This is a genomic window from Simiduia sp. (assembly GCF_058345725.1).
Window position 1 is genome coordinate 1 of the sequence record NZ_JBTUOC010000074.1, and the last position, 57,468, is coordinate 57,468.

The 57,468-nt window shown below is 55.9% G+C and carries 53 protein-coding genes (1 of these 53 only partly in view); 32 read left to right on the top strand and 21 right to left on the bottom strand.

What is annotated here, in order from left to right; all coding sequences use genetic code 11:
* The 3 genes from ACW8F6_RS15410 to fghA all read left to right on the top strand — a co-directional run.
* The coding region (locus ACW8F6_RS15410) for a hybrid sensor histidine kinase/response regulator (RefSeq protein ID WP_491576768.1) at positions 1 to 2,415 on the top strand (2,415 nt) is incomplete at its 5' end.
* 91 nt (positions 2,416 to 2,506) lie between these two features.
* Positions 2,507 to 3,616 (top strand): S-(hydroxymethyl)glutathione dehydrogenase/class III alcohol dehydrogenase, encoded by a 1,110-nt coding sequence (locus ACW8F6_RS15415; RefSeq protein ID WP_491576769.1) that lies wholly within the window; start codon positions 2,507 to 2,509, stop codon positions 3,614 to 3,616.
* A gap of 39 nt (positions 3,617 to 3,655) precedes the next feature.
* A complete protein-coding gene (gene fghA, locus ACW8F6_RS15420; RefSeq protein WP_491576770.1) occupies positions 3,656 to 4,492 on the top strand; it encodes an S-formylglutathione hydrolase in 837 nt (278 codons plus the stop codon).
* Here fghA and recQ read toward each other — a convergent pair.
* Complete coding sequence (recQ, locus tag ACW8F6_RS15425; RefSeq protein ID WP_491576771.1) at positions 4,449 to 6,635, bottom strand: DNA helicase RecQ; 2,187 nt, start codon at positions 6,633 to 6,635, stop codon at positions 4,449 to 4,451. The genes fghA and recQ overlap by 44 nt on opposite strands.
* A 367-nt stretch (positions 6,636 to 7,002) precedes the next feature.
* Between recQ and ACW8F6_RS15430 the strand changes: the two genes are divergently transcribed.
* From ACW8F6_RS15430 to ACW8F6_RS15440, 3 genes are all read left to right on the top strand, one after another.
* Complete coding sequence (locus tag ACW8F6_RS15430) at positions 7,003 to 7,545, top strand: flavodoxin (protein WP_491576772.1); 543 nt, start codon at positions 7,003 to 7,005, stop codon at positions 7,543 to 7,545.
* Between the two features lie 162 nt (positions 7,546 to 7,707).
* Positions 7,708 to 9,165, top strand: coding sequence for a DNA-3-methyladenine glycosylase 2 family protein (locus ACW8F6_RS15435; RefSeq protein WP_491576773.1), 1,458 nt, complete (start codon positions 7,708 to 7,710; stop codon positions 9,163 to 9,165).
* Positions 9,158 to 9,658, top strand: a complete 501-nt coding sequence (locus tag ACW8F6_RS15440; RefSeq protein ID WP_491576774.1) for a methylated-DNA--[protein]-cysteine S-methyltransferase — start codon at positions 9,158 to 9,160, stop codon at positions 9,656 to 9,658. Before ACW8F6_RS15435 ends, ACW8F6_RS15440 begins: the two co-directional genes overlap by 8 nt.
* A gap of 15 nt (positions 9,659 to 9,673) precedes the next feature.
* Here ACW8F6_RS15440 and cmoB read toward each other — a convergent pair whose 3' ends face one another.
* Positions 9,674 to 10,651: a tRNA 5-methoxyuridine(34)/uridine 5-oxyacetic acid(34) synthase CmoB gene (gene cmoB / locus ACW8F6_RS15445; protein ID WP_491576775.1), complete on the bottom strand. Its 978-nt coding sequence runs from the start codon at positions 10,649 to 10,651 to the stop codon at positions 9,674 to 9,676.
* Positions 10,648 to 11,382, bottom strand: coding sequence for a carboxy-S-adenosyl-L-methionine synthase CmoA (gene cmoA / locus ACW8F6_RS15450; RefSeq protein WP_491576776.1), 735 nt, complete (start codon positions 11,380 to 11,382; stop codon positions 10,648 to 10,650). The genes cmoB and cmoA overlap by 4 nt, the downstream gene beginning before the upstream one ends.
* Positions 11,383 to 11,460: 78 nt before the next feature.
* Between cmoA and ACW8F6_RS15455 the strand changes: the two genes are divergently transcribed.
* The 4 genes from ACW8F6_RS15455 to ACW8F6_RS15470 all read left to right on the top strand — a co-directional run bounded on the left by ACW8F6_RS15455 (position 11,461) and on the right by ACW8F6_RS15470 (position 15,447).
* Positions 11,461 to 13,140, top strand: coding sequence for a response regulator (locus ACW8F6_RS15455; protein ID WP_491576777.1), 1,680 nt, complete (start codon positions 11,461 to 11,463; stop codon positions 13,138 to 13,140).
* Positions 13,141 to 13,156: 16 nt separating this feature from the next.
* Entirely contained in the window at positions 13,157 to 13,861 is a 705-nt protein-coding gene (locus tag ACW8F6_RS15460) for a sensor histidine kinase (protein WP_491576778.1), read from the top strand.
* Positions 13,862 to 13,966: 105 nt separating this feature from the next.
* The gene (locus ACW8F6_RS15465) at positions 13,967 to 14,773 is read left to right on the top strand and encodes a 3-hydroxybutyrate dehydrogenase (RefSeq protein ID WP_491576779.1); all 807 of its coding nucleotides are present in this window, start codon (positions 13,967 to 13,969) and stop codon (positions 14,771 to 14,773) included.
* Positions 14,770 to 15,447: a response regulator gene (locus ACW8F6_RS15470; protein WP_491576780.1), complete on the top strand. Its 678-nt coding sequence runs from the start codon at positions 14,770 to 14,772 to the stop codon at positions 15,445 to 15,447. The genes ACW8F6_RS15465 and ACW8F6_RS15470 overlap by 4 nt, the downstream gene beginning before the upstream one ends.
* A gap of 51 nt (positions 15,448 to 15,498) precedes the next feature.
* On the opposite strand, the gene ACW8F6_RS15475 is transcribed toward ACW8F6_RS15470, so the two are convergent.
* The 3 genes from ACW8F6_RS15475 to ACW8F6_RS15485 form a co-directional block, all read right to left on the bottom strand.
* Positions 15,499 to 18,939, bottom strand: coding sequence for a hybrid sensor histidine kinase/response regulator (locus tag ACW8F6_RS15475; protein ID WP_491576781.1), 3,441 nt, complete (start codon positions 18,937 to 18,939; stop codon positions 15,499 to 15,501).
* 89 nt (positions 18,940 to 19,028) lie between these two features.
* Positions 19,029 to 21,053 (bottom strand): 3-hydroxybutyrate oligomer hydrolase family protein, encoded by a 2,025-nt coding sequence (locus ACW8F6_RS15480; protein WP_491576782.1) that lies wholly within the window; start codon positions 21,051 to 21,053, stop codon positions 19,029 to 19,031.
* Positions 21,054 to 21,064: 11 nt separating this feature from the next.
* Positions 21,065 to 22,366, bottom strand: a complete 1,302-nt coding sequence (locus ACW8F6_RS15485) for a GntP family permease (protein ID WP_491576783.1) — start codon at positions 22,364 to 22,366, stop codon at positions 21,065 to 21,067.
* 204 nt (positions 22,367 to 22,570) lie between these two features.
* Here ACW8F6_RS15485 and ACW8F6_RS15490 point away from each other — a divergent pair, with 204 nt between their 5' ends.
* Entirely contained in the window at positions 22,571 to 24,745 is a 2,175-nt protein-coding gene (locus ACW8F6_RS15490) for a TonB-dependent receptor (protein WP_491576784.1), read from the top strand.
* Between the two features lie 188 nt (positions 24,746 to 24,933).
* Positions 24,934 to 25,332, top strand: a complete 399-nt coding sequence (locus tag ACW8F6_RS15495; RefSeq protein ID WP_491576785.1) for a GNAT family N-acetyltransferase — start codon at positions 24,934 to 24,936, stop codon at positions 25,330 to 25,332.
* Positions 25,333 to 25,342: 10 nt separating this feature from the next.
* On the opposite strand, the gene ACW8F6_RS15500 is transcribed toward ACW8F6_RS15495, so the two are convergent.
* Complete coding sequence (locus ACW8F6_RS15500) at positions 25,343 to 26,785, bottom strand: sensor domain-containing diguanylate cyclase (protein ID WP_491576786.1); 1,443 nt, start codon at positions 26,783 to 26,785, stop codon at positions 25,343 to 25,345.
* 152 nt (positions 26,786 to 26,937) lie between these two features.
* Here ACW8F6_RS15500 and ACW8F6_RS15505 point away from each other — a divergent pair, with 152 nt between their 5' ends.
* Positions 26,938 to 27,381, top strand: coding sequence for a GFA family protein (locus tag ACW8F6_RS15505; protein ID WP_491576787.1), 444 nt, complete (start codon positions 26,938 to 26,940; stop codon positions 27,379 to 27,381).
* A 47-nt stretch (positions 27,382 to 27,428) separates the two neighbouring features.
* Positions 27,429 to 27,881: a DUF6265 family protein gene (locus ACW8F6_RS15510; protein WP_491576788.1), complete on the top strand. Its 453-nt coding sequence runs from the start codon at positions 27,429 to 27,431 to the stop codon at positions 27,879 to 27,881.
* A gap of 142 nt (positions 27,882 to 28,023) precedes the next feature.
* On the opposite strand, the gene ACW8F6_RS15515 is transcribed toward ACW8F6_RS15510, so the two are convergent.
* The 3 genes from ACW8F6_RS15515 to ACW8F6_RS15525 all read right to left on the bottom strand — a co-directional run bounded on the left by ACW8F6_RS15515 (position 28,024) and on the right by ACW8F6_RS15525 (position 29,879).
* A complete protein-coding gene (locus ACW8F6_RS15515) occupies positions 28,024 to 28,311 on the bottom strand; it encodes a YebG family protein (RefSeq protein WP_491576789.1) in 288 nt (95 codons plus the stop codon).
* Positions 28,312 to 28,380: 69 nt separating this feature from the next.
* Positions 28,381 to 29,034 (bottom strand): RluA family pseudouridine synthase, encoded by a 654-nt coding sequence (locus ACW8F6_RS15520; protein WP_491576790.1) that lies wholly within the window; start codon positions 29,032 to 29,034, stop codon positions 28,381 to 28,383.
* Between the two features lie 2 nt (positions 29,035 to 29,036).
* The gene (locus ACW8F6_RS15525) at positions 29,037 to 29,879 is read right to left on the bottom strand and encodes a 23S rRNA (adenine(2030)-N(6))-methyltransferase RlmJ (RefSeq protein ID WP_491576791.1); all 843 of its coding nucleotides are present in this window, start codon (positions 29,877 to 29,879) and stop codon (positions 29,037 to 29,039) included.
* A gap of 212 nt (positions 29,880 to 30,091) precedes the next feature.
* On the opposite strand from ACW8F6_RS15525, the gene ACW8F6_RS15530 reads away from it, so the two are divergent.
* Positions 30,092 to 30,916 carry a fibronectin type III domain-containing protein gene (locus ACW8F6_RS15530; protein ID WP_491576792.1) on the top strand — a complete coding sequence of 275 codons (825 nt, stop codon included), beginning with the start codon at positions 30,092 to 30,094 and terminating at the stop codon, positions 30,914 to 30,916.
* A gap of 106 nt (positions 30,917 to 31,022) precedes the next feature.
* On the opposite strand, the gene ACW8F6_RS15535 is transcribed toward ACW8F6_RS15530, so the two are convergent.
* Together ACW8F6_RS15535 and ACW8F6_RS15540 are read right to left on the bottom strand one after the other, a co-directional pair.
* A complete protein-coding gene (locus ACW8F6_RS15535) occupies positions 31,023 to 31,424 on the bottom strand; it encodes an acyl-CoA thioesterase (protein ID WP_491576793.1) in 402 nt (133 codons plus the stop codon).
* A gap of 10 nt (positions 31,425 to 31,434) precedes the next feature.
* The gene (locus ACW8F6_RS15540; protein ID WP_491576794.1) at positions 31,435 to 34,350 is read right to left on the bottom strand and encodes an insulinase family protein; all 2,916 of its coding nucleotides are present in this window, start codon (positions 34,348 to 34,350) and stop codon (positions 31,435 to 31,437) included.
* Positions 34,351 to 34,550: 200 nt separating this feature from the next.
* Between ACW8F6_RS15540 and ACW8F6_RS15545 the strand changes: the two genes are divergently transcribed.
* Positions 34,551 to 35,291, top strand: coding sequence for a DUF599 domain-containing protein (locus ACW8F6_RS15545; protein ID WP_491576795.1), 741 nt, complete (start codon positions 34,551 to 34,553; stop codon positions 35,289 to 35,291).
* Here ACW8F6_RS15545 and ACW8F6_RS15550 read toward each other — a convergent pair.
* Positions 35,269 to 35,535 (bottom strand): GIY-YIG nuclease family protein, encoded by a 267-nt coding sequence (locus tag ACW8F6_RS15550; RefSeq protein ID WP_491576796.1) that lies wholly within the window; start codon positions 35,533 to 35,535, stop codon positions 35,269 to 35,271. The two genes, ACW8F6_RS15545 and ACW8F6_RS15550, sit on opposite strands and share 23 nt — an antisense overlap.
* Before the next feature lie 12 nt (positions 35,536 to 35,547).
* Between ACW8F6_RS15550 and ACW8F6_RS15555 the strand changes: the two genes are divergently transcribed.
* Entirely contained in the window at positions 35,548 to 35,880 is a 333-nt protein-coding gene (locus tag ACW8F6_RS15555; protein ID WP_491576797.1) for a MazG-like family protein, read from the top strand.
* Here ACW8F6_RS15555 and ACW8F6_RS15560 read toward each other — a convergent pair.
* Together ACW8F6_RS15560 and ACW8F6_RS15565 are read right to left on the bottom strand one after the other, a co-directional pair.
* Positions 35,844 to 36,539, bottom strand: a complete 696-nt coding sequence (locus tag ACW8F6_RS15560) for a response regulator (protein ID WP_491576798.1) — start codon at positions 36,537 to 36,539, stop codon at positions 35,844 to 35,846. The two genes, ACW8F6_RS15555 and ACW8F6_RS15560, sit on opposite strands and share 37 nt — an antisense overlap.
* An 18-nt stretch (positions 36,540 to 36,557) precedes the next feature.
* Positions 36,558 to 38,054, bottom strand: a complete 1,497-nt coding sequence (locus ACW8F6_RS15565) for an ATP-binding protein (protein ID WP_491576799.1) — start codon at positions 38,052 to 38,054, stop codon at positions 36,558 to 36,560.
* 166 nt (positions 38,055 to 38,220) lie between these two features.
* Between ACW8F6_RS15565 and ACW8F6_RS15570 the strand changes: the two genes are divergently transcribed.
* The 8 genes from ACW8F6_RS15570 to ACW8F6_RS15605 all read left to right on the top strand — a co-directional run bounded on the left by ACW8F6_RS15570 (position 38,221) and on the right by ACW8F6_RS15605 (position 43,583).
* The gene (locus tag ACW8F6_RS15570) at positions 38,221 to 38,517 is read left to right on the top strand and encodes a hypothetical protein (RefSeq protein ID WP_491576800.1); all 297 of its coding nucleotides are present in this window, start codon (positions 38,221 to 38,223) and stop codon (positions 38,515 to 38,517) included.
* Between the two features lie 92 nt (positions 38,518 to 38,609).
* Positions 38,610 to 39,434, top strand: a complete 825-nt coding sequence (locus ACW8F6_RS15575) for a methyltransferase (RefSeq protein WP_491576801.1) — start codon at positions 38,610 to 38,612, stop codon at positions 39,432 to 39,434.
* Positions 39,435 to 39,515: 81 nt separating this feature from the next.
* Positions 39,516 to 40,043, top strand: coding sequence for a glycine zipper 2TM domain-containing protein (locus tag ACW8F6_RS15580; RefSeq protein WP_491576802.1), 528 nt, complete (start codon positions 39,516 to 39,518; stop codon positions 40,041 to 40,043).
* 18 nt (positions 40,044 to 40,061) lie between these two features.
* Positions 40,062 to 40,502: a hypothetical protein gene (locus tag ACW8F6_RS15585; protein ID WP_491576803.1), complete on the top strand. Its 441-nt coding sequence runs from the start codon at positions 40,062 to 40,064 to the stop codon at positions 40,500 to 40,502.
* A 32-nt stretch (positions 40,503 to 40,534) separates the two neighbouring features.
* Positions 40,535 to 40,798, top strand: a complete 264-nt coding sequence (locus ACW8F6_RS15590; protein ID WP_491576804.1) for a PepSY domain-containing protein — start codon at positions 40,535 to 40,537, stop codon at positions 40,796 to 40,798.
* On the top strand, positions 40,799 to 41,488 hold the full coding sequence (locus ACW8F6_RS15595) for a response regulator (RefSeq protein WP_491576805.1): 690 nt from the start codon (positions 40,799 to 40,801) through the stop codon (positions 41,486 to 41,488). It begins immediately after the preceding gene.
* Positions 41,489 to 41,499: 11 nt separating this feature from the next.
* Entirely contained in the window at positions 41,500 to 42,876 is a 1,377-nt protein-coding gene (locus tag ACW8F6_RS15600) for an ATP-binding protein (protein ID WP_491576806.1), read from the top strand.
* A 17-nt stretch (positions 42,877 to 42,893) separates the two neighbouring features.
* Entirely contained in the window at positions 42,894 to 43,583 is a 690-nt protein-coding gene (locus ACW8F6_RS15605; RefSeq protein ID WP_491576807.1) for an HAD family hydrolase, read from the top strand.
* Between the two features lie 46 nt (positions 43,584 to 43,629).
* Here ACW8F6_RS15605 and ACW8F6_RS15610 read toward each other — a convergent pair whose 3' ends face one another.
* Positions 43,630 to 44,322, bottom strand: coding sequence for a J domain-containing protein (locus ACW8F6_RS15610; protein ID WP_491576808.1), 693 nt, complete (start codon positions 44,320 to 44,322; stop codon positions 43,630 to 43,632).
* 61 nt (positions 44,323 to 44,383) lie between these two features.
* On the opposite strand from ACW8F6_RS15610, the gene ACW8F6_RS15615 reads away from it, so the two are divergent.
* Positions 44,384 to 44,746 carry a helix-turn-helix domain-containing protein gene (locus ACW8F6_RS15615; protein WP_491576809.1) on the top strand — a complete coding sequence of 121 codons (363 nt, stop codon included), beginning with the start codon at positions 44,384 to 44,386 and terminating at the stop codon, positions 44,744 to 44,746.
* Here ACW8F6_RS15615 and ACW8F6_RS15620 read toward each other — a convergent pair.
* From ACW8F6_RS15620 to hutI, 4 genes are all read right to left on the bottom strand, one after another.
* Positions 44,743 to 46,242: a Ppx/GppA phosphatase family protein gene (locus ACW8F6_RS15620; RefSeq protein WP_491576810.1), complete on the bottom strand. Its 1,500-nt coding sequence runs from the start codon at positions 46,240 to 46,242 to the stop codon at positions 44,743 to 44,745. The genes ACW8F6_RS15615 and ACW8F6_RS15620 overlap by 4 nt on opposite strands.
* The gene (locus ACW8F6_RS15625) at positions 46,239 to 47,666 is read right to left on the bottom strand and encodes an alanine/glycine:cation symporter family protein (protein WP_491576811.1); all 1,428 of its coding nucleotides are present in this window, start codon (positions 47,664 to 47,666) and stop codon (positions 46,239 to 46,241) included. Before ACW8F6_RS15625 ends, ACW8F6_RS15620 begins: the two co-directional genes overlap by 4 nt.
* A gap of 147 nt (positions 47,667 to 47,813) precedes the next feature.
* Entirely contained in the window at positions 47,814 to 48,833 is a 1,020-nt protein-coding gene (gene hutG / locus ACW8F6_RS15630; protein ID WP_491576812.1) for a formimidoylglutamase, read from the bottom strand.
* Positions 48,830 to 50,029, bottom strand: a complete 1,200-nt coding sequence (gene hutI / locus ACW8F6_RS15635) for an imidazolonepropionase (RefSeq protein WP_491576813.1) — start codon at positions 50,027 to 50,029, stop codon at positions 48,830 to 48,832. The genes hutG and hutI overlap by 4 nt, the downstream gene beginning before the upstream one ends.
* 145 nt (positions 50,030 to 50,174) lie before the next feature.
* Between hutI and hutC the strand changes: the two genes are divergently transcribed.
* The 6 genes from hutC (at position 50,175) to ACW8F6_RS15665 (ending at position 56,895) form a co-directional block, all read left to right on the top strand.
* Positions 50,175 to 50,879, top strand: a complete 705-nt coding sequence (gene hutC / locus ACW8F6_RS15640; protein ID WP_491576814.1) for a histidine utilization transcriptional repressor HutC — start codon at positions 50,175 to 50,177, stop codon at positions 50,877 to 50,879.
* Positions 50,880 to 50,947: 68 nt separating this feature from the next.
* Positions 50,948 to 52,627 carry a urocanate hydratase gene (hutU, locus tag ACW8F6_RS15645; protein WP_491576815.1) on the top strand — a complete coding sequence of 560 codons (1,680 nt, stop codon included), beginning with the start codon at positions 50,948 to 50,950 and terminating at the stop codon, positions 52,625 to 52,627.
* 80 nt (positions 52,628 to 52,707) lie between these two features.
* Positions 52,708 to 54,243, top strand: a complete 1,536-nt coding sequence (hutH, locus tag ACW8F6_RS15650; RefSeq protein ID WP_491576816.1) for a histidine ammonia-lyase — start codon at positions 52,708 to 52,710, stop codon at positions 54,241 to 54,243.
* A 286-nt stretch (positions 54,244 to 54,529) separates the two neighbouring features.
* A complete protein-coding gene (locus tag ACW8F6_RS15655) occupies positions 54,530 to 55,882 on the top strand; it encodes a serine hydrolase domain-containing protein (RefSeq protein ID WP_491576817.1) in 1,353 nt (450 codons plus the stop codon).
* Between the two features lie 206 nt (positions 55,883 to 56,088).
* Positions 56,089 to 56,559 (top strand): Dps family protein, encoded by a 471-nt coding sequence (locus ACW8F6_RS15660; protein WP_491576818.1) that lies wholly within the window; start codon positions 56,089 to 56,091, stop codon positions 56,557 to 56,559.
* A gap of 144 nt (positions 56,560 to 56,703) precedes the next feature.
* A complete protein-coding gene (locus ACW8F6_RS15665) occupies positions 56,704 to 56,895 on the top strand; it encodes a hypothetical protein (protein ID WP_491576819.1) in 192 nt (63 codons plus the stop codon).
* 18 nt (positions 56,896 to 56,913) lie between these two features.
* On the opposite strand, the gene ACW8F6_RS15670 is transcribed toward ACW8F6_RS15665, so the two are convergent.
* Positions 56,914 to 57,468, bottom strand: partial view of a PA4780 family RIO1-like protein kinase gene (locus ACW8F6_RS15670; protein WP_491576820.1) — the 3' portion only. The gene runs 309 nt beyond the window's last position; 555 of the gene's 864 nt are visible here — the last part of the coding sequence; its start codon lies beyond the right edge, outside the window — the gene reads right to left on this strand; it ends in the stop codon at positions 56,914 to 56,916.

Genomic DNA, 57,468 nt, shown 5'->3' on the forward strand with positions numbered 1-57,468 from the left:
TACATAGGGTTGGCGGGCTTTTCAGCCGCTGGTAAATACCCCTCTGCAGGAAATCCGCGCATGCTGGAACACCTACTGCAATTTTTTAGCAACGAGTACATGCCCCACGGCCATTGCTATCTATGGCTACCCAGTATTTTATGGGTGAATGTGGTATCCGATCTATTGATTGCGCTGTCGTACTTCTCGATTCCCGTCTTGCTGATTACGCTGATAAACAAACGTAAAGATGTAAAATTCAAGGGCATTTTTGTGTTGTTTGCCGCATTCATACTCATGTGCGGCACTACCCATTTATTTTCAATCTACACCATCTGGAACGGTACCTACGGCTGGCACGGCATCAGCAAGTTTCTTACGGCAGTGGTGTCGGTGGCCACTGTGTGGGCGCTGGTCGTCAATCGCAAAGCCATTCTAAGCATCCCCAGCACCTATCAGCTGGAGTTGGCGCTGCAAGACGCGGAAGATGCCAATATGGCAAAGCGCAACTTTTTAGCGTGTATGAGTCACGAGGTGCGTACGCCCATTAACGGCGTGATTGGTATGCTCGATTTAGCCATTCGCAACGAGCGAGATGAGGGGCAAATTAAACGACTCGTTACCGCGAAAACCAGCGCCAATGCACTGCTGGGTGTCATCAACGATATTGTCGATATCTCCAAAGTTGAGGCCGGCAAGCTCGAAGTGGAGCACGTGGCTTTTAATATTCTGGATTTGCTGGGAAATGTTGCGCAGGGATTTGCGTTTCATCGCCGGCAAAAGGACATAGAAATCGTGTTGGATGCCAGCCAAATTTCCCAGGAGATGATTTTGGGAGACCCGGGCAGAATTCGACAGGTGCTGAACAACTTGTTGAGCAATGCCGTGAAATTCACATCCAAGGGTTTGGTTAAACTAACCGCCAGCGTTGAGCTGCTCGATACGGAGCAGGCGGAACTGCGTTGCCAAGTATTGGATACCGGTATTGGTATCGACGAGGATCAACTGAGTTCACTATTCACGCCCTTCGTCCAGGCCGATTCTTCCACAACCCGCAAATACGGCGGTACCGGCCTGGGCTTAGCTATCTGTCGCCAATTGTGTCGGTTGATGGGCGGCGACGTGAAGGTGGAAAGCCAGGTGGGGCAGGGCTCTGTTTTCAGTTTTGCAATACCCGTGGGGTGCGGTCCCAAACTGGCCAATAACTTGGAACGTTCGGGGCTGTATGCCGGAAATTTCTCCGATACCAACGTGCTGTGGGTCGATCAAAACTCCGAGACTCAAGCCATTGTGCACGCCTATTTACGCAAGGTTAAATACAATGTGATTCGGTGTGAGCAGGTACAGGCATTGGCGGCCTTGGATCGCAGCGTGACAACCAACGTGGATGTGTTGTTGCTCGACGGTGTCACCGCACGGTCGGCACCCTATGACCTACTGGCCAATTTTGTGCAATCGCACCCCACGTTAAAAAGCCTGTGGGTGTTGGACTATGACACAGATGCGCGCTTTACCGACGAGCGGTTGCCCATTACCGGTTACATTGCCAAGCCCGTAATTCCTCGGGAGTTGCTGGAAGCCTTAAATCCCAGCCGCAGTGTGGTTAGCGCATCGGGCAGCGAGCTCAAGGGCATACTGCCAATGCGAGTATTGGTGGTGGAAGATAACGATATTAATCGCGCGGTAGTAGAGGGCATTTTAGAAAATATTGTTGAGTACCAGGTTTTTGCGGAGAACGGCGAGATCGCACTTGAGGTGCTAAAGAGTGTTCAAGTGGATATGGTGTTGATGGATTGCCAGATGCCGGTGATGGACGGTTATGAAGCGACCCGCGCGATTCGCAATGGCTTGGCGGGGGATGTGAATCGCAATATTCCCATCGTGGCAATGACGGCTAATGCGATGGATGGCGATCGAGAGCGATGCTTGGCAACGGGTATGGACGACTATATCGCCAAGCCCATTGTCGTTGCGAAAATGGAGCAGGCGATTTTAGAGATTGCACGAAAATTGGGTTGTATCCATCAACAAAAGGAAACGGCACAAGCGCAAAAAAGTGAGCTTAAACCGCTGCGGTATCCCGCTAATTTACGCTATTTGGATGTCGACGATCTACCGGCGTCTGGCAAGAAAAATCCTGCGCGTATGCTGGCTATGTTCCAATCTTTTATCGTGAACAATCGCAATTTTCTAGAATCATTGGAAGCGGCAATTAACACTGAAGATCTGGAAACACTCGGTGCTCTAGTGCATAACATGAAGGGAATCAGTGGTAGTTTAGCAATGCGTCCGCTCTATGAGCGCGTGGTTAAAATGAATGTGGGTGTGCGCATGGGCCGGGAAGTTGACCAGGTGCATTTTGTGGCTTTGGCAGAGGTATTCGAGGCTACTTTGGCAGAGGTGGAATCCATTGTGGCGTTGAACGTATCTGATTAATACCTCGCTTATACTTTATTTTGGTCAGTGAAGCCGCTAGGGTAGGCCATTGTGCAGGTTATCCAATAACAAGATTAAGCGGAACACAGCTATGAAAACACAAGCCGCCGTGGCCTTTGCTGCCGGTAAGCCGTTGGAAATACACGATGTAGACCTTCAGGGGCCGCAAGCCGGGGAGGTATTGGTTGAAATAAAGGCCACCGGCGTGTGCCATACGGACGCTTTCACCTTGTCCGGTGATGACCCCGAAGGCGCTTTCCCCGCGATTCTCGGGCACGAGGGCGCGGGCGTTGTGGTGGAAGTAGGTGTTGGTGTAAAAAGCTTGAAACCCGGCGACCACGTTATTCCCCTGTACACGCCGGAGTGCCGCGAGTGCGATTACTGTCTGCACCCCAAAACAAATTTATGCCAAGCAATTCGCACTACCCAAGGCCGGGGTGTGATGCCCGATGGCACCAGCCGATTTTCCCTAGATGGCACGCCCATTTTACATTACATGGGCTGTTCTACCTTTTCGAACTACACGGTGTTACCGGAAATTGCACTGGCAAAAATTCGCTCCGACGCGCCATTTGATAAAGTCTGTTATATCGGTTGCGGGGTCACCACCGGTATTGGTGCGGTGGCCTTTACCATGAAGGTTGAGGCCGGCTCAACGGTGGCGGTTTTTGGCTTAGGTGGCATAGGCCTTAACGTTATACAGGGTGCAAAAATGGTGGGCGCCACGCGCATTATTGGCGTGGATACCAATCCCGCCAAAGCCGATTTGGCGCGCCAATTTGGCATGACAGATTTTGTAAACCCCAAGGACCACGAGAACCTGGTAGATGCCATTGTGCAAATGACAGGTGGCGGTGTGGACTACAGTTTTGAGTGCATCGGTAACGTGAAAGTCATGCGCGATGCGCTAGAATGTGCCCACAAAGGCTGGGGCCAAAGCTGCATAATTGGCGTGGCAGGTGCGGGGCAGGAGATATCCACGCGCCCGTTTCAGTTGGTCACTGGACGCAGCTGGCGCGGTTCGGCCTTTGGCGGCGCGCGCGGGCGTACCGATGTACCGTGCATCGTGGATTGGTATATGGATGGGAAAATTAATATCGATGATTTGATTACCCATACCATGCCGTTGCGCGATATTAACAAGGCCTTTGACCTGATGCATCGCGGCGAAAGTATCCGCTCGGTGGTACTTTTTGAATGAGAATTGTCACGCAGTGTTTATTGGATCGAGAGGTGGCGTATGGAGAAAATTACTGAAACCTTGTGCTTCGGCGGTCGGCAATTACGCTTTGCTCACGAGGCCACGGCCTTGCCCTGTCGAATGCACTTTTCTGTGTTTCTTCCCCCAGCGGCCAAAACTGGGCCGGTACCAGTGGTGTATTGGCTATCGGGCTTAACGTGCACCGACGAAAACTTTGTCACCAAGGCCGGTGCACAGCGGGTTGCCGCCGAACTCGGGTTAGCATTGGTGGTACCCGATACCAGCCCGCGCGGCGACGGCGTGCCAGACGATCCCTCGGCCGCTTACGATCTGGGCCTGGGGGCGGGTTTTTATGTCAACGCCACGCAGGCGCCCTGGTCCGAACACTACCGCATGTACGATTATGTGGTGCAGGAATTACCGGCGCTGCTGGCCGCCAATCTGCCCGACATTGATACGGCGCGCGCTGCAATCATGGGGCACTCTATGGGCGGTCACGGGGCCTTAATGATTGCGTTGCGCAATCCCGATAGCTACGCGTCTGCGTCCGCGTTTGCGCCTATCTGTGCGCCCAGCCAGTGTCCTTGGGGTATTAAGGCGTTCACGCATTATTTAGGGGCCGACCAAAGCCTTTGGCAGGCCTACGATACCTGCGCCCTGATTGCCGAGTCGGACAGTGCCATTCCCATGCGTGTCGATCAGGGATTGGACGATCAGTTTTTGTCCACTCAGCTCATGCCGGAAAAATTGGTGGCTGCGCTACCGCCGGGCTATCCGCTAACGCTGCACAAGCATGCGGGTTACGACCACAGCTATTTTTTTATTGCGAGCTTTATTGAACAACACCTGCGTTTTCACCAGCTGTATTTGCACTAGCATCGGCCGATTCCGCGAACATGGCCACCCGCACGCACTTTAGCAGCCCGTAGGGGAACTCGCCGCCTAGCGCTTCAAACACGGGCTTAAACCGGAAGCCCTGTTCGCCGCCGTCGTACAACAGAATTTCGTCTTGGATGCGCGCCAGCGTCTGGCGATCGAGATCGATGGCATCGGCAAAGCGAATGCGTTTGTCTTGCAACAAGTTGGCCACGTGGGTGTAGACAGTTTCAAGGGCCAGCGCGCGGTGTGCGGCAATTTGTTCAACGGTCATCTGGGCTTGCAGTAGCGACAGGGTAGTATCCAGGGTGGCGCTGTTATTGTCGCTGGGCGTTGGCGCACCGTGCTCGGCAATTACTGTGAGGAAAGGATCGCCGAAGCGGGCCAGTTTTGATTGCCCCACACCACTGATCGCCAACATGGCCTGCTCGGTGGTGGGGCGGTAGCGCACCAGTTCCATAAGCGTGGCGTCGTGAAAAATTACATAGGGCGGCACCCCGTGTTCCTCGGCCAATTGTTTGCGACAGGCGCGCAGGGCATCCCACAGGGCTTGGTCGGCGGCGGCAATTTGCTGGCTGTGTTTGGATTTCCCGGTGCGAACCTCTTTGACATCGCGGCGCAGCTGAATACTTTCTTCACCCTTTAGCAGGCCGCGGCATTGTTCACTTAAGCGCAGTCCGCCAAAACCTTCTGTGTCGACCTCCAGGTACCCGCGCGCCACCAATTGGCGAAACACAGAACGCCATTGATTGGCGTCCAAGTCTTTACCAATGCCGTAGGTACTCAGGGTGTGGTGGTTAAACTGGCGAATTTTCTCGATGTCTTTGCCGAGCAGAATGTCCACCAAGTGAGATACGCCAAAGCGTTGGCCCGAGCGGTAGACACAGGACAGCGCCTTGCGGGCGGCCTCTGTACCATCCCAGGTGTCCACCGGACTCAGGCAGGTATCGCAGTTGCCACAGGCGGGGTGGTCGGATTCGCCAAAGTAGCGCAGTAGCGTTTGGCGACGACAACTGGTGATTTCGCACAGGCCCAGCATGGCGTCCAGTTTCTGGCGTTCGGCCTGCTTATGCGCCGCCGACCCGTCCGACTGGCTCATCATTTGGCTCAGTAAAATGACATCTTGATAGCCGTAGGCCATCCAGGCAGTGGCCGGCGCGCCGTCGCGTCCCGCGCGGCCAGTTTCCTGGTAGTAGGCTTCGATACTCTTGGGTAAATCCAGGTGGGCCACAAAGCGCACATCGGGCTTGTCGATGCCCATGCCGAAGGCCACAGTGGCCACCATGATGATGTTGTCCTCGCGCAGGAAGCGCTGTTGATTGTGTGCTCGCGTTTCGGCCGGTAGACCCGCGTGATAGGGCAGGGCCGTCATGCCCTCTTGCGCGAGCTCCTGTGCGAGAAAGGCGGCGACCTCTTCAGTTTTCTTGCGCGAGAGGCAATACACAATGCCGCAATCGCCTGCGTGTTCCTCTCGGATGAAGGTGAGCAGCTGTTTGCGCGGGTTGCTCTTGGGTGTTATCCGATACTGGATGTTGGGGCGATCAAAACCCACGATAAACTGACGGGCCTCAGTGAGGTGCAGGCGCTGCGCGATTTCGGCGCGGGTGCGCGCATCGGCGGTGGCGGTCAGCGCAATGCGCGGGACGTCGGGAAATTCTTCGGCCAGCAAGCCCAATTGCAAGTAGTCGACCCTGAAGTCGTGGCCCCACTGCGACACGCAGTGGGCTTCGTCTATGGCAAATAGCGCCAGCGGTGCCTGTCGCAACAGGTTGACGGTACGCGCCTGATTAAGCCGTTCGGGCGCGATATACAGTAGATCCAATTCGCCGGCCACCAGCAGTTGCTCGATGGCCTGTGCCTCGGCTGGAGCTAGGGTGGAGTTTAAGAAACCGGCGCGCACGCCCAGTTGTTCGAGCGCGCTGACCTGGTCTTGCATCAAGGCAATGAGCGGCGAAATCACCACGCCACAGCCGGCACGTGCAATGGCCGGAATTTGATAGCAAAGCGATTTGCCGCCGCCCGTGGGCATGATAACCAGTGCATCCTGGCCCGCCACAAGGGCGTCAATAATGGCATCTTGGGGCGGTCGAAAGTTAGGGTAACCAAAGGTTTGGTTGAGTATCTGCAGGGGATCTTGTGTCATGGGCGCATTATACGGATTGCGGGGCCGATTACCGCAGAATCTTGCGCCGAGTGAGATTGACGCAGGAGTCAAAAATGCAGGCAGCACAAGCCTTAAATTCCCGGGCGAAATCGGTATAATGCGCGCCCGTCGGTCTGCGTAACCGGGATCGACGCTATCTGATGTACAGACGTTTGAGGTAGAGCGTGAAGTTAGCAGTACGCTGGGTGGTCAGAAACCACCGCGTGATCACCCGAGGCAAGATGGTGGCGCGCATGTCCGTTGAAGGTTACCGCAACGGCGGTTATTGGTTTTAGGCCATAACCGCCGTTGGGTGGCGATTAAAGCGAAGTTGGCGGTGTAATTCACCGCGCGAGTCGAGGTAAGTGTGGCGCAAATCGGGCTGTTTTTTGGCAGTGATGAAGGCAATACCGAGGGCGTGGCCTATCGGATACAGGCCCGCCTGGGCGCAGATCTGGTGGATGTGCACGACGTGGCCGATGTCACGGTGCTGGATTTTGAAGACTATCACCAGATCATACTGGGGATACCCACCTGGGACTTCGGTCAGATTCAGTCCGACTGGGAAGACTTCTGGGGCGATATCAGTAGCGTGGATTTTACCGGCAAGACGGTTGCATTGTTCGGTTTAGGTGATCAGTTTGGCTACGGCGACTACTTCTTAGACGCCATGGGCATGTTGCACGACGTGATTGTCGCCAACGGTGCCACGGTGGTCGGTTACTGGTCCACCGAGGGCTACGAGTTTGACGCCTCCAAGGCGCAAGTGCCGGGCGAGCCGGTGTTTGTGGGCTTGGCCATCGATCAGGATCAGCAGGAAGACTTAACCAGCGATCGATTGAATCGCTGGTGTGCTCAAATCCACAGCGAACTGGGTCTGAGCACGCCACTGACCGCGCTCGACGATTAATGTCCCCATCTCAATAATCGCACCAACCGCCCAGCCGCCCAACCGCCCGCAATGCAGGCGGTTTTTTAGGTCAGTTCCGATTCCAGCTAGCAGGGACGCCCGCGAGCCGCAATAATGCCCGGGTAGATAGGCACGCTTAGCCAAGCCCACAGGAATCGCCCCATGACCGCCAATACCCCGCTCGTCTCAGATCCGCCAACGCCGCAGTTGCTGGACGCTGCAACCTGTAGCGCGGCGCGGCTCGCGCGGGACGCCCGCTACGACGGCCTGTTTTACACCGCGGTATTGAGCACGGGTATCTACTGTCGCCCGATTTGCCCAGCCCGGGCCCCCAGGGAGGATAATGTTCGGTATTTTGCCTCGGCGGCGGCCTGTGCGCAGGCGGGCTTTCGGCCGTGCTTGCGGTGCCAGCCAGATGCCGCACCGGGCACCCGGGCAGCCAGCCCCTGGGTGGCCAGTGCGATGCCGCTCTTGGCGGCGGGGAAAAATCTGGCGCAGGCGAGCCGCGAGTTGGGCGTATCGGATCGCTATTTGCGCCAATGTTTTAACGCCGAACTCGGCGTCGCTCCGAAGCAGTATCAGCTGTACCAACGCTGCTTATTGGCCAAGCACCTATTGCACCACACGGATTGGTCAGTCACGGATATCGCCTTTGCGAGTGGTTTTGGCAGCGTGCGCCGCTTCAACGATTGCTTTAAAGCGCAATTGAAATTAACGCCGTCGAAGGTGCGCAAGCGCCCAGCGAGTGCCGCGCAACCGCCGACATTGACGCTGAAACTCGCCTACCGCCCCCCCTATAACTGGCCCTGGGTATCGGCATTTTTACAAGCGCGGGCCATTGAGGGCCTGGAGACAGCAAGCGACCAACACTACGGCCGCAGCTTAACCTTGGCGGGTAAGGCGGCCTGGTTTGTGGCGTGTCACGAGCCCGAGTTGCGGGGCTTTGTGGTTACCTTGTGGCTGGCCGACTGGCGCCAACTGCCTCAGGCGGTAGCAAAAGTGCGCAGCTTGTTGGACTTAGACAGTAATGGGCGCGCCATTGATGCCGCTGTGCAGGCGGCACTGCCAGGGGTGGCCATTCATCCGGGGCTTCGATTACCGCAATTTCCGTCGGTTTTTGAAGCGGGGGTGCGGGCAGTGCTGGGCCAACAGGTGTCCGTGAAAGCCGCGCGCCAGCTGGTGTCGCAATGTGTGCAACAACTGGGTGCGCCAATGGGTGGGGTGCACGATGGTGCACCCGGGGCTGTGCCCGGCGGTTTGCATGGTGCAGAGTCCGGCGCTATTCGCTATGTATTTCCGTCACCGGCAGTAATGGCGGCGCACGATTTAGCGTTTCTGAAAATGCCGGGTGCTCGGCGCGACACCTTGCGCCGCCTGGCAGCCTATTGTGCCGAGCAACCGACTGAGCCGGCCGCAACTTGGCTGGCCCTGAAAGGCATAGGCCCTTGGACCGTGGATTACGCCCGTATGCGCGGCGAGGCGGCCACAGATATTTGGCTGGCCGGTGATCTGGGCGTGAAACACGGCTTGGCCAAGCTGGGCGAAGTGCACGATCGCGCCTGTGCGCCCTGGCGTAGTTATTTAACCCTGCAGATGTGGAGTCAACTTGCCGATGAATAATGCAATCAACAATCACACAGCCGTCGCGCAGGCCGCCATGACTAGCCCATTGGGCAATCTGTGGGTGACCGCAAATCACAGGGGCATTACCGAGGTGGCGTTTCGCGATGGTGTGCCCAGTGGTGAGTCCTCGCCACTGGTTGAACGGGCGCTGGCGCAACTGAAGGAATATTTTGCCGGCGCCCGCCAGGAGTTTAGCTTGCCCCTGGCGGCGCAGGGCACGGCATTTCAACAGGCTGTATGGCGGGCGCTGTGCGACTTGCCCTACGGCGCTACTGCCAGCTATCAGGATATTGCCCGCCAGATAGCGAACCCCAAAGCGGTGCGGGCAGTGGGCGCGGCCAATGGGCGCAACCCCATCGCTATTATCGTGCCTTGCCACCGGGTGATTGGCGCCAACGGCACCTTAACCGGCTATGCGGGCGGTTTACCGCGCAAGCAGTGGCTACTGCAGCTGGAGGGCAGTTTGGATCAGCAACCCCTCGCGTTTTAGCGAATAGCAGCAGCGCTAGGGGGCCTCTGCGATAAATGTGGCCCGAATGGGTGCCGGGTGGCCCTCGGCGGTTTTGGTCTTGTCCACTGGGTCTAAAAATTCGTTGAGCGAGTGGTACAGCATCCAATCGGTGGTGCGCTGTTCTTCCAGACTCGTGGTATTCATTTCCACCATGCGCGGGTTGTTAAAGCCGCACTTGCGCAGCCACGATAGCAGGGTGTCGGGTGCCGGCAGAAACCAGACGTTGTTCATCTTGGCATAGCGACCCTCGGGTACCAGCACCTCTCCGAGTTTGCCGTCGATTACCAGCGTCTCCAGAACCAGCTGCCCGCCGGCACGCAGGGTTTCGCGCAACTCGCGCAGGTGATCCATGGGCGAGCGGCGATGGTAGAGCACGCCCATGGAAAAAGTGGTATCGAAGCAGCCGAGATTGGCCGGCAGTTGTTCGATGCCAATGGGCAGTACATCCACGGGTAGCTGGCCCACAAAATGCTTGAGGCTGTAAAACTGCATGACGAACCGGGGCGAGGGATCTATGCCAATCACCCGGCGCGCGCCGGCGCCGTGCATACGCCAGCAGTGGTAGCCGTTGCCGCAACCCACATCCAGGATGTGCCTGCCCGTTAAGTCATCCAGGTGGGGGGCAACCCTGTCCCACTTCCAGTCCGATCGCCACTCGGTGTTTAGGTGAAAACCAAACAGGTCATAAGGCCCTTTGCGCCAGGGGATGAGTTCGCGCAGTGTTTGCTCGATATGCCGGCGCTGGGCGTCTGACAGATCGGCGTCCAATTGCACGCCCTGGCTGAAATCTTGGTGGGTGGCACGCAGTGGGGGCAGTTTCAAATAGCTGTCGCGCCACTGGGGCAGATCGCCGTAGCGGGTTTCCGAGAGGCCGGTGGCGATATCGTCGGGCAGCCGCGCGGCCCATTGGCTGAAGCGGGCGTCGGCGGCCAGCTCGGCCAGGAGCGGGCGGTAAAAATCCAAATAATTCATGCTTTGATGGCGATCAAGGAGGCAAAGTTAAAGCACTGAAACCAGACATCGCTGCTGGCAAAGCCTGCGGCTTTGAGCCGCTTGCGGTGAGCCTCTAGCGTTTCAGGTATCAGCACGTTTTCCAAGGCAGTGCGCTTTTGCGCGATTTCCAGCTCGCTGTAGCCGTTGGTGCGTTTGAAGTTGTGGTGCAGCTCGATCATTAGATCTTGATGGGGACTGTCCGTAAAGGCCACTTTTTCCGACAGGATTAACACACCGCCCGGCAGTAAGCCATCGTAGATCTGTTTAAGAATGGCGGTGCGCTCGGCGGGTGCAATAAATTGCAGGGTAAAGTTCAGCACCACCACCGAGGCGCGCGCTATCTGTACCGCCTGTAAATCCTGGCACATCAGCGTGACGGGCACTTCGCCACTGTCCGCTTGCATCACCTGGCGGGCGCGCTCGATCATGGCTTGGGAGTTGTCCACGGCAACGATGTGGCACTGGGCAGCGCGAATGCGATGGCGCATGGCCAGGGTGGCGGCGCCCAGGGAGCAGCCCAGGTCGTAGCACACCGAGTTGGCCTGGGCGTAGCGCTCGGCCAAGTCGCCAATCATGCTGATGATGGTGGTATAGCCAGGCACAGAGCGTTTAATCATGTCCGGGAAGACATTCACCACCGTTTGGTCAAAGCGAAAGCTCGCCAATTCGGGGATGGGCGTTGCGTAGATATCGTCTTTCGGGTGGGTCATGACCGGCGCGCTCGAAAAACCGCCAATTCTAGCTATCTGGGCCCGCGCAGGCAATGAATCTGATCTAAGCTAACGCTGTTGGCCGCGGATGCAACGCAAAAGGGCAGGAGTAGAGCGCTGGTTAATTACAAATCGATTAAAGTGCTGGTGGTGGACGACTTCGACAGTTTTCGCATGACCGTCAGTCGTATGTTGCAGGAGTTTGGTTGCCGCCAGGTGGATACGGCGGTTAACGGCCAGGAAGCGCTGCGCTTGTGCGAGGACACCGACTACGACCTGATACTGTGCGACTACAACCTGGGGCGCGGGCGCAATGGCCTGCAGGTGCTAGAGGAAATGCGCCACCGGCAGCTACTGCGCCGCCATAATCTGTTTTTACTGGTGAGCGCCGAGTCCAGTCGCGATGTTGTACTGGCGGCCTCCGATTTTGATCCGGCGGGCTACCTCACCAAGCCGCTCACTGCTAAAACCCTGCGCCAGCGCCTGGATCGCGTGTTGCACCAGCGCCAGGAATTCAAATCTATTTACCGCGCCATCGAAGACAACTATCTGGATACTGCGGCGGTCTTGTGCTTGCAAAAAATTGACGACGGCAGTCGCTACGCCATTATTTGTCAAAAAATACTGGGGGTGCTGTATCTGAAAACCGGTCAGTTGGATCTGGCAGAGCAGGTGTATCGCCAGGTGCTGGAAGTGCGAGAAATGGATTGGGCACAAGTGGGCATGGCACAAGTCAAACGCGCGCAAGGTGATTTGGAAACAGCTATCGATTGGCTCAGTCAAATTGTAGTGCAGCACCCGCTCTGCATGCAGGCCTACGACGAACTAGCGGAATGCCATTTGGCTTTGGCGCACCACGAAGAGCGCCAGCAGGTATTGGAGCAGGCGGTCAACGTGTCGCCCGTGGCCCTGCTACGCCAACAAACGTTGGCCGAAGTGGCCGTGGCCAATAACGACAAGGTGACCGCGGCAAAAACCTACCGACGTGTGGTCAAACTATCGGAAAGCTCCGTGCACGACTGCGCGGAAAATCACGTGGCGTTTACCCGCGCTGCCGCTGCGGTATTTTCCGAAGATGAAGCCGTGGGGCGGGAAGTGATTCGCGACGCACTGGCAGTGTTGGACAAGGTCGACAAAAAGTTTGGTAGAGATGAGGGGCGGCAGCTGCAACTGCAGATGATCGAGTGCCAATTGCAATTGCAGCAAGGCAATCAACGCCGGGCCAATGAATTGTTTTTAAGCGCCAGCACGCGTATGGATGAAGTCGGACTGCAAGATATCGATACGGAACTCGATCGCGTACTGGCGATGCAGGCGCTGGGGCAGCGGGATAAAGCCAGCGCCAAGTTGAAGAAGTTAACAGAGGTCTTTTCACACGATCAGGTAGCGCTTCAGAAAATTGATCGGTTGCTGGACGAGCCTGTGAGCGAAGAAAGCCGCCGGCAGGTCGCGCAAATTAACAAAGAGGGGATCCGGCTTTACGAGCAGCACGCCTATTTGAAGGCCATTGAATGCTTTCAGCGGGCGCGCCGACTGTTTCCCAATCATTTGGGGGTGCAGCTGAATTTAGTGCAGGCGCTGGCAGGCCAGATGCAAACCGGCGATCAGACCGCTGAATGGATGGATACTGCGCTGGCGTGTCTCAAGTCAGTGGAAGCTGTGCTGACGGCTACCCATCCACAATTTCAGCGCTTTCGCCAGCTACAACAAATGATTCGACAGGTTGAAATTGAACGCCAACAGAAAAAATTTCGTTAACCAATAAAGGCTGTGCATGACTAATTCCGGTGATCGTCAAGATTGTGTTGCAGATTTCGCGCTGGTATTGGCCTCCAGCGTCCACGACATGAAGAATTCCTTGGGTATGTTGCTTAACACGCTCGATGAAACTATGCAGGATATGCCTGCGAAAACACCGGCACAGCAGCAGCGTTTTGCGACTTTGCAATACGAGGCTTCGCGAATTAACGGCGAGTTGATACAGTTATTGTCTTTGTATCGGATGAATCTGCAATCGATGCCAATCCACGTCCAAGAAAATTACGTCAGTGATATGTTGGGCGAACAGTTGGCGCGCAACGATATGTTATTTGTCAGCCGCAGACTCAATGTAAAATGCGAATGCGACGACGATTTGCTTTGGTATTTTGACAGTGATTTGGTAGGCGGCGTGATACACAATGTGTTGGTGAATTGCGCCCGCTACACCCGGACTCAGCTGCTTGTAAAAGCCTGGCTGGAACCGGCGGGGTTATATGTGAGCGTGGCCGATGACGGCCAGGGTTATCCCGATGTCATGTTGGCACAGCCGGGTGAGATTAGCGCCGGCGTATCATTTGAGTCGGGCAGTACTAATTTGGGGCTGTATTTTGCACAGGCGGTGGCGGGACTGCACCGGGCCAAAGACGTCAAGGGTGCGATCGCGTTGGCCAACGACGGGCCCTTGGGGGGCGGCGTATTTACGCTGTATTTGCCCTGACGCTAACGGCCTGCTGCACCTGGGTGTCCGACCAAGGTCTTACAGTCAGGATTATTGCCGCTTGTTAAGCTGGCTGTATCAAACTTTGGTACAGGTTGTTATCCCATGCAAACGTCTCCCGCTTCCCGTCAACTCGACAATCGCCGTGCGTTAATTACTGGCAGCAGCTCGGGTATTGGCCTGGCCATCGCCGAAGCACTGGCAGCCGCTGGCGCGCAGGTGGTGGTACACGGGTTGGTGAGCGACGCCGAAGGCCAGGCATTGGCCCAGCGCTTAGCCGACCAATATCGCACCCGCTGCGTATTTTTGGCGGGCGATATGACCGATGCCGACGCCATAGACCGCTTGGTGCAAGGGGCCCAGGAGGCTTTGGGCGGCCTAGACATTCTCGTTAACAACGCCGGTGTGCAGTTTACCGCCCGCACCGAAGCGTTTCCGATAGCGCGCTGGCAATCGGTGATTGATATAAACCTCACTGCCTGCTTTATCGCGATCCGCGCAGCGCTACCGGCCATGCAGCAGCAGGGATTTGGGCGCATCGTAAATATTGCTTCAGTGCACGGGCTGGTGGCTTCACAGGAAAAATCCGCCTACGTCGCGGCCAAGCACGGCTTGGTTGGGCTGACAAAAGTGGTGGCACTGGAAAATGCGGAGCTGGGCATCACCTGTAATGCCATTTGCCCGGGTTGGGTGGACACCGCCATCGTTGCCCAGCAAGTAACGGCGCGCGCCGCGCGCGACCAGGTGAGTGAGTCTGTGGCGCGCAAGGCGCTGGTTCAGGATAAACAGCCGATGCCCGCCATGACCCAAACCCAGGCCATTGGCGACTTGGTGCGCTTCCTGTGCAGCGACAGCGGCACTACACTCACCGGTGCGGCGCTGCCAATGGACGGTGGTTGGACTGCGCAATGAGCGCTATGATGGCTGTTTCTGTCGCCACGAATCAACACCAAAATTCTATGCCTCTGCTCTTGCTTGCCGATGATCATCCGCTGTTTCGGACTGCGTTAAAGCAAACCTTAATGCAATCTGCCTGGGTGGATTCCCCCGACTGCGTGGAATGTGAAAACTTGGCTGCCGTGCAAGCACAGCTAGAGGGGGGACTTGAGCCGGATCTTATTTTATTGGACTTGCATATGCCCGGTACCTTGGGCTTTGCGGGGCTCGCCAGTTTGCGCGGCTGTTATCCTGAAATTCCCGTGGCCATAGTCTCGGGTGACGACAGTTACGAGCGCGTCGTGCGCGCCGAACAATTAGGCGCCTCGGGTTTTATCTCCAAATCCTTACCGCCGGCAGAATTGGAGCTGGCCATTAGTCGGCTTTTGGCTGGCGACGTCTGGTTTGAAAAAGTGCCCTCCGACGTGTCGGCGGAAGTCGACGATGTGGCCGAGCGAATTGCCAGCCTTACGCCGCATCAGTTCCGCGTTTTTTCGCTCATTTGCGAGGGGCGACTCAATAAGCAAATAGCCTATGAAATGGCCATTGCCGAGCCCACCGTTAAATCCCATGTGACGGCAATTATGCGTAAATTGGGTGTACGTAAACGCACGGAAGTGATTTTGCTGGCGCAAAAGCTCGCCAGTTAGCAGTGCTCGGACAGCTTCCAGCTTAATCGCCCTTCGTTTTACCCTGTAGGTTTAGACCAGGTTGCTAGCCCGTTGTTTCAGCAGGCGCGCCATGAGCGCGCGCAGTGCGGGAATTTTTACCGGCTTTTTCAAAAAGTAGAATCCGGCGGCACGGGCTTCAGCTTTTACTTTGTCGTCGTAGTCGGCGGAAATAATAATGGTTGGTATGGCGCGTCCCATCGCGCGGTGAATGGCCTGTGCCACCACTACGCCGCGCTCGTCGTCGTGCAGGTGATAGTCGGCCAGGATCAAATCGGGCGCCTGCAACAGCGCGGCGCTGTGCGCCTGCTGAGCATCAAGCACACCCGCTACACGACAGCCCCAGGGCGACAACAGCGACTGCATCGCCTCGATAATGGCTGGCTCATTGTCCAGGCACAGTACGTGAATGTTGTTAAACTGCAGCCGTTGTTGATTTTTTTGCGCGCGCGGTGCCAGTGCCCGCGGGTTTTGCTGGCTGATTGGCAGGCTTACTCCAAAACAACTGCCGCGCCCCGGCTGCGAAGACAGACTGACGGGAATGGCCAGCAGCCGACACAGCCGCTCCACCGTCGCCAGGCCCAAGCCGAGGCCGCCATCGGTTCTGTCCTGTTGTAATCGTTTGAACTCCACGAAAATACTTTGTTGGTCGTCTGGGTGAATGCCGGGGCCTGTATCCCAAACCTGCACTCGCAGTAGTTCGCCCTGTCTGCGTGCGGTAATTAATACGCGCCCCTGCGCGGTATAGCGAATGGCATTAGCTAGCAAGTTTTGAAGCACGCGACGCAACAGCTTGTAGTCGGTAAATACCGTGTGCGGCTGTGCTCGCAAATCTAGGGACAAGCCCTTGGCCGCCGCTTGCAGCTGAAAATCCTGCTGCAGTGACTGCAGTAGATCGGCTAGTCGAAAGGCTTCTGGCGCCGGCGTAATGGCGCCGGCATCGAGTTTCGCGATGGCCAGCAATTCGCTGATAATACTGTCGGCCGCATGTAGCGAGGCGTCAAGGTGTTGCAATGTTTTTTGCAGTTGTGCGCTGTTGATTGGACCTGAGTTGCTGCCAAACTGTTGCAAGAGCGCGTTGGTGAATAACTTCGCCGCGTTGAGCGGTTGAACCAAATCGTGACCGGCGGCGGCTAAAAAGCGCGTTTTACTGGCATTGGCTTGCTCCAGTTGTTGGTTGGACTCCTGCAATTCCGCCGTGCGGGCACTGACGCGCTGTTCCAACAGGTTGCGGTGCTCTTCCAGCGCGTTAAGCGTTTGTTGGTATTCTGTTACATCGGTAAACGTTGTCACAAAGCCACCGCCGGGCATAGGGCTGCCGCGCAATTCCAGAACGCGGCCGTCGTCGTGGGCGCGTTTGACAACATAGGCGCTGCCCTCGGCCATGTAGGTTAGGCGTTTACTTACAAAACTTTCGACATCGTCCGGCTCGGATATGTTCAGGTTTACGGCGTTAAAGCGCAGTAAATCGGCCACATGGCGGCCCACGTGGACCAAGTCTTTTGGGTAGTCAAATAATTCCAGGTAGCGGCGATTCCAGGCCACCAGGCGCAGGTTTTTATCGACCACGCTAATGCCCTGGCTGATGTTGTCGATACTCGCCTGCAACAGCTCGCGGGAGAAGTGGTAAATTTCCGATGTCTCGTCGAGCAGTGGCGCGGGCTCAGAGCTGCGTGCGTGTTCGATGACGTGGCGAGCCGACACCGAGCCGATAACACCGGCCAGCATGTTCTCGACAAATTCCACATAGGCACTTTCCGCCTGGGTTTGCGGCAGTAGCTTTTCCGGGTATTGCGACAGCGCCAGGCGCGCTTGTTCGGCACCTAAAAATTTACTGGCCAGTGCTTGTAATTGGTACACCGGCAGGCTTTCTGTGGGCGCGGTGGTCGGAGCGTCGGCTTTGTGCCGCCAGCGGGTGTAGCAGTACACGGTTAAAATATTGGCTGACAGACTCCAGATAACGCCGTGGCTAATTGCCGACAGTCCCTCCAGCCCAAACAGTGCGGTGGGGCGCAGCCAGTGGATGTCGGCCAGCCCGTGACTCAGTAACGCTTCGCCCAGCCAGCCGGCGCGCACTAGCATGGGCAGCAGCAATGTATAACACCAAAAGCTAAAGCCAATAGCGATACCCGCGAGCACGGCCGAAACATCTTTGTGGGAGGGCCGCAACGTCAGCCAGAGGGCGGGGGCGAACTGCGCCACCAGGGCAAACGAGCTTAGACCAATGGAGCCCAAGGCATTGTTATTGGCAAACAGATGGTAATAGCTGTAGGCAAACAGCATCAATATCAGAATAATACTGCGCCGGATTAATCGCAGCTTTCGGCTGATATCGGCATCTTGTTGGTGCTTCAGCCAACGGGTGCGCAGCAGCAAAGGCACCACCAATTCATTGCTGATCATGGTGGCCATGGCAACACAGGCCACTATAACCATGCTGGAGCCCGCAGACAGGCCGCCCAGAAAAGCCAGTAGTGCGAGATCGGGGCGATCATTCGCCAGGGGCAGGCGCAAAACAAAATGTTCGGCACTGATATTCAGCGTGTCAAAGCTCAGTAGTCCACCGTAGGCGATGGGCAAAATGCAAACACCAAATAAAATCAAATAAATAGGCACCACCCAGCGCACGGTGCTCAAGTCTTTTTCCGATTCGCATTCCACCACCAGTACGTGAAATTGCCGGGGCAGGCAGATGATGGCAATCATGCCCAATACGGTGGCGGCCAGAAAACCTTGGTCGGCGTGGTGGCTTTGTAGCAGTTCACGCACGCTGTCGCTGTTAATGGCGGCCAAAGTGAGATCGCCGAAGCCGTCGTACAACCCGTAGGTGACGAACCAGGCGATACTCACAAAGGCGGTAATTTTTATCAGTGCCTCGAAGGCAATGGCAATCATTAAGCCGTTGTGGTGCTCGCGGGCGTCTAGGTGCCGGGTGCCGAAGGCAATCGCAAACAATCCCAAAATCATGGCGATGTAAAAGGCGGTGTCTCGGGCGACGGGTACATTTAATAGGTAATGTGAGTGCACCATATTGTCGGTAAGCACGTGAAAGCTTTCGGTAATGGCCTTGAGCTGTAGCGCGATGTAGGGGATCAGTAAGATCAAACAGATTACTGTGACGATAACTGCCAGTGTGCGCGAGCGGCCGAAATTCATAGCCAGGTAGTCCGCCAGGGAAGTGGCGTTGCCATTTTTAGCGGCAATGATTAGTTTTTTCAGCGGTGCGGCGAAAAAAACCAGAAGGACAATGGCACCCAAAAACGTGGGTGGGAAATACCAGCCGTTATAGGCCGCTTGTGCGGTAGTGCCGTAAAAGCTCCAGGCGCTGCAATAAATGGTGGCGGCAAGGCCGATAATAAACGGCTTAAAACGCCGGATGGTGGGCTCGGCGATGCGATCGCCCCACCAGGCAATTGCGAACAACGTCAGCAGATAGCCAAGGGACAGCAGCAGTAATTCAAGATAACTCAGCATAGATTCTTTGTATTATGGGCCGGTTATCGAGCGCTGGCCACGCCGGCGGTGAAACTATTGGCCGGTGCGGCGGGCGCTATTTTGGGTGTTCAGTGCGTTGCGATACCGGTTGCGGTTACAGTCAGGTGTTGCTGCTGACGATCGGTTGCAAGTACCGCTGCATTTAAAGCAATTGGCGGCAAGCTGGCAAGGGGTTCGTCCGGTGCCTGCACCGGCGCGGCAATGATTCGTTGATTGGGCGGTAGGGGTGCGCCGTCACGCAGGTGTAATAACACTGTGTCGAGGGCCTGCTCGTAGTAGCCGTGCATGGGCACATAGTGCGCTCTCAGCGGGGCATAGTTTAGTAGTGCGTCAAAATGCTGCCCGTGACTGATTTCGATGTACCGCAGCTGGGATTGTCCACCTTCCGCGCGTTGGTTCAACGTAGCGTAGGCGCGCCCGTGGTGGTTAACCTGAATGAGGTTGTCGCCGGCGCCTTGAACAATCAACGTGGGTTTGCCGCGCAAGTTGCCGCTCATGGCCAGTGTGTCAATTTGTGCGATCAACTGAGGTGTGTGAGCTAGGTCGTCAAAGCATTGCATGGCCTCAAACCCCAGGTCGAACTTCCCGTTGGCGTCTGTGGAGAAATACAGGCTGCGCGCGCCGCCCTTGGCGTTGTTATTGATCAAAGTAATGCCCGACGCCGGCGGTACGCCGCTGCCCGTGGCAAATAATCCCGCTTTTACCTGGGCGGGTGTGGGCGTTGGCTGGCCCTGTGCATTGGCGTAGGCGTAGCTCACCTGGCACAGTGCGTCTTCGACGCTTGCCCCCAGATAGCTGTTGAGATAATTGACAGTATAGGCCTCCCACAGGCTAATGGCTGCCGCGGTGGCCAGCATGGGCAGTGCCGTATCGGCGATACCGCTGGCGCGGAGCTTGGTTAATGCCTCTGTGGCTTGCGCGGGCAGCGTGTCGGCGCGCAACAAGCCGGCCATTTTCAGCTGCGCACAGCGGTTGGCAAAATGCCCTTGAAAAAGGGGGAGTTGAAAGGCCGCCAGTGGTGACACCAAGTCCTGTGCCAGGCTAGCGCAGGGGCCAAAGAGCGCGGATTCCGTGGCAATCTGGGGCAGGGGCTTGGCCCGCTGCGGCCGACCGTTGACTTGATAGCTAAACTGGCTGGGCAGAAAGACATTGGGTTCGGAAACCGCAAGTCCATCGAGCCACTGCTCTGTGTCTTGCTCGGCGGCGCGAATCAGCGCCGCGCCACCATTGGAAATCCCGGTGCCCAGCACCGTGGTGTTTGCGCGGGAGAAAAACCCTTGGTCGGCCCGCAAATCCCGGTGCTTGGCGTTTAGTATGTAAAAACCGAATTGTGCAGCCTGTAACGCAAATTTGCCCCAATCCTGTTCGATGCGTTTGCCGCTGTGGGCGTGTTTGGTGGCGACTCGCGCGGGATGAGCGGCTTGAAACGCGCGGCGAGCCTCATTTTCGGCGGCTTTAAAGTGCAGCGTTTGGGCAGTATCGGCGACCAGGGTACCGTCGACCGATTGCCCCTGCTGCTCATCCAGCCAGTGAAAGCCGGTGCCCGTGCCTTTATCTGTGGTGGCCACGGCGCACCCCTGCTGCAGTGCCCAGTTACCCACGACGCCCACGGCGCCGTAAATACCGCGCGAACCGGATGAGGCGGTGACCACCAAACAGGGCGCCTCCGCGTTAAAACGCTCGGGTACCTGCACCATAAGCAGGCTGGCGATGCTGTGGTCGTTGTAGCGCACGGGCATAATGTATTCGTGTCCGGCGATGGGCTGGTGGTGTTTGGCAAAAAGTCGGCCGTAGCCGTCGGTATCGTTGAGTGCAAGCAGGCTGCGATAATTCTCGTAGTAGGCGCGGCGACGCAGCTCCGCTGCTGTGGGCGCCTCGGGATGCGCAAAGGCCGGCGGCTCGCCGCGCAATCCGGCCAGACCTAGGCCGGCCGTGGCCAAATCATCGGTTTTGCCATCCAGGTAAGTGTGGCGAATGTCGTCCACGGCAAAGGTCGGTTTGCGGGCTTCTTCTGGTAGTGCACGGGACTGGGCCAGCTGTTCAGAACAGGCACCTAGGGCGAGCACCAACGGCAGCGTTTGCAGAATCTTCATATCCCTTCTCGTTAAAAAACAATAAACAACAAAAGTGCCAAGGCGGTGCCCAGTACCGGGACCACCACTGTGAGCGCACCCATGGGCCCATAAGCCGCCTTGTGGGTTTCTCCGCAGATGGCGCGAATGGTTGTCACTACGTAGCCGTTGTGAGGCAGTGAGTCCAGAGCCCCAGACGAGATGGCCACCACGCGGTGCAGCGCATCGGGATTGACGCCCGCTTCCAGATAATGGGGCGCCAGTTCCGGCAGTGCAATGGTCTGCCCGCCCGAGGCCGAACCGGTCATTGCGGCGATGACCGTGACGGCCACTGCCGCGCCTATCAATTCATTGCCCGGCAGTGAGGTAATACTGGCGACAGCCATGGCAAAGGCCGGCGAAGCTTTCGCCACCGAGCCGAAGCCCACCACAGCAGCGGTGTTGGCAATCGCCAGGAGCGCACCGGTGGTGCCCGTCGCGATAATGGCGTCCAGGCCGGTCCAACTGCGCAGCGCCAGGCCCCAGGCCGCTAAACAGCCGGCTAAGAGTGCAAGAATGAGGGCGTATTGGGCGAAGTAGTCGTGGCAAAAAAATGTCACGCCCAGCACTGCCAGGATGGGGGCAGCGGCGGCAAAGCGCGACGGCAATACCTTGTCTTCGAGCACTGGGTCATCGGTGCGCGCCACAAAGGTCTCGCCCCGTGCCGCGGCTGCGCGCATCATACGGTTGAGCCAGAAGAAACCCAGCGTAGCCATGAACGCAGCCACTACCAAGCTGACCTCCCAGCCGGCGTAGGGCGATGTGCCCAGATATTTGATAGGAATCCAGTTTTGAATCTCGGGGCTACCGGCGGATGTCATGGTAAACGTCACCGAGCCAAAAGCCATGACCGCTGGAATAAAACGGCGCGGTAAGTTGGCCTGGCGGAACAGACTTACGGCCATCGGGTAGGCCGAGAAGGCCACAACAAAAACACTGACGCCGCCGTATGTCAGCAGCGCGCAAGCCAGTACTACGGCAGCGGTCGCGTGCTTCATGCCCAACCATTGGACAATATCGGAAGCGATGCGATCGGCGGCGCCTGAGGCCTCCATAAGTTTGCCAAACAGGCTGCCCAGTAAAAACATAAAAAACCATGCGGCAATAAAATCCGTGAAACCGTTCATATAGGCCTGAATAAAATTGTCGCCCTCGGCTGCAGGCAATAGCGGTAAACCGGCGCATAGCGCAACTATCATGGCAGTAATAGGGGCGGCAATTAGCAGGTTCATGCCCTTAATGGTCAGGTAAATCAATAAACCCAGGGCAAACAGCAAACCCAACAAGCTGAACATAAGCGATTCCATGACTGGTTATAGTTAGTTCGGTCATTATGGCGCAAGCGTGTGTCAGAGAAACTAGACCTTGGTATGGTTGGGCCTCATACCAAGGTCGTGCAGTCAAAGCCCCTCGCGCTCAGTAGACTGTGTTGAAACATTGGGAATGCCCTGTGTGATTGAGCAATGAAGACGTCCATAACAAGATAAAAGGTAGATCACATGACTAGCTACAAATACCACGCCCAACCCTTGGCACTGGCAATCGCCCTGGCAGGCGGTTACGCCCTCCCGGCAGCAGCCGAAGTGACCTTGGAAGAGGTTGTTGTCACCGCACAGAAACGCGAACAATCTCTACAGGAAGTGCCCGTAGCGGTAACTGCCATAGGCGAAGACGCATTGATGCAAAATGGCATCAGCGATATCACCGATGTACAGAAGCTTTCGCCCAACACCACGCTGCAGGCCGGTCGCGGTACTAACTCGACACTGACGGCGTTTATTCGCGGTATTGGTCAACAAGATCCGCTCTGGGGCTTTGAGCCGGGTGTTGGGATTTACGTGGACGATATCTACGTTGCGCGTCCGCAGGGTGCGGTAATGGATATTCTGGATGTAGAGCGCATTGAAGTATTGCGCGGTCCGCAGGGTACTTTGTACGGCAAGAACACAATCGGTGGTGCGGTAAAATACGTTACCAAAAAAATGAACGATGAAGATCGCCTCACACTGAGCGGCGCATTAGGCAGCTACAACCAAATGGATGTAAAGGTGGCGGGTTCTACCGAAGTGGGTGAGGGCGTTTACCTGGGTGGCGCCATAGCCAGCTTTAACCGCGATGGCTACGGTGAAAATGTTCGCACGGGTAAAGATCAGTACGACAAGGATGTACTCAGTGCGCGCGTAGCGCTGGAATTGAATCCCTCAGATGCCGTATGGATACGGATTGCCGCCGATAAAACCACCGATAAGTCTTCCCCCAAGCACGGCTACCGCTTGAATGCCGATCTCGCGGGTGCAGAGCCCCTGGACAGCATTTACGACACCGAATCGAACATGCTGCACGAGAATAAAGTGGAAACCAGTGGCGCATCTGTCACAGTTGAGTGGCAGGCGACCGACAGTATTATGCTGAAGTCCATTACGGCATACCGCGAAGGCGATACAGAAACCGCCATCGATTTCGACAGCGTGAATCGCCCGGATTTTGATGTGCCTGCTTTCTACAAAGACGACCAAACAACCCAGGAGTTTCAGCTTAACTGGGAGGGCGATAATGCCAACTTGGTAAGCGGCTTGTACTACTACACCGGTACTGCAGCCGGCGCATTTGACGCCGTATTGGGCTTTGCCAGTTTGACTCAACAAGTTGCGGGTTCAGTGGATACCACCAGTCTGTCTGCCTATGCGCACTACAACTGGCAATTCGCACCGGATTGGAATCTGAGTTTAGGTGGCCGTTACACCCAAGATAAGAAAGATGCCACCGTATATAAAGCCAACTTCTTGGGCGTGTACAGCCCGCTATTTGCGGAAAAATACAATCCCGGTCAACCGGCAGCAACCTTCTTAAATACCTTGACCGATTACACCAATGACGATACCTGGAGCAAATTCACACCGCACCTGGGCATCGACTACCAGGTTAACCAGGATGTGATGGTGTATGCCACCTACAGTTCAGGCTTCAAAAGTGGTGGCTTTGATATGCGCGGTGATGCCAGTACCTTGCCGTCTACGGTGGACGGCTTTGATCCGGAAACTGTCGATTCCTATGAGCTGGGTGTGAAAAGTGATTTGTTTGACAACCGATTGCGCTTAAATGTGGCCGCATTCTATACAGACTACACAGATATGCAGGTCACTGTGCAGGCTTTTAACCCCGGTGGTGGATTTTCCAGTGCGGTATTAAACGCCGGTAAGTCCCGTATTCAAGGCGTGGAACTAGAAGCAAACCTGGCCGTCACTGAAAACCTATTGGCTAATTTGACCGTCGGTTACGCCGATACTGAATTCCTGGAATTCATGTCTGGCGGTGTGGATGTGGCCGATCAGCGCGACATGCAGAATACGCCCGACACCACGGCCATGTTCCAGCTTAATTACACTTGGCCCATGGCCAGTGGCGCAGAAATTGTTATCAACCCTACGCTGTCTTACCGGGCCGATACGCAAATTTTTGAGGCGCCCAGCCAGTTGGACCAGGATGCCTACACACTGTTTGATATGAGCGCAACTTTTTACAGCAGCGACGACAAGTGGCAGTTGAGCCTGGTGGGTAAGAATCTGACCGACAAGGAATATCGCATAGCGGGCTACAGCTTCGGCGGCCCATTCGTGACAGGATTCTACGGCGCACCACGCACTATTGCACTGTCTGGCAATTACAACTTTTAATATGACTGAATTACGGGTGTAGAGCATGACCTGTAATAACCCTTGAATGCTCTTTTACAGTTCATTGGCCCGCCTAGCGGGCCTTTTTTATTTAGATTGTCTGTCTGTTTGGTTACACTTTGAACTTTCAAAGAATTCGATAAATTATGGCCTTGATACGCGCAGCGCAATACCTTGACTTACTGGCCGTGGCCGAATTGGAAAGGACGGTTTTTGACGGCCATGGATATCCTGCGTTTTTCTTCAGGCAGGCGCTTGATTGTTGGCCGAAGCATTTTTTGGTTGCCGACGGCCAGGTGGGGCTATTGGGGTATGCACTCTGGGTGCCTGCTGCAACCGGATCTCGAGATGCATGGCTATTGTCGCTGGCAGTTGCTCACGAAGCGCGTGGGCAAGGAGTTGCGCGGCAATTATTAACGAAGGTCAAGGCAGACGCCTGTGATTATCAGCGCCTATTGTTAACGGTTAGCCCGGATAATCAAGCGGCCTTGGCGCTGTATCTGTCTGAAGGATTTACGGTTGTTGCGCGCGATGATAACTATTTTAAGGCGCAGGAAACCCGCTTGGTCCTTGCGCGAACACTTTAGTGGCACAGTCTTACTGATCAGGATTATCAGCCTGAGTGACAATTTGATTTCGCCCTTGTTTTTTTGCTATTAAGAGCGCTGTGTCGGCCCGTTCGAAGGCGGCACTGATGGACTCGTCTGGCTTTATCTGCACCAAGCCAAAGCTGCCCGTTAGTCTGTGCTGGGTGCCGCGTATGGGTTTTTTGCCGAGCGACTGTCGAAGTCGCTCGGCAGTGTCTTGCGCTTGATTAAGATTGTTGTCGGGCAGCAGAATCATGAATTCGTCGCCACCAAAACGACCCATTATATCTGTTTTGCGCAGGCTGTCCTTCACGCATCTGGCGGCGTGAACCAGTGCTTTGTCGCCCATACTGTGCCCGTATTTATCATTGATTGCCTTGAATAAATCAATGTCGAATAATATGAAACATAACGGGGATGAAGTGCGCTTGGCACGCAATAATTCCATATTCGCTTGTTCAAAAAAATAGTCGCGGGTGGACACCTTGGTGAGCCCGTCTACAAATGCCTGTTCTCGGAGTATGTGGTTGTGCGCAATGAGTACCGGAACGGCCAGGCCAAAATAGGTGCTGGCGGCAATGACAACAATGGCGAACTGAAACACCATTGCAAATGCCATGAGCTCGAGGCCCGCAACCCAAAGCGCGGTGAGTACACTGAATAACGCTAAACTGACGATGGCGCGAAAGGGGCTTTCGGTATACACCACCCACATTTGCGGAATTATTAGAAAAAATACGGCAAAAGCGGATTCAGAACGGGGAAACAGGGCGATAAACACCATAGTAGCCGAGAGTAAACTGGCGCAAAGCGTAAGCTTTATCAAGTACTGCGTTTTATCGCGGCCATGAATATTCAGGTTTAAGCCCGCCAGCCAAGATTCTATAGCACTGTACCGCCAGCTTAGGATGGCAATAAACAACGGTGCCAGAACCAAGGTACCAGCCATATCGCCAACCCACCAGGCGAGTACTGTGGTGGCGGTACTCTCTGCGGTTATGGCGTCGCTGAAGAGTAGAATCTGCGTGCCCAAAATTGTGGCGACCAGTGCCGACAGAGATCCGATCACTAGAAAGCTAATTACCGTGTGTGGTAGGTTGTGCGATTGCACGCGGGATACGGTGAACTTAAGCACATTGGCACCTAATCCGTAGGCTCCGCAATGGGCCGCGCCGAAAAGTGTGCCTGTTGTCAGTAGATGCATCCAAGGTTGATCCGTGGCATATATGCTGTCTGTCCAGAAAGTGGCCGCTAGAGTACACAGAAATAACGTGGGCAGGGCGCGAGCGCCAAACACCAAGAGTGCTGCGAAACTTAATCCCGCTGGGGGGTACCAGAGGCTCGCATGGGGTGCGTATTCCATGAGTACCGCAATGCGCCAGAGGATCATCCAACTGACGATCAGCAAGAAGTGCCTGAGGATGTCGGTGTGATCGAGGCGTATTGCGAACAATTCGTAAACCTTGAGGTGCAACGTTGTGTGGCGGGCGCCAGCAACATGGATACCTCCAAGTGTAGATCATTGCGTGACGAGGCGATCAATGGCTTGATAAAAAGTGAAGCCTGGCCGGCTAAATACAACAATTAATTAAGGGGGGCATGCCAATGTATACGGGAAAATGCCTGTGCGAAGGTGTTCAGTACCAAATTAGCGGTGATATCGGCCCTGTATACCACTGCCATTGCAGTAAATGCCGCCGTTGGCACGGCGCTGCCTTTCGCTCGCGGGCTTCTATCAAACGCACACAATTTCAATGGATATCGGGCCGGAACCTCTGTTCCACCTACGAGTCCTCAGGTAATGTTACCAAGTATTTCTGCCAGATTTGTGGTTCCCCGTTAATCAGCACCTACAGGGATCAGCCAAACGTGATCGGCGTGCCCATCGCTGCACTGGAAGGCTTACATAATGCTGGCGAGCAGGCCCATATTTTCGTGGCGGATAAAGCGCACTGGTTTCGCATTACCGATGGGCAGCCAGAGTTTGATGCATGGCCAGGAACAGAGTCAGCGGTAAGACAAACTGCCGACAGCGAGCCCTGCGACTAGAATCATTATCTGTGCGTTTGCGTCGATGGGAACTTGCGGAGTGAGTTATGCAGCAGTTTTTATTTTTGTGTTTGCTCATTGTCAGCCTAGGGCTTAACTCCGCACGCGGTCAAGCCGTAGATTGCATGCCGCTGACAGCGATACAAGGCGAGTGGGTCACTGCCGATGGGCGCCAGCGGGAGTCTTGGCAGCAGGTAAGCGACCGCAGTGTTGAAGGGCGTAATTGGCGGTTAAATTCGGACGGGATACCGATTGCAGAAGAGCAGATGTGGTTGCTGGTGATGGGCAGCGCCACTTATTACCTGGCCAAAGTAGATCACAACCCACTGCCAATTGCGTTTAAACTGACAGAGTGTGCACCGCGCCGTTGGATGTTTACTAACCGTGCGCATGATTTTCCCAAAACACTCGAGTATCAGTTAATTGCCAATCATCACTTACAGGTTTCTGTTTTCGGCGAGGACGGTAAGGACTTTGTGTTGACGTTTTTTCGCGACTAATGTGAGCTTTATTGTTTATGCAGATGGTGGCTGAATTGGCAATGCTAACCCGGGCTTAAAGACAAGAAATATCAAAAGTTTAACGATAAAGCGCGTAACATGTGGTAAGTAACGGCTGGCGCCGAGCGACGCCAGCGAGACCTTAGCCTGCTTCAGCTAGGCTCGTTACATTGTTTTCCGGTTCTGCTTGCGGCAGGTCCTTCACTTTTTTCAATGCCGCCATAAGATCCTGGCGATTGTCGATCAAGCGCTCGGCAATGGCTTCGATGGCGGTTTCGGTTAAGCCGGTGTCTTCTTCGCTGATGAGATCAACAATGGTGTACACACAGTCGAGTCGCTGGTCGTGGGCATCTGCCAGTTTCTTGTCCATATACTCTCCTGCCTGTTCGCCGTTGCGTTTTAATACGCGGTACACAATTTCGATGGCCATGTTTATTCTGCTCCATGGTGAATGGTGGCTGCCACTCTACTGTATTTATCTGTATAAATAAACAGTATTTTAGAAGTCGGGTGCCGAAGTAAACGACAGTGCGCGGTCTGGCTCCGTAGGGTGTTCAAAGCTGAGTTGATGTGCGTGCAGGCACAGGCGCGAGTGGGCCCGCTGGCTGGCCGGATTGCCGTAGAAGGGATCGCCCAGGATAGGATGTTCGATACTCCACAAATGTACGCGCAATTGATGGGTTCTGCCGGTGCTGGGGTACAGGGCCACGCGGGCAAAACCGGATTCTTGTTGCAGTAGTTGGTAGCGTGTTTGCGCGGGCTTCCCGTCCGGGTCGGTTCGCTGCAGGGGTGGATTGGCCCTATCTGCCGAGAGTGGTGAGTCGATAACGCCCTCGGGGTGCAATAACTGCCCGGCCACCAGCGCTTGGTAAACCTTAGTTACGCGCCGTTCCTGCCATTGAATTTTGAGATTGCGCTCCGCCGCTTTGGTGCGGGCCAGTACGAGCAGGCCGGAGGTATCACAGTCGAGCCTGTGAACCAGCTGGAGTGCGCCGTAGCGTGCGCTGAGCCGCGAGAGTGCACAGTCGTGGGTGGCTTTTGCAATCCCAGGGTTGGAAAGTAGACCACTGGGTTTATTGACAACCAACAACTGCTCGTCGCAATACACCTCTTCGGGCAGGCCATTTGGCGGTCGATAAACAAATTGCTTCATCGTTATTCGCCCGCGAGTTCCTGATACCGCCAGTAGGCGTTGGTGCCGCGGTAGGGGTTAGCCAATAGCCACTGAGCACAGGCTTCCAGCTGTGTTTTCAAGGTCCAAGGCGGATTAATTACCACCATACCGGCACCTTGCATGCCGGGTTTACTGTGATCTCGGTCCAGGCCAAACTCAAACAGTTGCATGCGCTTGATACCTGTTTGTTTGAGGTTGTATTCCAATTGTTGCAGTCGGTTGGCATCTATAACTGGATACCAAAGCGCGTAAACGCCGGTGGCAAAGCGCTTGTGAAGTGCCTTTATGTGTGCCACCACGGTTTGGTACTCCGTTTTCACTTCGTACGAGGGATCTATCAGAACTAGACCCCGCTTAGCTGCCGGTGGCACCAGGGCCAGGCTGCGTTGATAGCCGTCTTCTGGATGGCAGTGGGCTCGGCGATCACCTTTGAAGGTTTGCGCAAGTAATGGAAAGTCTGAGCTGTGCAGTTCACAGAGGTCGAGTCGGTCGTGTGGACGCAGGCACTGTGCTGCAAACCAGGGTGAACCAGGATAGCTGTGTAGCGCTGTGCCACTATTCAATTGTTGAACCAAACCCACATAGTCCGCCAATAGTGGCGGCAATTGCGGAGCTTGCCACAAAGTGGCAATACCACGTTCATATTCGCCCGTTTTCTGTGCCATGGCATCGCCGAGCAGGTAGCGGCCAGCGCCGGCGTGGGTATCTATATAGTGTATGGGACCGGGTTTCTGGCACAGGTGTCTTAGGATGGCCACAAGGGTGGTGTGTTTTAGCAGGTCGGCAAAGTTGCCGGCGTGAAAGGCGTGTCGATAGCTCAGCATGTAGTGTTTTGTCCTTTGCGGGGCCGCAGTCTACCTGATTTTCTATGGTCGAGCGAAAATTGAATTTGGTACTAATTTACTAGAATTGTGACGGCGTTTGGCTGCTTATTACCACTTGCCCTATAGAACCCAGTTTCAAATAAATAACTGGTCACCACAAAAGAAATCAACCCACTAGACTGAGAGTATCCGGATTTACAGAGGGCGCAGTTGTGCAAATTAGTGGTCGTCAGAATGCAAGGTTAGGTGATCTGCTCTTAGAGCGGGGCGCGATTACGCGTCAACAGTTGCAACAGGCCATCAGTATTCAGCGTGCCCGTCGAGAGCGAGATACCCAGCTGGGATTAGCGCCCGATCCCAAGCGCCATGCACTCGGCGCCATTCTAGTCGATCTGGGTTATATCAGCCGTTGGCAATTGCGTCGGAACTTGAACTGGCAATTGGTTATGCGCAAAGCAGCCATGGTTATGGTGCTGGCGTCGCCTATTATGAATACCGCCTGCGGCGGTGGTGGTGGCGGAGGCAGCGGAGAATCGGGCAAGTCTGCGGTGGTGCAACCTGTACCGTCCCCTTCGGCTACGCCGACGCAATCGCCCACTCCCACACAAACACCCACGCAAACGCCCACACCTACTCAAACGCCTACGCCGGCCCCGACCCAGTCGCCTGCACCAACGCCTACACAGGTGCCCGTACCGCCACCACCGCCTGAGCCTACGCCTGAGCCTACGCCTGAGCCTACGCCCGAGCCCACACCTTCAGGCCCAGTGACAGTCTCTGGGCCCGTGACCGTTAACTGGAATACGCCCACAGTTCGCGAAAACGGTGATCCCTTGGATGTCTCGGAGTTGGGTGGCTACGAAGTGCGCTACCGCGAGGAGGGCGCAAGTGACTTTACCTATGTGGTCGTCGAAGGTGGCTGGGAAACCAACAAATACATCGGGGACCTTTATGGCAGCTATGAATTTGAAGTTGCCGCTTACGACAACAATGGTCTATACAGCCAGTTCGTGCCGGGCAGGGTAAACGAGCCCTGAGTTGGACAAATTGACAATTCATCAACCAAAACGCCGGTGTGAACCGGCGTTTTCGTTAGTTATGGGGGGCTTTAACTGCAAACCTTAAGTGCAGTGAAAGTGCAGGTTATTCCGGCGTCACTGCGTGGGCCTGGAGTTGGATTCTGATGTCGCTGTCAATGACTTTGGACTTTTGCGTTTGGTAGTCAAAGTGTACGAGGGTGGTTTTGCCCCGTGCTACCCGCTTACCCTGTTGCCAAGCTTCCTGGTAAACCTCAAGGGAACTGTTGCCCACTCGGGATATCCCTGTTTTGATCAACACCTCCTGGCCGTAGTAAATTTGCGCAATAAAATCTACTTCAAATCGGGCCAGAATCAGTGGCCAGGTATCAATCGCCAATGTGGGTGTAAAAATCTCGAATACCGGTTGGCGCGCGTCTTCAAACCACACGGGTAGAGTAGTATTGCTGACGTGACCCAGGGCGTCTGTCTCTGCAAAGCGCGGTGTCAGTGTTTTTTCAAAAGCCATTGTTGTCGTCCTACAGCGCGTGAATTGTCAGACCGAGTTTAGTCAACTCGTCTTTCTTAGCCGCGTGGGAAACCACTGCGGTACTTGCCCTGTCGGGTTTCAGATAGTCGCGTGCGACACGCTGTACATCGGCAAAATTCACTTTGAGTACCCGCCGGCGGAAATCTTCCCGCAGTGCGCGCGTGCGGCCAAATAATTCCGCGTGAAAGGTTTGTTTCGCTTCACCGGCTGGCGAACCTGGTTTATCTATTGCGCTGATAACTCCTAAAATGGCTTCCTCTACGAGCCGTGGATCGTCTTGCTGTTCGTTCAGCCAGGCCAGGGACTGGTCGAAATCCTGCAGCGTTTCGCTCAGGCGTGGGTCGCGGTATGAATAGAAACGGAAAGAGGCAATATTACTGTCGTGACTGGCGCCACCGCCGTAGGCGCCGCCCTGTTCGCGGATAGCCCGGTGCAGATAGTTGTTGCGCAGGTAGCCTGCTAATACCGTTAGTGCCGGTGCATCCGCGTGGGTCATGGGCACCGTGGGATAGGCTCTGGCACAAAAGTTTACCTGGCTATTGGCAATCCAGGCTTCGTTTACTCGGTTGCTTACTTCAGGCCAGCTAAAACCCTGATAGTTGTGTTGATGCGTCAGCTGGCTGCGCCAGGGCTGCAGCTGTTGGGTGAGTTGTGGTAAATGCTGCTCATCGGCCACCAGTAAGAACTGGCGTGGTGCGTGTTTAACTTTGTCGTGCAGCGCGGCCAATCGGGCAAGTAATTGTTGCAGGACTGCGTCGTCGTTTAGGGCGTCGTCCAGGGTTTTGATGTAAACAATGCGCACCAGACCCGATAGTTGGTGGGTCAGTTGAGCCGCTGCACAATGGCCAGCACTGGCGGCGGCCATGGCCAGCGAATGGCCTTGCCCGGTAACAGATTGCTCGCGGCGCGCGCGAATTTGCGCCACCAGTTCACGTACGCGACTCGCTTCGTCAAAGCGCACGTCATTTAACGTGGCCTGCATCAACGCCGTGGCATCTTCGTGATTGCGAGCCAGAGCTTTGGCAGAAAGTGTGAGGTAGCCGCTGACGCCCTGCACGCTGTCGGGGGCCGCGCGCAGGCTGGAATACATGCTTAGGGTGCCGACAACCTGAGACTGCCACTGCTGGGTGGCCAGGTAGTCTTTTTTGCCCACGCCCAGCTCAGTCATGCAGTAGGTATAGATAGGCAGAATTTCAAATTCTTCCTGCGTCAGCGCGGGCATTTCTATGATTGCTTGTTGATAGACAATACCGTTGGTGCCGGCGTTGTAAATGGTCAGCGGCGTGGCGGTGCGATCGACATCGGCTGGCGCCACGTAATGCATGTTGGCGGGCACATCTTCCAGGCCGACTTTTGGCAGTAGACCCGGGTCGTCCTCTTGCGATTGGCGGGCTAGCAGCGCCTGAGTTTGGGCAATAATGTGCTGTTTTTCCGTGTCGGATAATTGCTGTTGCAGGGCGTCGAGGCGCGCGCGCTCCTCGGCGGCTTCGCGCTGCGATTGCTGCTGGTCGGGCGTCATCACCAGGCGCACTCGGTGATTGTTGTCAAGTAGCCACTTCTTCACCAGCCCCTGAATATAGCCGGGTTGTTTTATTTTTTGGCGCAAATCGGCCAGTGCTGATTCAAGGTTTAGCAGGGTCATCGGGTCGCCCCGGTGAGTGGCACTGGTGAGCGCTGTAAGTATCAGCTGTAGACCGTAGGGGTAGCCGTCGCCGCCTATTTCGCGCTGCTGCAGTTCCAGCTGGTGCAAGCTCGCTTCCACTTGCGACTGGGGCAAGCCCTGTTCGGCGAGCGTGTGAAATACGGCCAGGACGTCCTGCTCAAATTGATCGGCGTGTACCGCTTCACTGCCGGCAATGCCACACAAAAAGGCGAGCTCTTTTTGGGAGTCGTCCAGCCCGCACATGGGCGAGGGGGATTTGCCCAGCGGAGTAGTTTCGAGCAGGTGCTGCAGGGGGCTGGCGCTGTTGTCGAACAACAGGCTGGACAGCAATTGGGCTTCCAGTACGTCGTCGAGTTGCGTGCTTTTGCCCAGTAACCAGCCTAGTACGATGTGAGTTTTGGCGTCGGGCGACTCATCTTCCGGTAGCGGGTAGGTTGCAGTGGCCTGTTTGGGGGCGTCAAATCGCTGTTCGTCACCCACGGCGATGACCTCGTCCAGGGCGTCAAAGCGGTGCAGTGCCTTTTCTTCGAATGCGGCCTGCAGTTCACTGGCAGGCAGATCTCCGTAGGTCATAAAAATGGCATTGCTGGGGTGGTAGTGACTGCGGTAGAAGTCGGTTAGCTGCTGGTAGGTGAGCTCGGGAATGTGCTTGGGGTCGCCACCGCTGTTGTAGTGGTAGGTGGTGGTGGGGAACAGGTGGTGACAGAGTGTGTGCCAGAGCTGCGAGGGCACGGAACTCATAGCCCCTTTCATTTCGTTAAAAACCACGCCTTTGTAGACTAGCGGCGAGTTACTGTTGTCCGCCTCTTCAAATTCAACCCGATGGCCTTCCTGAGCGAAATCCAAAGGATCGAGGCGGGCAAAAAATACAGCATCCAAATAGACGTCTAGCAGGTTGTGGAAGTCTTTCTTGTTCTGGCTGGCAAAGGGGTAGGCCGTCCAATCGGAACTGGTAAACGCATTCATGAAGGTGTTTAGACTGCGCCGAATCATCATGAAAAAGGGGTCGCGCACCGGGTATTTTTCAGAGCCACACAGAGCCGTGTGTTCCAAAATGTGGGCGACGCCGCGGGAATCCTTGGGGACGGTGCGCAAGGCCACCAAAAATACGTTTTCGTTGTTATCTGCGGCAATATGAATGTGTTGGGCGCCGGTTTTGCGGTGGCGATACTCTTCCAGTTCAATGTTGAGTGAGGGGACGGTTTGGCGGCGGATAAATTCAAATGCAGTATGGGCGTTCATGGAGGACTACTATGCCTGTTGGGATTTGAGTTCATTGTAAACCCCGCAGCCCAAGGACGCGAGGTGGTTAAATTATGACCACTGTGCGGGTGATAAGGGTGCGGCCTTGTGCAATTGTCGCACCGAAACTAGAGCCTTTTAGAGCGAGGCTGTTTATCATACCAATCTACTAGATTGGGCCTGGCAGTAGGAGTTCAAGTGTGAATTACCCCCTTTGGATAGAAGCTTACGGCGCTGTTATAGGCTGCAGTTTATGGTTGTTAGTCAGCTGGGTTAGCTATGCCCGCTTTGCCCACTACCGTGCCAAAAAGACCCACTGTCTGGCGTCCCAGTTACACGCGTTTCGCATCTTGTGGATGAAAAGGGTCATACGGCGGGAAAACCGCATAACCGACTCGTCGCTACTCGCCAGTGTAGAGCGCAATGCTAGTTTTTTCGCCAATATTACCGTGCTGGTCATGGCCGGTATTGTCACCGCGCTGGGCAGTGCAAGCCAGGCCAATATGCTGCTCAACGATCTGCCGTTCAGTGCCGCTTCTACGCCAGTGGATACTGAAATTAAGCTGATGCTGTTGTTTGTGATATTTGCCTATGCGTTTTTTAGTTTTACGTGGGCGATGCGTAAATTTGGCTTTTGCGCCGTATTGGTTGGGGCCTTCCCGCTGTACGATGAGCCTGTATCGCAGAGTGAGCGCGATGCCTTTGCGGTCAATACGGCGCGGATCATCGATCAGGCGGGTCACAGTTATAACGCAGGCTTGCGATGCTACTATTTCGCGTTGTCGTTTCTGGCGTGGCTAGTTAGTCCCTGGTTGTTTTTATTGGCTGTATGGCTGGTAGTGGCGGTACTGTATCATCGGGAGTTTCACTCTAAGGCACTGCGCACATTGGTACAAATAACCGAGGGTTTGAGCGATATCACGGTGACTGACGATCGATGAGCTGCTGTTTTTGTCCGCGCGACAGCTGCTTTATGGCCCATTCGCGTTTTGAGGCGCTGGCGCGATCTGGGCAGCGCTCCACGTAACAAATCCGTACCGGCTGGCGGCCTCGAAAATACTTGGCGCCCACGCCGCGGAGGTGCTCGTCAAAACGCCGCTCTAGGTGGGTGGTGATGCCCGTGTATAAACTGTTGTCGCTGGCTAGAATTATGTAAACAAACCAGTCGTTGGGTGCGTTGGTCAAGGGGAGTGTGCCATGTTGGACTATCAATCGTATTACCGCGAATTTTGCGCCATTGCTGCGCACAATCGGTGGCAAAAGCTGCACAGCCCGCGCAATTTGGCGGCCGCCGTGTTGCAGGAGTCTGCCGAGTTACACCGAGAATTTCAATGGTTGAGCGACGAGCAATCGCGTGCGCTAAGCGATGCGGCCAAATCCCAGGTGGCCACAGAAGTTGCCGATGTGGCGCTGTACTTATTCGCATTGTGCGAGTCGCTGGGTATTGATTTAGATCAGGCCATTGTTCAAAAACAGGCGAATATTCGGGCTCGTCAATCAGACGCGTCGGCGGGTGGCTCAAACTTATAGCCGGCGCCGTAAATGGAGTGAATTAACTCCTGCTCCGGCATCAATAGCGCCAGTTTTTTTCGCAGTTTTTTGATATGGCTGTCGATGGTTCTGTCGCTTACGATTCGGTGGTCGGGGTAGATAGTGGCCATGAGTTGCGCGCGCGAAAAAATTCTACCGGGAGCGCTGAGCAATTTATCCAGCAATTGGCTTTCAACTGTGGTGAGCTGTTGCCATTGGTCGCCGCAGCCGCATTTTAATGTGCCTGTATCTAACGTGAGTCGACACGTTTGGCGAAGTTGCTCGGCCGTATTGGATTGGCTGCGCCGCAACAATCCCTTGACTCTGGCCACCAGCTCGCGCGGGCTAAAGGGCTTGCAGAGATAGTCGTCAGCCTGTAGTTCCAGCCCGAGTAATCTGTCGATTTCTTCTACTCGCGCGGTCACCATAATAATAGGTACCGAAGAAAATTGGCGAATTTCACGGCAAATATCGAAACCGTTCTTGTTGGGCAGCATCACATCCAGCGTAATGGCTGCCGGTAGGTGTTTGCGCACCCAGTCCACAACCTCTGCGCCGTCGGCCAGGCGGGTGGTCTTGTAGCCAGCGCTGTGCAGGTAGTCCTGCTGTAGGCTGGCCAGTTTGGGTTCGTCTTCTACCACCAGTATGTGTGTGTTCATCGAAGCGCTCCGTGCGAGTTATTGGTGGCGGGGCAGGGTTAGTGTCATGGCAATGCCGCCCATGTCTGAGTGGCTTGCAACCAGTGGCGCCTGGTGCGCTTCGGCAATGCGTTTGGCGATTGCCAGTCCTAAGCCGCTGCCGCCGAGCTTGCGATTGCGTGAATTTTCCACGCGGAATAAATAGTCGAATAGCTGCGCTAGCTGTTGTGTGTCCACCGAAGGGGCACTGTCTTCCAGGGTTAACGTCGTTGCCTGCTCGGTTTGCTTAAGCGTTAATCGCAGCTGCCCGCCGGCGTCCGTGTATTTTATGCTGTTGCCCAGTAAATTGTTTAACAATTGGGCCATTCGCAGTGGGTCGCCCCACACGGTGCAGGGCGACTGGAGTTGGATGTTGGCGGTTAGCTGGTTCCGCTCCAAAAGCTGCGCGTGCTGCGCGATAGTGGTTTGGCAGAGGTCTGCCAGATCGAAGGCTTTTTTATGGTAGCGCAGGCTGCCCACGTCGCTGTTGGCCAGCTCTCCCAAATCCTCGATGAGCTTTTGCAGGTGCAGTATTTCTGCGTGCACCGTTGTTAAGTGTGTCTCGTTGAGCGGTCGAATACCATCTAGCATGGCTTCCACTTCGCCGCGTGCAATAGCCAGGGGAGTGCGCAATTCGTGCGACGTATCGGCCAGCCAGCGCTTGCGCGCCTGGTCGGTGTTGGCCAGTGTTTGGCGTAGGTCTTCCAGGCGTTGGCTAAGCTGCCCCAGCTCATCTGCGCGTTGCGCGTCGGCTGCAGTGGGGTGTTGCGACTGTTTGTGAGCGCGGTGGGCAGTGCTGGACTTGGGTTGGGTGTAATCGCCTTGGGCCATCGCCGTAATGCGGGCGGCCAGGTGATTAAGTGGCGTTGCCAAGTTGCGGGTCAATAGGGCGGCGGCAACGGCAGCCAACAGTAGCGCCAGTAGACCACTTTGCCAAAGCGCTGCTTGTTGCTGTTCAAAAAAAACGGCTTCGTATACCTCGGTGTCTGGGTGTAAGTTGCGCAACCCCAGCTTGCCCACCCGCTGCTGCAGTGGGTTGTAAATGGGAAAGTAGGCCAGATCCATCCTTTCGGCTGACGCGAGTTGTTGGGGAGGAAAGCTGTTGTATACCGTCCGATTGTCTTCGTCGAGTATTAACATATTTGCCGGCAACCGCAGGCCTGGCCCCTGACGCGCGCGTGGGTGAGAGGGAGGTGGCTTTAGCCGGCCCGTAGGGCGGGCGGGCAAGTGCCGCTCGCCCTCTGCTTGATGCGGTGCCAGTGCTTTAAACAGGGCGGCAAGTTTTGTCGCATCCTGCTGCCAATGTTGCCAGCCGCCGCGCTCGTGCTGATAGAGACCCAGGGCGGTCAGCAGCGGTTGGTGCTGTTGTTGCATTTTGGCCGCGTGAAAGGCAGCCATGCCGGTGCTCAGTTGCCAGCGCATTAAACCCAATAAACAAGCGGCGACCAGCAGGCACGAAAGCAAAAGCGAAAGAAAGATTTTACTGCCGATGGACACACCGAAACCCTTAGCCCCGTAAAAACCTGAGTGTAGGGGCTAGGGGGCGCAAAGCCCAGCGCCAGCGACAAGATTCATTTTGTTTGCACAATTCGGCCATATTCCTTGCGCCTTGTGGCTTCAATGTGGTGATTCCAACACAAGATAATCCTTTGAGGTAATTTCAATGACACGCTTTTTACAGTACACAATAGGTATCTCTGGCCTAGTGTTTGCGCTGGGCTCTGCTCCGGGGCTGGCGAAACCCGGTAAAGGTGGTGATCGACAGGGGCCTCCCGCCGAGGCAATTATCGCCTGCGAAGGGCAAGCCGAAGGCAGTGCGGTGTCCTTTAGTACGCCGCGCGGCGATACCGTTGCAGGCGTTTGCAGGGTTCACAACGATCAGTTATTTGCAGTACCCGACAATCATCGGGGTGGTGGGCGCATGGATTCACCAGGTCAAACAGAGGGCGGGGCCCAGTAAAGCGCTACCCTGGCGGCACGGAGGCCCGCCGAGTGACAAGCCGGTCGGGCCTGATTACCATAGGTGCCTTTGATTAGTTGTGATAAATCACCATGCACAATCCCCCGGGCAGCAAGCGCCCACCCCTTGCCGATACGGATCGGAATTTTGACGATTTGGCGCCCCGCTTTGCACGCAATGTCTACGGTGGCATGAAGGGCCAGTTGCGCCTGGCAGTGTTAAATCGGGATTTTGATGCCCACGTCCTGCCGGCGATACGCACACCAATACCGGTATTGGATGCCGGTGGGGGGCAGGGGCAATTTGGATTATCGCTATTGCAACGCAGCGGTCAGTCCTTGGTAGACGGGCTGACGGTGTGCGATATTTCTGCGGAAATGCTGGCATTGGCTCGCGCCGAGGCGACTCAAGCGCACTTGACCCGTGTGCAATTTATTCACGACAGCGTGCAAAATCTGGCCCAACAGCGCGAGCACCAGGGGCATTACCCGCTGGTGCTTTGCCACGCGGTGCTGGAGTGGGTGGCCGATCAACAGGCGTTGCTCAGCGCGCTCTGGCAATTGGTGGCCGACGGTGGTCTGCTGTCGCTGACCTTTTACAACCGCCACGGGCTCATCTTGAAAAACCTACTGCGCGGCACAGCGCCTAAATTGCTGACTGGCGACTTTCGCCCACACCGGGGCAGTTTGACGCCCACCCGGCCGCTCGACCCCGCAGACGTGCTGCAATGGCTGGCTCAAGCTGGCTGGCAGCTGTTGTGCCATAGCGGCATACGGGTATTTCACGACTATCAACTGAGCCCTGAAAGCAAGCATATGGCGCCGGAGACCTTGCTGGCGCTCGAGTTACAGCTTTCGCAAACCGAGCCCTACCGCAGTTTGGGGCGCTATCAGCATCTGCTTCTTAAAAAAACCTAACATTAAGGTTTCGTTCAGCTTCACCTGGGTATTCTGGTTTCAAGGTCGGAAAAGGCCTCTAAACCGTTAAGGAGAAGCATCATGAACAAGCGTTTTTTAATCACCCTGGGTTGCGCCTCTGCAGTATTGATGCAACCTGCCTTTGCCGGTCCACACGAGCGCCACGATTTCGCCAAAGTGGTCTCCGCGACCCCCATCTACGAGCAAGTGTCTTACTCGCGGCCCCAGCGCGAGTGCTGGACAGAAACCGTTGCCTACGAGCGCGAACACCAGGGGCGGTCCAAATCTGCTACGCCCATGCTGCTGGGTGCTGTTATCGGTGGCGCCATTGGCCATGCAGTGGGTAAAAACGATCGCCGCTCAGGCACGGCAATCGGTGCTGTTCTGGGCGGTAGTATTGGTAACGACATGGGTAAATCGCGCGGTCATACCAGTGTTGAATACCGGGAAGAGGAGCGCTGCGAAGTGCGTCAGGTGCGCGAGTACGAAGACCGCTTAATGGGGTACGACGTGACCTACCGCTACCACGGCAATACCTACAGTACCCGCATGGATCGCGACCCGGGTAAGCGAGTCAAAGTGGCCGTCTCAGTAACGCCCCTCTACTAAGGCAACAGGAGTATAACCATGAAAATCTCGTTAAGATGGTTACTGGTGGCGGGTCTTGTGGCGCTCTCGGCACCGGCCCTCGCAGACCACCGCCGCGACTATGATTCGGCCATTCGCGTGGATGTGTACAGCCCTTACCTGGGCGTACACTACCGCGACGGTGGCCACAGCCGCTACGGTCACCGACACGGGCACGGCTGTGGTCATCACTGGGATGGACGGGTGTGGGGCAGACCGGTGCCATACCACCGCAACTACCGGTATCATGGGCACCACTGGAAGAAACACTGGAAGCAACACCATCGGCGCCACCACCGCGCTGAGCACCGTCGGCGCCATCACGATGACGGCCACCGAGGTGGCGATCGCCGGCACGAACGGCGTCGGGACAGGGATGATCATCACGATCGCCGCGACAGAAGGCGCGATGATCATCGGGAACGTAGACGACACGACTGACAAGGGGCGCGCGAGTGCCCAGAGGAACTAACATGCGCAGCTCCGCTTTTTTCATTGCCGCCTTGATGGTGTTGGCACCGCTAAGCCACACAGTAACCGCACAGCCGGTTGCCATCTATCTGGCTAAGAAAGATAAGGGAGCCGCGAGTTCCTCTGGCGAAGCTGCGCAAATCGCACAGGCCAGGTACGGTGGCCAAGTGTTAAAAGTAAAACAAGAACAAGATGGTCGTCGGTATAAAGTTCGCTTGTTAATGGACGATGGTCGCATCAAAGAAGTTTCGATCAAGGGCAAGTAAATGCGTTTATTGTTAATAGAAGATGAACCCGCGTTGCAGTCGCAAGTCAGCCAATTATTTGGCCTGCGCCACTGGAGTGTGGACGTGGCGGGCGACGGTAAAGAAGGCGAGTACCTGGGCCGCGAAAACCCCTACGACGTGGCCGTGGTCGATCTTGGATTGCCCGAACTCAACGGCATGGAGGTGATCAGCCGCTGGCGCAAGGACGGTATCAGTACGCCTATATTGATACTCACCGCGCGCGATCACTGGCAACAAAAAGTCGAAGGATTGGAGGCGGGTGCGGACGACTACCTCACCAAGCCCTTTCACCCGGAAGAGTTGCTGGCGCGGGTGAACGCACTAGCCAGGCGCGCAGCAGGCCAGGCTAGCTCGGTGATTTCCATCGGTCCTTTCGCGCTAGATATGGGCGCCCAACAATTAACGCGCGATGGGCAGCCGCTCACGCTCACCAGCTTTGAGTACCGCCTGATTGAATATTTGATCATGCACGCCGGCAAGGTCATTTCTAAAACCCAATTAACCGAACATATTTACGCACAGGATTACGATCGCGATAGCAATGTGATTGAGGTGCTCGTGGCGCGGTTACGGAAGAAAATGGACCCGGCCGGTGAGTTGCAGCCCCTGCGTACCATTCGCGGCCAGGGCTACCAGTTTTCGCTTCCCACGCACGCAGCGGGCGTCTAAGGGTGCCGGCATTGGGCCGTTGGCTGGGCCAGTCTATTGCAGGGCGATTGCTGTTGTTGTGCTTGATTCTATTGCCGCTGCTGGTGGGCGCCACGGGGCTGGGGCTGGATCGGGCTTTTAAACAAAGTTTGTTGGCAGCTGAGCGCGGGCGCCTGACTTCGCAGGTGTATTTACTGCTGGCGGCCGCCGATGTGGAGGCGGGCGAATTGGCGCTGCCAAAAGTCTTTACCGAGCCTTTACTGTCGCAACCTAATTCGGGGCTGTACGGCTTTGTGCACGCAGATAAGGACAATGTATTAGATAGCGAGCGGGAATTGTGGCGCTCCACATCGGCCCAGTGGTTGTCGGCCTCGGAATTGGGTTTGCATCAGTCGCCTAAATTGCACAATGCTGTCACCGAATTTGGCCGCTGGCAGGGGGATTATTTTTATCTGCGCTACCGCGTGCGCTGGGAGCAGGGCGATGGGCCAGAGTTGCCCTTGGTATTCAGTGTGTATCAATCCACCGAACCCTTTAATGCTCAACTGGCATCTTATCGCGCCAACCTTTGGTGGTGGCTGGTGCTTGTGGCACTGGGCATGCTGCTACTTTGTGGGATTTTATTATTTTGGGGCCTGCGACCATTGCGCAGTCTCACTGCCGCATTAGCGGCGTTGAATCGCGGGGAGCAGCGGCGCATCGACGGCGATTTACCCCTGGAGTTGCGACCCCTGGCGCACAACATCAATACATTGCTGGCCTCGGAAAAGGGCGCGCGCGAACGCTACCGCAATACGCTGGCGGACTTGGCGCACAGCATTAAAACGCCGCTGGCGGTAGCGCGCAATGAACTGCACAACAGCGCGCCGGATACGGTGCTGCTCAATGAACAGCTATTGCGCATGCACGATATCATTAACCATCATTTACAGCGCGCAAGAGTTAACGAAGGCGACTTTCATCTGGCGGTGGATGCCTTGCCCATTGTACAGCGGTTGTGCAAAACCTTACAAAAATTGCACCCCGCCGTCGCATTTACGCTGCCTGAGGGCGAGCTAAAACTGCGCATGGATGAAAAAGATTTGTTTGAGATTTTGGGCAATACACTGGAAAACGCCTGTAAATATGGTGCGACACAGGTGGAGGTTAGCGCGGCGCCCCAGCTCTATAACAGTCAGCCACACATGCGTGTAACGGTGGCAGACAATGGTCCGGGAATTGCGCCACAGGCGCGCCGGCTATTGGTTGGCCGTGGCCAGCGGCTGGACGAGCAACAGCCTGGGCAGGGGCTGGGGTTGGCGTTGGTGCACGACATTTTAGCGGCCTATGGTGGCGAAATTCAGCTCGATGAATCGGCCTTGGGTGGCCTGGCTGTGCATTTTCTATTGCCTGAAAATACGCGCTCATAAACAACGGAATGCTTACTATGCAGTATGACGGCCCAGCGCAACTTGAGGCGCTGCTGTTTGACCACGACGGCACACTGGTGGACTCGGAGGTGGTGCACTACCAGTTTTGGGCTCAGGTAATGGCCGAGTACCAGTTGCCGTTTGCCGAGGATGATTACCGACTGCACTACGTCGGCGTGAGCGAATTGCGTACGGCCGAAGATATTTTACGACGCTTTGCAATACCCGCGAGCGTAGATACATTGGTAGCCCGCAAGCGTGCCATCGCAACGGCCTTTCACGCACGGCAGCACTACCCATTAATGCCCGGTGTGGCCGATGCACTTTGTTGGCTAGCGGAACAACCACTGGCGTTGGCGGTGGTGTCTGGCTCCGCGCGCTTTGCGTTAGAAGCCAGTCTACAAGCACTGCAATTACGCAATCTGTTTACCTGTGTCGCCAGTGGCGAAGAGGTGCCTCACAACAAGCCGGCACCCGATGTGTATTTGGCAGCGATGGCATCGCTGGAGGTGGCGCCCGAAACCTGTATTGCATTGGAGGACACGCGCGCCGGCATGTTGGCAGCGAAGGCGGCGGGCGTGTTTACCTGCGTCATACCCAACCGCTATTCTGCGCACCAGGATTTCACAGAAGCAGATCGACAGTTTCATTCTATGGTCGATTGCATGGTCTGGCTAAAGGGTTATCCTGCCGCACAATCTCGTTAACCATCCGCTAGGCGCTGGTTTTGGCTTACGGAGGTCGAGGTTTGAATTACTCTGCCAAGTGTTTTAGCAACACGTCCTTCGCCAAATTGAGTCGTGCAGCCAGGTAGTCGTTGCCGCCTCTATCGGGGTGAAATTTCTGAATAAGCCTGCGGTGTGCACTAATAACTGCCGCTTTATCTGCATCTGCAGCAACCCCTAGCAACGCGCGCGCCTCGGCCACAGTCATGGCGCCTTGAGGGCTGCCTTCGAGTGGGCTGCCCGTCCATTCCGGGCCAAAGCGCTGGGCGATATAGAGCGTCAGCTGGTCGGCTGCAGCGGGTTGCTCCGCCCGAAAAAAACGCAGTGCTTCGTCGAGTTCTTTGGCGCTCAACGCCGATAGCCGCTGGCCCGCATGGGGCCCGGCGTGCAACTCGCCGTCTTTGGCCTGGTCGTACAATGTGATCCCTGCAGATTGCGACGACGTATTTTTAGGGCGCAGGCTTTGCCAAAAGCGGGCCAGCGTCATGCCCCGGCTGATCCAGCGCCAAAGGCCGGACAAAAAGGGGATGACGCCCATTGCCAAAGCCCCAATCCAGTTAAGTTTGCCTGTTAGCAGGGCGTAGAGCAGTATCCCTAAAAAAGCACCAATGGCCAGGCGGGCCAGCCACTGCTTTTGCTTACCCGCCGGCATTTTGCGATAACCGCGATAGAGCAGGTAAAGAACCAGGCACAGGACGAGTAGGGGGAGGAGTCGCAGCATAGAGTTTGGGTCTGTGTCAGCTATTGCGTACAATCTGCGTTTTTTGTGTGAGGCAGATGCGATGAGTGTGCAGGTTATCATGAAGGACGGCCGCCCTGAATGGGCAGTGATTCCCTACGAGCAATACGAAGCGTTGCTGGCGGCGGCAGGTACACCGCAAGCTGAGACGAGTGCACCCGCCGTGCCTGGTGCGCACAGCGTGCCCGCGTCGCCGCCCGCGCCCAGCACAGGGCAATTCAGTACCGTGAAGTTGCACAGCCGTGTGCAGACCTCCACCAAATCCGAAGCGGAGCTGGCAAAGGACGCGGGTATCTCGCCAGCGTACCTGGCGCAAATCGCCTCCGGCGAACGAGTGCCTAGCCCGGCAATTATTCGCGGGCTGGCACAGGCGTTGGGTATTAAGGCAGACGATTTACTGGGTTAACGAAAGCTAAAGTAGTAACCCGCTTGCGCCAGCAGTTCAGCCTCGTTGTGTAGGTTGATGGCGGTGAGTGGGTGATCTTGCAGCCACTGCTTGGGCAGAGTTAACGCCAGACCTGGGCGGCCGTTCTGATCGTTCTGAGCAATTGAGGGCAGCAGCGCCACATCTTTTCTGCCCCGACAAAAAATTACCGCAAGGCGCAGGCAAACTACCATATGCAGCAGTGCCTGGCGCTGTGATACCGGTAATTCTTCGATCACTTTGACCTTGAGGTTGTTGCGCTGCAAGCGCACCAGGCTGGCTAAAAGGTGTTGCTCATAGCGGGCAAATCCACCCATGTCGTGGTGTCGCAACAGGTAGTAGCCGTGCTTGTGGAAGCCGTTGTGACTAATATGTAGACCCACTTCGTGAAGCAGCGCGGCCCAGCGCAATAACTGACTGGCGGCTGTGCCATTAATGGGGGGCAGGGGGAGCTGGCGAGCCATGTCTGTGGCTAGACGTGCCACCCGTTCGCCTTGGGCCAGATCGCAATGGTAAATCTCTGCCAGGCGCTGAACGCTGTCGTTGCGACTATCGCTATTGGCGGCGCGTCCGAGGGTTTCGAATATTAATCCCTCTTTAAGCGCGACGTCGGCAATGTGCAATTGCGACAAGTTCAATTGATCAAAAATGGCCTGAATAATGGCCAGCCCCGCGGGCAGTACATCGCGCCGCAGTTTGGGTACGCTGGTGTTGACGACTTCGCCATCGGCGATGGTCTGATTAATGACGGCCTCCAGATGTGCGCGTGTTATCAAGCCATTGTCTTTTGCCGCCATGAGTTCGGCGGCTGCGCGCATGGTGCCCGATGTGCCCAGGGCCATATCCCAGCCGTAGGCGCGATATGCGTGGGCAATGGGCTCAATGGTGGCACAGGCTTCAAGGTAGGCGCTGTGCATGCGCTCGCGTGTTACCGGGCCAAACTTAAAATGATGATCGGCCAGCACCACGCAACCCAAGCTTAAACTTTCTAATAGGCGCGGTTTGCTGCCTTCGCCGATAATGAATTCTGTGCTGGCCCCGCCAATGTCAATGACCAGCCGCCGTTGGTCGCTGTTTTCCAGTGATGCAGACACGCCCTGGTAAACTAGGCGCGCCTCTTCAAAACCCGAAATAATATGGATGGGGTAGCCCAGTGTCGCTTCGGCTTTACGCAAAAATTTATCGGCGTTGCGTGCAGCGCGCAGAGTTTTGGTGCCGACGGCCCGGATATTTTCGGGCTTGATATCGCGCAGTCGCTGATTAATGCGCTCAAGCACCGCCAGGGCATTGGCTTGGGTAGCTTTGTCTAGCAATCCTTTTTCATCAAGACCGCGCGCAATTTGCACCATTTCTTTGTGGCGATCGACCACCTCTAGACGCGCACCGACCACTTTGGCCACCAGGAGATGAAAGCTGTTCGATCCCAGATCAATGGCGGCGTAGTAATCGCCTTTGTCTGTTGCGGTGCTGTCTGTCAATCGCCTTTACTCCATACGCCGGGTTCTGTGTACCCTTGGTGTTTGTGTGTCGCGTCGAGTGAAAACTCGGGTAATTTACCGGCGTTGCGCTGGGCTTTGTAGTCGGCCAGTAGCATCACTACAGTCGGCGTTAGCCAGGTGATGGCAATGATGTTGATCACTGTCATAAGCCCCAGTGCCATATCCGCCATGTTCCAAACCGTTGGCAGCGGTGCCGTTGTGCCCCAAAACACCATGGCCAAGTAGCCCGCCGTCAATGCTAGCTTGCCGGGCTTGTGATCCATCTTGAATACGTGCAGGTTAGATTCAGCATAGGCAAAATTTGCTACCACCGATGTGAACGAAAAGAACACGATGGCAATGGCTACAAAATCCATGCCCCAGGCGCCTACGTGGCTGACCATGGCATCCTGTGTTATACGGATGCCCGCTAAGCCCTCTTCAGTGGCGCCGCCGGCCAGTAAAATAATGATGGCGGTGCAGGTGCAGATTAAAATGGTGTCAACAAAGACGCCCAACATTTGTACCAGGCCCTGTGACACTGGGTGGTTGGGGTAGGGCGCGGCGGCTGCCGCCGCGTGTGGCACGCTGCCGCTGCCCGCTTCATTGGAGTAGAGTCCGCGTTTAATGCCATTAATGGCTGCGCCTAAGAAGCCACCTGCGGCCTCTTCAAGACCAAAGGCCGAGCTGACAATTAAAGACAAAATTGCGGGTACCTCGGTGAGATTGACAGCCACAATAAACAGCGCCATTGTCACATAGGCTAATCCCATGAATGGCACCGTCAATTGCGCAAACTGTGCGATCGCGCGCAAGCCACCGAGTACGATAATGCCGGCAACGACTGTCATCGTCAGGCCGCTCACCAGGGGCGTAATGCCGTAGGCGTTATTCAGTGCATCGCCGATGGTGTTGGCTTGCACTGCGGAAAATACAAAACCGTAGCCAAATAGCAAGCACAGTGAAAATGCGATGGCCAGCCAGCGTTTATTTAAACCCATTTGAATGTAATAGGCTGGGCCGCCGCGAAATTCCCCGTTGGCGTCTTTGACCTTGTAAAACTGCCCGAGTGTGGATTCTACAAAACCCGTGGCCATACCCAGTAGCGCAATCATCCACATCCAGAACACGGCGCCGGGGCCGCCAAGTGTAATGGCCACCGCGACGCCAGCCAGATTGCCTGTGCCAACGCGTGCGGCGAGGCTGGTTGCGAGAGCCTGAAAGGGCGAAATACCTTCCTTGTTGGCGCGCAGGGAACCTTTCATCATGGAAAACATGTGGCCAAACAGGCTGAATTGCACGGCGCCTAAACGCAAGGTAAACCACAGGCCGGCAAGTACCAGCATGTAGATTAAAATGGAGTCCCAAAGCACGCCGTTAATGCTACTGACGGTGGAGGCTAGATACTGATTGAAGGTTTCCATAAACAGATGTGGTCTTATAGGTGAGCGCAGAGTTGTGCGGGCACAAGCGAGCGCATATTGTTATTTTTAGCCGGACGTTACAGCAGACACCGCTGATGTTGGGTCCGGATCGGATGCTGCAAGTGTGCGTATTTGGCCTCGCAATGTCTACTTTTCCGCGGGGCTTTCGGATTTGGGCTGTCGACTGGCGTGGTAGTACTCCCAAATGATACGCGCGCCCAGTTTTGCGGTTTGGCTGTGGGGGTCGTAGGTGGGATTGAGTTCAGCCACATCCAGCAACCACACGGTCTTGCCCAGCGCCTGGGCACGGACTAGGAGATGGGTAAACACCTGCAACATACGGGCAGGGCTAATACCGACAGCCGCGGGGGCGCTGACGCCGGGTGCAAAGGCGGCATTGAATACATCCAGACAAACGGTGATATAGAGTGCGTCTACCTGCGCTAAAAATTTTTCGCAGTAAGCGAAGGTTTCGGCGATTGGATTTGCCTCCATTTCCCAATCGGTGAGCCATTGCACCTGTTTTTCCTGGGCGTAATCAAACAGTGCCGTGGTGTTTGCGCTAGGATTGACCCCCAGCACCAGGTAGTGAAAGGGCTGTTGATTGACTTCGCACCACTGCGCGATCTGGCGAAAAGGTGTGCCGGATGAGCCCGCAGGCTTAGGGGTGCGCAAATCCAAATGGGCGTCGAAATTAATAATGCCCAAGCGCTGCCGACCACTTTGGAGGCGGGGTATCAGCCCTTGGAAGCTGGCCCAGGCCACTTCGTGACCGCCGCCCAACACCACTGGTTTGGCGCCCTGGGCGATCAGGGTTTGCAGCTGGTTCGCCAGGGTTGCTTGGGCCGCTTCCAAGTCGTCCCCTACGCAGGCTACATTGCCGGCATCCATAAAGGTCTCGTCATCGCAGATGCCATTGGCGAGGGCGGCGCGCAATGCGTCCGGTCCGGCAGCGGCGCCCGGTCGACCTTTGTTGCGTTTGACGCCCGCGTCGCAAGCAAAACCCAACAGGGTTAATTTACCCGCCGCCTCGGCTGCACGCGAGCTATCGCCGAGGTCGAGGCACTGCATTTGCTGGTGCCAGCGCAAGGCTGTGTGGGCTTCTTCTGTGTCAGTGCGGCCCGTCCATAAATTCGCTAGGGGAGGGCGATAGAGAGTGTCGGTCATTGAGATTGCCCCGCTACCCAGCGCTGGCTGGGTTTAACCAGATTAATGCCGTAGCTCAATTCGGCCGGCGATTCTATGTGCCAGAGCAGCATGTCCGCATCCATGCCCACTGCCAGCTGGCCTTTTTGCGATTGGCCGAGGGCCTGTGCGGCATTGCGGGTGACGCCGTAAAAACTCTCTTCTGGCGTCAGCCCAAACAGTACGCAGGCCTGATTCATGGCGGTCAGTAGTGAAGCCTGGGGCGCCGTGCCGGGATTGCAATCGGTGGCCACCGCCATGGGTACGCCGGTCTCGCGCAGCGTCGCAATGGGCGGCAATTGGGTTTCCCGCAAAAAGAAAAATGCCGCCGGTAGCAGCACGGCCACCGTACCCGCTCGCTTGAGCTCGGGAACGTCGTCGGGGCTTAGGTATTCGATATGGTCTACCGACAGGCCGCCGTATTGTGCCACCAGCGCACTGCCGTGCAGGTTGCTCAGCTGTTCGACATGGCCCTTCACCGGCAATTGATAGCGCGCAGCGGCCTCGAATACCCGCTCGCATTGGGCCGCACTAAAACCAACGCCCTCGCAGAACACATCGACTGCGTCGGCAAGCCCTGCACTGGCGGCGGCCGGCAAGATGTCGGCGACGATATGCTCGATATAGGCGTCTTTGTCGGTGAACTCGCCGGGTAGTGCGTGGGCCGCCAGTAGCGTGGTACACACGCTGATCGGATTGTTTTGAGCCAGTTCACGCGCCAATCGCAGTAAGCGCAGTTCGTGGGTAAGGCTTAATCCGTAACCGGACTTGATTTCCACACAGGTGACGCCTTCGTTCATGAGTGCCGTTAGCCGCTGTTGCGCAGAGGCCAGCAGCGCGGCGTCCGTGGCATCGCGCGTGGCTTGCACCGTGCTCATGATGCCGCCGCCGCGCGCGGCGATGTCGGTGTAGCTGACGCCCGTTTGGCGCCACTCGAATTCGTGGGCGCGGTTGCCGCCGTAGATCAGATGGGTGTGGCAGTCGATGAGCCCGGGTGTGAGCCAGGCGCCTTTGGCATCCAAGGTAGTGCGCGCCGCCGGGGCGTCGTCGGGGCTCCCGATCCAGTGGATGCGGCCGTCCTGGACCGCCAGTGCGCCATCAAGCAGGGCGCCGTAGGGTTTACCGTTGTCAACGCCCGTGGCGAGATTTGCGTGGGTGATCAATAGATCAACAGCCATGTGTGGTATCCGCAGTTAAGGTGTTTATAGGACGCGATGCGCGCTTGATTCCACAAGCAAAAAGTCGGCGCACGCGCTGCAGTTAAGGGTAGCAGTCTACGCAAACCACTTGTATATACAAGTATATACAAGTAGGATTTCGTGCATGCAGCCCAGATACCTCGCCATTAAGCAGACCTTGCTAGCCCGCATCGAAGACGGTGTTTTGCCATCGGGTAGCCGCGTGGCCAGTGAAAATGAGCTGGCGGCGGAATTTGGCGTGTCGCGCATGACCGCTCGTCGGGCGCTAGATGCCCTGGCCGACGAGGGCGTGTTGATACGTACTCAAGGGCTGGGCAGCTTTGTGGCCGATGAAAGACCCAGCAGCAATCTGGTTGAAATCCGCAACATTGCCGACGAAATTCATGGCCGTGGCCACGCGTACCGCTGCGAGGTGATGGCGCTTACAGAGCAGGCGGCCAGCGCCCAGCAGGCGGTGCGGTTGGGCTTGCCGGCGGCCAGCACAATTTTTTTCTCGCGCCTGCTGCATTTCGAAAACGACCTGCCCATTCAGTTGGAAGAGCGCTGGGTAAATCCCCAATTTGCCGGCGATTATTTGCGTCAGCCCTTTGGCCAGCAGGACTTAACACCCAGTCGATATTTGAGTCAGGTGGCGCCACTGACTGAGGCCGACCATTTGATCGAGGCCGTTGCTGCCAGCACTGGCTTGCAAACGACCTTGCAGTTAAGCCCGGGCGAACCCTGTTTAAAGGTTAGTCGTCGCACCTTTGGGCCGGCGGGGGTGGTGAGTTTTGCACAATTATTTCATCCGGGGAGCCGCTACCGATTGGGCGGCCACATCAATTACTAAGCTTTGCACGCCGAAGCCGTACAACACTGCGCCAAAAGCGCAACCAAACGAAAGAAAAGGAGCCCACCATGGCCGACCAGAACCCACGAATTGATAACAGCCGCGTTATTCGCGCACCCAGAGGCACAGAGTTGACGGCGAAAAGCTGGTTGACCGAAGCGCCTTTGCGCATGTTGATGAACAATCTGGACCCAGAAGTCGCCGAGCACCCTCAGGGTTTGGTGGTGTATGGCGGCATCGGGCGGGCAGCGCGCAACTGGGCCTGCTACGACAAAATTGTAGAAACACTCACCCGCCTAGAATCCGATGAAACGCTGTTGATCCAAAGTGGCAAGCCTGTGGGTGTGTTTAAAACCCACGAAAATGCGCCGCGCGTGTTGCTGGCTAATTCCAATTTGGTACCCCACTGGGCCAATTGGGAACACTTTAATGCGCTCGATAAAAAAGGCCTGATGATGTATGGCCAGATGACCGCGGGTTCCTGGATTTACATTGGCTCGCAGGGCATCGTGCAAGGCACCTATGAAACTTTTGTCAGCGTTGCTAAAAAGCATTTCAACGGCAGCGCCAAGGGGCGCTGGATTTTAACTGGCGGGCTGGGTGGCATGGGCGGCGCTCAGCCCCTGGCGGCGACTATGGCCGGATTTTCCATGCTGGCTGTCGAAGTGGATGAGTCGCGCATCGATTTTCGATTGAAGACGGGTTACGTGGATAAAAAGGCCACTTCTCTCGACGAGGCGTTGTCGTTGTTGGATGAGGCAAAAGCCGAAGGTAAAGCCATTTCCGTCGGGCTGCTTGCTAATGCCGCCGACGTGTTTCCCGAACTGGTTGCGCGCGGTGTGACGCCGGATGTGGTTACCGACCAAACCTCTGCGCATGATCCGTTAAACGGCTACCTGCCCCAGGGGTGGACGCTGGACGAGGCGAAAGTGCGGCGCGAACAGGATGAGGCCGCCGTGGTACGCGCAGCCAAACAATCCATGGCCGTGCAGGTGAAAGCCATGCTGGCACTGCAAGCGAAGGGCGCGGCTACGCTGGATTACGGCAACAACATTCGTCAGATGGCATTGGAAGAAGGCGTTCACAACGCCTTCGACTTCCCGGGCTTTGTACCGGCTTATATCCGACCACTGTTTTGCGAGGGAATTGGACCTTTCCGTTGGGTGGCGCTGTCTGGAGATCCTGAAGACATTTACAAAACCGATCAAAAAGTCAAAGAACTCATTCCCGATGATCCGCACTTGCACAATTGGCTAGACATGGCCCGCGAGCGAATACAGTTTCAAGGATTGCCGGCGCGCATTTGCTGGGTAGGGTTAAAGGATCGTGCGCGTTTGGGGCAGGCCTTTAATGAAATGGTGGCCAAGGGCGAGTTGAAAGCGCCTGTGGTAATTGGCCGCGATCATTTGGACAGCGGTTCGGTGGCGTCGCCCAACCGGGAAACCGAAGCCATGCAAGACGGCTCGGATGCCGTGTCGGATTGGCCGCTATTAAACGCCCTGTTAAATACTGCAGGCGGTGCCACCTGGGTGAGCTTACACCACGGCGGCGGCGTGGGTATGGGCTTTAGTCAACACTCTGGTGTGGTAATTGTGTGCGATGGCAGTCAGGCCGCGCACGAGCGAGTAGGGCGCGTGTTGCGCAATGATCCCGGTACCGGTGTGATGCGCCACGCCGACGCCGGCTATGACATCGCCATCGACTGCGCCAAAGCGCAAGGCCTGGACTTGCCGATGCTGGACGCATAAGCGTCGCGCCTGGCAACACGAATTTTCACACCGCACAGCGGCCCGCTGTGCGTAGATGACCCAGACAATACGAGATCGCTATGGACACATTTGAAATTAAACCCGGCCAGTTAACCTATGCCGATTTGCATCGCCTGCACAGCCGTCCGCACCAGTTAACCTTGGCCGAGGATTGCATTGACGGCATCAATGCCTCGGCAGCCGTGGTGAAGCAAGTCATCGATGATAACCGCGTGGTGTACGGTATTAACACTGGTTTTGGCCTGCTCGCCAATACGCGCATCAAACCAGAAGAACTGGAAGAGCTCCAGCGCTCTATCGTATTAAGCCACGCAGCTGGCATCGGAAAGTTAATGAAACCCGCCACTGTGCGGCTGTTGATGGTGTTAAAGATTAATGCGTTGGCGCGCGGATTTTCTGGTATTCGATTGTCTGTTATCGAGGCGCTGATGACCTTGCTTAATCACGAAATTTATCCCTGTATTCCGCTCAAAGGCTCGGTGGGGGCATCCGGTGATTTAGCGCCGCTGGCGCACATGAGTGCGGTGCTATTGGGCGAGGGTGAAGCGTTTTATAAGAAAGAGCGTATCAGCGCCAAAACAGCCCTGCGTCTTGCGGGCTTAAAACCGCTGGTATTAGCACCGAAAGAAGGCTTGGCATTACTTAACGGCACACAGGCATCTACGGCGTTGGCCCTTGAAGGGCTGTTTTACGCGGAGAATGTGTTAACTGCGGCCACCGTTATTGGTGCGCTGTGTGTGGAAGCGGCCAAAGGCTCGCGCAAACCTTTTGACGAGCGCATTCACCTGGCGCGCGGTCACCAATCGCAAATTGATATGGCCTTGGCCTACCGCCAGCTGCTGGACCACTCGCAAATTGAACACAGTCATATCGATTGTGAAAAAGTCCAAGACCCTTACTCGCTGCGCTGCCAACCGCAGGTGATGGGGGCTTGTTTGCAGCAGATGCGCAATGCGCGCGACATTATTGTGACCGAAGCCAACGCCGTATCCGACAACCCGTTGGTATTTGTCGAAGCCAATCTGGCAGACAGCGATATTATTTCGGGTGGTAATTTTCACGCCGAGCCCATCGCCATGGCCGCGGACAATCTGGCACTGGCCATTGCGGAAATTGGCTCATTATCCGAGCGGCGCATGGCGCTATTAATCGACAGTAAGTTGTCCGGTCTACCGCCTTTTTTGGTGAATAACGGCGGCGTAAACTCAGGCTTTATGATTGCACAGGTAACATCGGCGGCGCTGGCCAGTGAAAATAAATCGCTAGCACACCCCGCCAGTGTCGACTCGCTGCCGACCTCGGCAAACCAGGAGGATCATGTATCCATGGCGACATTTGCCGCGCGCCGCTTGAAAGACATGTATGAAAACACCGTGGGAATTTTAGCGGTGGAGTGGCTGGCGGTGTGCCAGGGTTTAGATTTCTTAGAAGGCTTGTCTACCTCTGGTCCGCTGGAGCAGGCGCGAGCGGAGCTGCGCACTCACGTGCCTTTTTACGATAAAGATCGCTACTTTGCCCCCGATATTGAGCGCGCTGCCGAGCTGATCAGCTTGGGCGTATTGAAGTCACTGGTAGACAAATCCATTCGCCTGTAACGCGCTAGACGCCTGCGCCTAGTATTTACTCGGCGCAGGCTGTCGCATACAACCCATAAATCAGTGCCGCTGCGCGATGGCAAATTCGTACCTCTCCAGAGTTTGCGCCAATAATTCGAACTCTACTGCTGTCGCTTGCCACAACGCCGACTTAAGCTCGTAAACGCATTCAATCAAGGCACGCCTTTTACAGGTGCGCAGGCGCCTTGCTATTGGCTTTATTGTTTTTGCCACAATGGCCTGCTAGCCTCGCGAACACAGCAAATGCGTAGAGTGGGTGAGACGAGTGATTAAAAAGATTGTCGTGCTTTTGGTGGCGCTAGTCGCCCTTCTGGGACTCGGCTTCTGGTGGGTGGGGCCCGCCTACGTGGTGCATGGGCCCTCGGTTGCCACCGGGATGGGGGCCAAGTTGGCCTGTTCGGCCAAATACGTGTCGGGCTTTAGCGAAACACAGGCTTTGGCGGATCTCACCAGCTATTCGCCAGTCTTTGAGCATTTGACACTCGAGTTCGACGATTCGCAAGCACAGGTAACTGCGCGCCTGTGGGGCGGCGTGCGCAGTGCCAGTTTTGTGCCTGGCGTTGGCTGCGCCATTGACTACGCCGGCGTAAATGGGCGTGCCAGTATTCAGCCGCTTGCCATGCCTCAGTTGACGGCACCCTGGCCGGCGGGCAGCGACGTCAACACCATTGACCCCGAAGCACAGCGGCTGTTGGATGGGCTCTTGGCGGAAGATAACGCCAGTGGATTGCACACGCGCGCGCTGGTGCTGGTGCAAAAAGGCCAAATTATTGCCGAGAGCTATGGCTTGGGCATTACCGCACAAACGCCATTGCTGGGTTGGTCGATGGCCAAAAGCGTGACTGCCATCGCACTGGGGCGACAAATCAAGGAAGGCAAATTAGCGTTGGACGATCAGTCGCTGTTTCCGGCGTGGGAAGGCGACGAGCGCGCGGGAATTACCTTGCGCCAATTGCTCACCATGACCGATGGGCTTGCGTTTAACGAAGTGTACAGCCCCGGTGAAGACGCCACGCAAATGCTGTTTGCCGAGCCCGACAATGCCGCCTTTGCATTGACCAAACCGCTGGCACATCCGTCAGGTAACCATTTTAATTACTCATCCGGGACAGCGAATCTACTGGCGCGGCTAATGCAGCGGCACGCTGGGCCAGATTTACAATCGCAACTGAACTATATTGGCACTCAGGTGTTTCAACCCTTGGGGTTATCGCATACTGTGTTTGAAACCGATGCCTCTGGCGGTTTTGTCGGTAGCTCCTATGTGTACGGCAGCGCTCGCGACTGGGCGCGGCTGGGGTTATTAATGCTGAACAAAGGCACGCTCAATGGCCAGCAGTTGTTGGATGAGGCCTTTGTGGAGGCGGCCACCCAGCCCAATTCGTCCAGCAACGAAAAAGCCTACGGTTTTCAATTTTGGTTAAATCGCGGTGATGCCGAGTTGCGTTGGCCGGATTTGCCAGTCGATGCCTACGCGGCCATGGGTAATCGTGCGCAAATGGTAATGATTGTGCCTACGGAAGCGGTTGTTTTGGTGCGACTGGGATGGACGGCTGGTGACTACCCCACTAACCGCAACGTGAGCCAGCTGATAGGACAGCTCTCCACATTGCGGTGATGACAGTGCATGTACCTAAGCGCCCAAGCAGCGTGCGCATCAATTATGGCCGTCGTCATGCGGTGTTATTGTTAAAATATATCAGAGGCATAGATATGATTGAATTTAACAATTTATAAAAATAACCTATAGTCATCTGACTGATTCAAGGGCGCGTAGAGCGCAATGAGTGGCTATCCCGGCCGCGCACATTCAATGGAGGACGTATGACAGGTATTGATATTGGTATTGCACAGGCAGATCGCATGGAGATTGCCGAGGGTCTCAAACACTTGTTGGCAGACTCTTACACCTTGTATTTGCAGACGCATTTTTTCCACTGGAATGTGACGGGACTGCAATTTCGCGAGTTGCATTTAATGTTCGAAGAGCAATACACCGAGCTTGCCTTGGCCGTTGATGACATTGCCGAGCGCATTCGCACTTTGGATGTGGTGGCCCCCGGTACCTACAAAGCGTTTGCAGCGCTTAGTTCCATTGAAGAGGTGGACGAGGTGCCAACTGCGGAGCAAATGGTGGATTATCTGACCAAGGGCCACGAACAAGTGGTGCGCACCGCGCGCCAGGTACTGAGCAAAGCCCAGGAGGCAAACGACGAATCTACGGCGGCGCTGGTTTCGGATCGCATGCGCGTGCACGAAAAAACAGCGTGGATGCTGCGAGCGACGCGCAAGTAACAGCAAGACAAAAAAGCGGCGCAGAGCGCCGCTTTTTTTCTTTGCGCAGTGGGTCCCGAGGTAGTTATCGCGTTATTTACTTAATCAACTCACTGTGCGGGATTAAAATCAATACCGGGACGCTGGAATAAAGAGGAGATAGCGATGAAATGGCTTGTGGTATTGTTGGGCGTACTGGCATTGTCTGCCGTGGCTTGTTCAGAGCAGGCGGCAAATGAACAGCAACCGGAGGGCGCTATTCCTCAACACCAGCTGGATGCGCTAGAAAAAGCCAAAGCGGTGGAGGATACCCTGAAAGAGGCGGACGCGGCGCGACGCACTCAGGCCGATGAATAGCGCTTAAGGGGTGCTTGTTTAATCAAACTCGCCATTATCCGCCGCTTGTTTGCGAGCCTTTCGATCGGCTTCTTCTTCGCGTGCATCTTCAATAATTTTAAGCATAGTGGCGATATCTGTTTCCAAAGCCACCTTATTAAATTGCCCGGTCAATTGAATATCCGGGTGCAGGTTACCGTGCTCGTATAAATCCCAAATTTCTTCGGCGTAATGCGTGACGCGCAACCCGCGGTTGTATTGGCCGAAATACTGGGTCATGTTGTTCACGTCGCGGCTTAACATCATCTTGGCGTTATTGTTGCCGGCGGCGTTAACCGCTTGCGGTAAATCGATAACCACCGGCCCCTCGGGCTCCACCAGCACATTGAACTCCGACAAATCGCCATGCACCAGGCCAGCGCACAGCATGCGCACAATTTCCTGCATCATTATTCCGTGAAATTCGGCCGCAGTGTCGGCGTCGAAGGCCACATCGTCCAAGCGCGGCGCCGGGTCGCCCTGTTCGTCGGTGATGAGATCCATGAGTAATACGCCGTCCACAAAGCCGTGCGGCGTGGGCACGCGTACGCCGGC

Bases quoted from the DNA above. Each gene is read 5' to 3' on its own strand.
- ACW8F6_RS15415 (WP_491576769.1), top strand. From the start codon at position 2,507: ATGAAAACACAAGCCGCCGTGGCCTTTGCTGCCGGTAAGCCGTTGGAA.
- fghA (WP_491576770.1), top strand. From the start codon at position 3,656: ATGGAGAAAATTACTGAAACCTTGTGCTTCGGCGGTCGGCAATTACGC.
- recQ (WP_491576771.1), bottom strand. From the start codon at position 6,635: ATGACACAAGATCCCCTGCAGATACTCAACCAAACCTTTGGTTACCCT.
- ACW8F6_RS15435 (WP_491576773.1), top strand. From the start codon at position 7,708: ATGACCGCCAATACCCCGCTCGTCTCAGATCCGCCAACGCCGCAGTTG.
- ACW8F6_RS15440 (WP_491576774.1), top strand. From the start codon at position 9,158: ATGAATAATGCAATCAACAATCACACAGCCGTCGCGCAGGCCGCCATG.
- cmoB (WP_491576775.1), bottom strand. From the start codon at position 10,651: ATGAATTATTTGGATTTTTACCGCCCGCTCCTGGCCGAGCTGGCCGCC.
- cmoA (WP_491576776.1), bottom strand. From the start codon at position 11,382: ATGACCCACCCGAAAGACGATATCTACGCAACGCCCATCCCCGAATTG.
- ACW8F6_RS15460 (WP_491576778.1), top strand. From the start codon at position 13,157: ATGACTAATTCCGGTGATCGTCAAGATTGTGTTGCAGATTTCGCGCTG.
- ACW8F6_RS15465 (WP_491576779.1), top strand. From the start codon at position 13,967: ATGCAAACGTCTCCCGCTTCCCGTCAACTCGACAATCGCCGTGCGTTA.
- ACW8F6_RS15470 (WP_491576780.1), top strand. From the start codon at position 14,770: ATGAGCGCTATGATGGCTGTTTCTGTCGCCACGAATCAACACCAAAAT.
- ACW8F6_RS15475 (WP_491576781.1), bottom strand. From the start codon at position 18,939: ATGCTGAGTTATCTTGAATTACTGCTGCTGTCCCTTGGCTATCTGCTG.
- ACW8F6_RS15480 (WP_491576782.1), bottom strand. From the start codon at position 21,053: ATGAAGATTCTGCAAACGCTGCCGTTGGTGCTCGCCCTAGGTGCCTGT.
- ACW8F6_RS15485 (WP_491576783.1), bottom strand. From the start codon at position 22,366: ATGTTCAGCTTGTTGGGTTTGCTGTTTGCCCTGGGTTTATTGATTTAC.
- ACW8F6_RS15490 (WP_491576784.1), top strand. From the start codon at position 22,571: ATGACTAGCTACAAATACCACGCCCAACCCTTGGCACTGGCAATCGCC.
- ACW8F6_RS15505 (WP_491576787.1), top strand. From the start codon at position 26,938: ATGTATACGGGAAAATGCCTGTGCGAAGGTGTTCAGTACCAAATTAGC.
- ACW8F6_RS15510 (WP_491576788.1), top strand. From the start codon at position 27,429: ATGCAGCAGTTTTTATTTTTGTGTTTGCTCATTGTCAGCCTAGGGCTT.
- ACW8F6_RS15515 (WP_491576789.1), bottom strand. From the start codon at position 28,311: ATGGCCATCGAAATTGTGTACCGCGTATTAAAACGCAACGGCGAACAG.
- ACW8F6_RS15520 (WP_491576790.1), bottom strand. From the start codon at position 29,034: ATGAAGCAATTTGTTTATCGACCGCCAAATGGCCTGCCCGAAGAGGTG.
- ACW8F6_RS15525 (WP_491576791.1), bottom strand. From the start codon at position 29,879: ATGCTGAGCTATCGACACGCCTTTCACGCCGGCAACTTTGCCGACCTG.
- ACW8F6_RS15535 (WP_491576793.1), bottom strand. From the start codon at position 31,424: ATGGCTTTTGAAAAAACACTGACACCGCGCTTTGCAGAGACAGACGCC.
- ACW8F6_RS15540 (WP_491576794.1), bottom strand. From the start codon at position 34,350: ATGAACGCCCATACTGCATTTGAATTTATCCGCCGCCAAACCGTCCCC.
- ACW8F6_RS15555 (WP_491576797.1), top strand. From the start codon at position 35,548: ATGTTGGACTATCAATCGTATTACCGCGAATTTTGCGCCATTGCTGCG.
- ACW8F6_RS15560 (WP_491576798.1), bottom strand. From the start codon at position 36,539: ATGAACACACACATACTGGTGGTAGAAGACGAACCCAAACTGGCCAGC.
- ACW8F6_RS15570 (WP_491576800.1), top strand. From the start codon at position 38,221: ATGACACGCTTTTTACAGTACACAATAGGTATCTCTGGCCTAGTGTTT.
- ACW8F6_RS15575 (WP_491576801.1), top strand. From the start codon at position 38,610: ATGCACAATCCCCCGGGCAGCAAGCGCCCACCCCTTGCCGATACGGAT.
- ACW8F6_RS15580 (WP_491576802.1), top strand. From the start codon at position 39,516: ATGAACAAGCGTTTTTTAATCACCCTGGGTTGCGCCTCTGCAGTATTG.
- ACW8F6_RS15585 (WP_491576803.1), top strand. From the start codon at position 40,062: ATGAAAATCTCGTTAAGATGGTTACTGGTGGCGGGTCTTGTGGCGCTC.
- ACW8F6_RS15590 (WP_491576804.1), top strand. From the start codon at position 40,535: ATGCGCAGCTCCGCTTTTTTCATTGCCGCCTTGATGGTGTTGGCACCG.
- ACW8F6_RS15595 (WP_491576805.1), top strand. From the start codon at position 40,799: ATGCGTTTATTGTTAATAGAAGATGAACCCGCGTTGCAGTCGCAAGTC.
- ACW8F6_RS15605 (WP_491576807.1), top strand. From the start codon at position 42,894: ATGCAGTATGACGGCCCAGCGCAACTTGAGGCGCTGCTGTTTGACCAC.
- ACW8F6_RS15610 (WP_491576808.1), bottom strand. From the start codon at position 44,322: ATGCTGCGACTCCTCCCCCTACTCGTCCTGTGCCTGGTTCTTTACCTG.
- ACW8F6_RS15615 (WP_491576809.1), top strand. From the start codon at position 44,384: ATGAGTGTGCAGGTTATCATGAAGGACGGCCGCCCTGAATGGGCAGTG.
- ACW8F6_RS15625 (WP_491576811.1), bottom strand. From the start codon at position 47,666: ATGGAAACCTTCAATCAGTATCTAGCCTCCACCGTCAGTAGCATTAAC.
- hutG (WP_491576812.1), bottom strand. From the start codon at position 48,833: ATGACCGACACTCTCTATCGCCCTCCCCTAGCGAATTTATGGACGGGC.
- hutI (WP_491576813.1), bottom strand. From the start codon at position 50,029: ATGGCTGTTGATCTATTGATCACCCACGCAAATCTCGCCACGGGCGTT.
- hutC (WP_491576814.1), top strand. From the start codon at position 50,175: ATGCAGCCCAGATACCTCGCCATTAAGCAGACCTTGCTAGCCCGCATC.
- hutU (WP_491576815.1), top strand. From the start codon at position 50,948: ATGGCCGACCAGAACCCACGAATTGATAACAGCCGCGTTATTCGCGCA.
- hutH (WP_491576816.1), top strand. From the start codon at position 52,708: ATGGACACATTTGAAATTAAACCCGGCCAGTTAACCTATGCCGATTTG.
- ACW8F6_RS15660 (WP_491576818.1), top strand. From the start codon at position 56,089: ATGACAGGTATTGATATTGGTATTGCACAGGCAGATCGCATGGAGATT.
- ACW8F6_RS15665 (WP_491576819.1), top strand. From the start codon at position 56,704: ATGAAATGGCTTGTGGTATTGTTGGGCGTACTGGCATTGTCTGCCGTG.